This window comes from Larkinella punicea, from assembly GCF_003334855.1.
GTDB lineage: Bacteria > Bacteroidota > Bacteroidia > Cytophagales > Spirosomataceae > Larkinella > Larkinella punicea.
Genome location: NZ_QOWE01000002.1, coordinates 115,343 through 173,013, shown reverse-complemented (window position 1 = coordinate 173,013; position 57,671 = coordinate 115,343). Strand labels below are relative to the sequence as shown.

The 57,671-nt window shown below is 53.3% G+C and carries 39 protein-coding genes and 1 tRNA gene (2 of these 40 running past the window's edge); 9 read left to right on the top strand and 31 right to left on the bottom strand.

Annotated features, from left to right (window positions below):
• Positions 1-1,237: the 3' portion of a TolC family protein gene (locus DUE52_RS02575; protein ID WP_114404383.1), read on the top strand. It extends 110 nt beyond the left edge of the window; the window shows 1,237 of its 1,347 coding nt (coding positions 111-1,347); its start codon lies off the left edge, out of view; it ends in the stop codon at positions 1,235-1,237.
• Between the two features lie 88 nt (positions 1,238-1,325).
• Here the strand turns inward: DUE52_RS02575 and DUE52_RS02570 are convergent, their stop codons facing one another.
• From DUE52_RS02570 to DUE52_RS02545, 6 genes are all read right to left on the bottom strand, one after another.
• Positions 1,326-2,537: a sterol desaturase family protein gene (locus DUE52_RS02570; protein WP_229312042.1), complete on the bottom strand. Its 1,212-nt coding sequence runs from the start codon at positions 2,535-2,537 to the stop codon at positions 1,326-1,328.
• Between the two features lie 313 nt (positions 2,538-2,850).
• Complete coding sequence (locus tag DUE52_RS02565; protein ID WP_114404382.1) at positions 2,851-4,011, bottom strand: methionine aminotransferase; 1,161 nt, start codon at positions 4,009-4,011, stop codon at positions 2,851-2,853.
• Positions 4,012-4,179: 168 nt separating this feature from the next.
• The gene (locus DUE52_RS02560) at positions 4,180-8,193 is read right to left on the bottom strand and encodes a PVC-type heme-binding CxxCH protein (protein ID WP_114404381.1); all 4,014 of its coding nucleotides are present in this window, start codon (positions 8,191-8,193) and stop codon (positions 4,180-4,182) included.
• Between the two features lie 345 nt (positions 8,194-8,538).
• The gene (locus tag DUE52_RS02555) at positions 8,539-10,953 is read right to left on the bottom strand and encodes a T9SS type B sorting domain-containing protein (RefSeq protein WP_114404380.1); all 2,415 of its coding nucleotides are present in this window, start codon (positions 10,951-10,953) and stop codon (positions 8,539-8,541) included.
• A 190-nt stretch (positions 10,954-11,143) separates the two neighbouring features.
• Positions 11,144-12,097: a D-2-hydroxyacid dehydrogenase gene (locus tag DUE52_RS02550; protein ID WP_114404379.1), complete on the bottom strand. Its 954-nt coding sequence runs from the start codon at positions 12,095-12,097 to the stop codon at positions 11,144-11,146.
• A gap of 155 nt (positions 12,098-12,252) precedes the next feature.
• Entirely contained in the window at positions 12,253-13,221 is a 969-nt protein-coding gene (locus DUE52_RS02545; RefSeq protein WP_114404378.1) for a YheT family hydrolase, read from the bottom strand.
• 64 nt (positions 13,222-13,285) lie between these two features.
• On the opposite strand from DUE52_RS02545, the gene DUE52_RS02540 reads away from it, so the two are divergent.
• Positions 13,286-13,750 carry a hypothetical protein gene (locus DUE52_RS02540; protein ID WP_114404377.1) on the top strand — a complete coding sequence of 155 codons (465 nt, stop codon included), beginning with the start codon at positions 13,286-13,288 and terminating at the stop codon, positions 13,748-13,750.
• A gap of 23 nt (positions 13,751-13,773) precedes the next feature.
• On the opposite strand, the gene DUE52_RS02535 is transcribed toward DUE52_RS02540, so the two are convergent.
• The 5 genes from DUE52_RS02535 to DUE52_RS02515 all read right to left on the bottom strand — a co-directional run bounded on the left by DUE52_RS02535 (position 13,774) and on the right by DUE52_RS02515 (position 19,156).
• Positions 13,774-14,970 carry a retropepsin-like aspartic protease family protein gene (locus DUE52_RS02535; protein WP_133299743.1) on the bottom strand — a complete coding sequence of 399 codons (1,197 nt, stop codon included), beginning with the start codon at positions 14,968-14,970 and terminating at the stop codon, positions 13,774-13,776.
• Between the two features lie 395 nt (positions 14,971-15,365).
• Positions 15,366-15,572 carry a hypothetical protein gene (locus DUE52_RS02530; RefSeq protein WP_114404375.1) on the bottom strand — a complete coding sequence of 69 codons (207 nt, stop codon included), beginning with the start codon at positions 15,570-15,572 and terminating at the stop codon, positions 15,366-15,368.
• A gap of 89 nt (positions 15,573-15,661) precedes the next feature.
• Entirely contained in the window at positions 15,662-16,927 is a 1,266-nt protein-coding gene (locus DUE52_RS02525) for a PD40 domain-containing protein (protein ID WP_165840846.1), read from the bottom strand.
• A 212-nt stretch (positions 16,928-17,139) separates the two neighbouring features.
• On the bottom strand, positions 17,140-17,538 hold the full coding sequence (yiaA, locus tag DUE52_RS02520) for an inner membrane protein YiaA (RefSeq protein ID WP_114404373.1): 399 nt from the start codon (positions 17,536-17,538) through the stop codon (positions 17,140-17,142).
• 295 nt (positions 17,539-17,833) lie between these two features.
• On the bottom strand, positions 17,834-19,156 hold the full coding sequence (locus tag DUE52_RS02515; RefSeq protein WP_165840845.1) for a MutS-related protein: 1,323 nt from the start codon (positions 19,154-19,156) through the stop codon (positions 17,834-17,836).
• Between the two features lie 186 nt (positions 19,157-19,342).
• Here DUE52_RS02515 and DUE52_RS02510 point away from each other — a divergent pair, with 186 nt between their 5' ends.
• A complete protein-coding gene (locus tag DUE52_RS02510; protein ID WP_114404371.1) occupies positions 19,343-21,829 on the top strand; it encodes a cation-translocating P-type ATPase in 2,487 nt (828 codons plus the stop codon).
• A 92-nt stretch (positions 21,830-21,921) separates the two neighbouring features.
• The gene (locus tag DUE52_RS02505) at positions 21,922-22,413 is read left to right on the top strand and encodes a hypothetical protein (protein ID WP_114404370.1); all 492 of its coding nucleotides are present in this window, start codon (positions 21,922-21,924) and stop codon (positions 22,411-22,413) included.
• 33 nt (positions 22,414-22,446) lie between these two features.
• Here the strand turns inward: DUE52_RS02505 and DUE52_RS02500 are convergent, their stop codons facing one another.
• The 10 genes from DUE52_RS02500 to DUE52_RS02455 form a co-directional block, all read right to left on the bottom strand.
• Entirely contained in the window at positions 22,447-23,226 is a 780-nt protein-coding gene (locus DUE52_RS02500; protein WP_114404369.1) for a GNAT family N-acetyltransferase, read from the bottom strand.
• Between the two features lie 26 nt (positions 23,227-23,252).
• Positions 23,253-24,017, bottom strand: a complete 765-nt coding sequence (locus tag DUE52_RS02495; protein ID WP_114404368.1) for a glycosyltransferase family 2 protein — start codon at positions 24,015-24,017, stop codon at positions 23,253-23,255.
• Entirely contained in the window at positions 24,014-25,003 is a 990-nt protein-coding gene (locus tag DUE52_RS02490; protein ID WP_229312041.1) for a glycosyltransferase family 2 protein, read from the bottom strand. Before DUE52_RS02490 ends, DUE52_RS02495 begins: the two co-directional genes overlap by 4 nt.
• Positions 24,987-25,802 carry a phytanoyl-CoA dioxygenase family protein gene (locus tag DUE52_RS02485; protein ID WP_114404366.1) on the bottom strand — a complete coding sequence of 272 codons (816 nt, stop codon included), beginning with the start codon at positions 25,800-25,802 and terminating at the stop codon, positions 24,987-24,989. The genes DUE52_RS02490 and DUE52_RS02485 overlap by 17 nt, the downstream gene beginning before the upstream one ends.
• A gap of 166 nt (positions 25,803-25,968) precedes the next feature.
• Complete coding sequence (locus tag DUE52_RS02480) at positions 25,969-26,919, bottom strand: glycoside hydrolase family protein (RefSeq protein ID WP_114404365.1); 951 nt, start codon at positions 26,917-26,919, stop codon at positions 25,969-25,971.
• Positions 26,909-28,612 carry a hypothetical protein gene (locus tag DUE52_RS02475; RefSeq protein ID WP_114404364.1) on the bottom strand — a complete coding sequence of 568 codons (1,704 nt, stop codon included), beginning with the start codon at positions 28,610-28,612 and terminating at the stop codon, positions 26,909-26,911. The genes DUE52_RS02480 and DUE52_RS02475 overlap by 11 nt, the downstream gene beginning before the upstream one ends.
• A gap of 65 nt (positions 28,613-28,677) precedes the next feature.
• Positions 28,678-29,751 carry an NAD-dependent epimerase/dehydratase family protein gene (locus DUE52_RS02470; protein ID WP_114404363.1) on the bottom strand — a complete coding sequence of 358 codons (1,074 nt, stop codon included), beginning with the start codon at positions 29,749-29,751 and terminating at the stop codon, positions 28,678-28,680.
• Between the two features lie 210 nt (positions 29,752-29,961).
• A complete protein-coding gene (locus DUE52_RS02465) occupies positions 29,962-30,192 on the bottom strand; it encodes a hypothetical protein (RefSeq protein WP_114404362.1) in 231 nt (76 codons plus the stop codon).
• 166 nt (positions 30,193-30,358) lie between these two features.
• Positions 30,359-32,146 (bottom strand): M3 family oligoendopeptidase, encoded by a 1,788-nt coding sequence (locus DUE52_RS02460; RefSeq protein WP_114404361.1) that lies wholly within the window; start codon positions 32,144-32,146, stop codon positions 30,359-30,361.
• A gap of 82 nt (positions 32,147-32,228) precedes the next feature.
• The gene (locus DUE52_RS02455; protein ID WP_114404583.1) at positions 32,229-33,299 is read right to left on the bottom strand and encodes a ferredoxin--NADP reductase; all 1,071 of its coding nucleotides are present in this window, start codon (positions 33,297-33,299) and stop codon (positions 32,229-32,231) included.
• 239 nt (positions 33,300-33,538) lie between these two features.
• On the opposite strand from DUE52_RS02455, the gene DUE52_RS02450 reads away from it, so the two are divergent.
• Together DUE52_RS02450 and DUE52_RS02445 are read left to right on the top strand one after the other, a co-directional pair.
• Positions 33,539-34,648 carry a glycosyltransferase family 4 protein gene (locus DUE52_RS02450; protein ID WP_114404360.1) on the top strand — a complete coding sequence of 370 codons (1,110 nt, stop codon included), beginning with the start codon at positions 33,539-33,541 and terminating at the stop codon, positions 34,646-34,648.
• 578 nt (positions 34,649-35,226) lie between these two features.
• Entirely contained in the window at positions 35,227-41,601 is a 6,375-nt protein-coding gene (locus DUE52_RS02445) for a putative Ig domain-containing protein (protein WP_165840844.1), read from the top strand.
• Between the two features lie 78 nt (positions 41,602-41,679).
• Here the strand turns inward: DUE52_RS02445 and DUE52_RS02440 are convergent, their stop codons facing one another.
• Complete coding sequence (locus tag DUE52_RS02440) at positions 41,680-42,552, bottom strand: N-acetylglucosamine kinase (RefSeq protein WP_114404358.1); 873 nt, start codon at positions 42,550-42,552, stop codon at positions 41,680-41,682.
• Between the two features lie 21 nt (positions 42,553-42,573).
• Positions 42,574-42,828 (bottom strand): cytochrome b5 domain-containing protein, encoded by a 255-nt coding sequence (locus tag DUE52_RS02435; protein WP_114404357.1) that lies wholly within the window; start codon positions 42,826-42,828, stop codon positions 42,574-42,576.
• Positions 42,829-42,956: 128 nt separating this feature from the next.
• On the opposite strand from DUE52_RS02435, the gene DUE52_RS02430 reads away from it, so the two are divergent.
• Both DUE52_RS02430 and thiL read left to right on the top strand, forming a co-directional pair.
• Positions 42,957-43,403 carry a hypothetical protein gene (locus tag DUE52_RS02430; protein ID WP_114404356.1) on the top strand — a complete coding sequence of 149 codons (447 nt, stop codon included), beginning with the start codon at positions 42,957-42,959 and terminating at the stop codon, positions 43,401-43,403.
• 93 nt (positions 43,404-43,496) lie between these two features.
• Positions 43,497-44,531: a thiamine-phosphate kinase gene (gene thiL, locus DUE52_RS02425; RefSeq protein ID WP_114404355.1), complete on the top strand. Its 1,035-nt coding sequence runs from the start codon at positions 43,497-43,499 to the stop codon at positions 44,529-44,531.
• 82 nt (positions 44,532-44,613) lie between these two features.
• On the opposite strand, the gene DUE52_RS02420 is transcribed toward thiL, so the two are convergent.
• A complete protein-coding gene (locus tag DUE52_RS02420; RefSeq protein ID WP_114404354.1) occupies positions 44,614-45,687 on the bottom strand; it encodes a mannose-1-phosphate guanylyltransferase in 1,074 nt (357 codons plus the stop codon).
• Positions 45,688-46,115: 428 nt separating this feature from the next.
• Here DUE52_RS02420 and DUE52_RS02415 point away from each other — a divergent pair, with 428 nt between their 5' ends.
• Entirely contained in the window at positions 46,116-49,136 is a 3,021-nt protein-coding gene (locus tag DUE52_RS02415) for a TonB-dependent receptor (protein WP_114404353.1), read from the top strand.
• A gap of 50 nt (positions 49,137-49,186) precedes the next feature.
• Here DUE52_RS02415 and DUE52_RS02410 read toward each other — a convergent pair whose 3' ends face one another.
• From DUE52_RS02410 to DUE52_RS02380, 7 genes are all read right to left on the bottom strand, one after another.
• Positions 49,187-50,065, bottom strand: coding sequence for a MerR family transcriptional regulator (locus tag DUE52_RS02410; RefSeq protein ID WP_114404352.1), 879 nt, complete (start codon positions 50,063-50,065; stop codon positions 49,187-49,189).
• A 222-nt stretch (positions 50,066-50,287) separates the two neighbouring features.
• Positions 50,288-50,935: a carotenoid biosynthesis protein gene (locus tag DUE52_RS02405; RefSeq protein WP_114404351.1), complete on the bottom strand. Its 648-nt coding sequence runs from the start codon at positions 50,933-50,935 to the stop codon at positions 50,288-50,290.
• An 81-nt stretch (positions 50,936-51,016) separates the two neighbouring features.
• Positions 51,017-51,092 (bottom strand) — tRNA-His (locus tag DUE52_RS02400).
• 111 nt (positions 51,093-51,203) lie between these two features.
• Positions 51,204-51,812 carry a superoxide dismutase gene (locus DUE52_RS02395; RefSeq protein ID WP_114404350.1) on the bottom strand — a complete coding sequence of 203 codons (609 nt, stop codon included), beginning with the start codon at positions 51,810-51,812 and terminating at the stop codon, positions 51,204-51,206.
• Between the two features lie 67 nt (positions 51,813-51,879).
• Positions 51,880-52,317 (bottom strand): nucleoside deaminase, encoded by a 438-nt coding sequence (locus DUE52_RS02390; protein WP_114404349.1) that lies wholly within the window; start codon positions 52,315-52,317, stop codon positions 51,880-51,882.
• Between the two features lie 51 nt (positions 52,318-52,368).
• On the bottom strand, positions 52,369-56,760 hold the full coding sequence (locus tag DUE52_RS02385; RefSeq protein ID WP_114404348.1) for a T9SS type A sorting domain-containing protein: 4,392 nt from the start codon (positions 56,758-56,760) through the stop codon (positions 52,369-52,371).
• A gap of 72 nt (positions 56,761-56,832) precedes the next feature.
• On the bottom strand, positions 56,833-57,671 hold the final stretch of the coding sequence (locus DUE52_RS02380) for a serine hydrolase domain-containing protein (RefSeq protein ID WP_114404347.1). The gene runs 2,242 nt beyond the window's last position; the window shows 839 of its 3,081 coding nt (coding positions 2,243-3,081); the start codon falls outside the window, past its right edge; the stop codon is at positions 56,833-56,835.

Below are 57,671 nucleotides of genomic sequence, written 5' to 3'. Positions count from 1 at the left end.
GCTGGCGCTGGAGAAAAACCGTGATTTGCAGGTCGCGACGCTGGAAACCGCCAAATCCACACAGAAAGTCCGCGAAGCCCGGAGTTACGCCTTACCCACAGTGGCGGCTTCGGCCCAATACCTGTATTTTCCCCAGAAACAGGTGTCGTTTTTGCCGGGCAGTTTCGTCGGTCTGGGCGAAAATCAGTTGGCCACGTTCCGGGTCGGTGGATCGAATGCGTTTGTGGGCGGTGTTGCGGTGTCGCAACCGCTTTTTCAGGCCGGTATCCGGTCCGGGATTCGGGCCGCGCAGATTTACGAAAACGCATCGGCTGAAGGTTTGAATGAGGTTCGGGCTAGCGTAGTAACCGATGTCAAAAAAGCGTATCTGGATGTGTTGATTACGCAGGAACAACTGCGGCTTCAGGAACAGAGTCTTTTGCGCAACGAACAGGCGCTGCGGGATTCCCGCTCGCTGCTGGCGCAGGGCCGGGCGTCGCGGGTGGATACGTTGCGGGCGTTTGTGTCGACCGAAAACCTGCGACCGGAAATCAGTCGCCTGAACAACCGGGTGGAAATTACCAAGACGATTCTGAAACGGACGATGGGGCTGGATGAGCAGGAAGCGATTGCATTGCAGGATTCGTTGCGGTATGATAAAACCGGGTTTGTCATACCCGGAACCGATGCGTTTTTTGAAGCCGTTCAGGCGCGGCCGGAAGTGCACCGGCTGGAATTGACGGAGAAACTGAACCGCGAGCAGATTGCGTTGCAAACCGCCGAACGCGCGCCCAAACTGTCGGCGATTGGCCTGCTGCAATCGCAGGCACAGGCCAATCATTTAAAGCTGGCGGACTATAGCTGGCCGCTCAGTTCGTACGTCGGTCTGCAAGTGAACGTGCCGATTTTCAGCGGTTTCCGAACGGTTTCCCGAATTCAGCAGGCGGTTATTACCCGGCAGCAGAGCGAAACGCAGTTGGTCAATCTGAAGGAAATGGTTCGCGCCGAGGTCAAAATTGGCCTTTCCAACGTGGAAGAGGCCCGGCTTCGGATCGAAACCCAGCGGCAAACCGTAACCGTAGCCGAACTGGGTTACCGCATCACCCGCGACCGCTGGAAACAGGGCATTGCGTCGCGGCTGGAGCTTTCCGACGCCGAACTGTCGCTCACCCAGGCCAAATCCAACCATTTGCAGGCTGTTTATGATTTCCTGACCGCGTCGGTGGAGTTGGACAAGGTGATGGGGCGAATTCGATAAAAAGGGAGAAGAAAGAGGATAGACAAGAGAATAGAGACGAAACCGCTGTGTTTAATGGTCTTTATTCTCTAGTCTATCCTCTCTTGTCTTAATACGAAACCGGGCCGTAAACCAGCCGCAAATACCGTTTCTGCAAGTTGGAAAAATACGTCCAGAGGAGTAAGGATCCAATGAACAGGGCGCTGAACGACAGGGAATCATGGAGATACGGAATGGCCATCAGAATCAGTAGCGAAAACCGGCTTATTTCCAGGTAAAACACCCACTGCCGCTGTTCGAGCAAGGCCCCGCAGTTGACCAGCGTAATGAGGATGAACAGGGAAATCAACACCTGATGGTAGACCATAACGTGGTTTTCCAGAAGCAGGAAGACGAATAGAATGCTCAGAATACCAATGAGTTGCCCCAGGACGTAGCCCCGAAATCGGCGGCTGGTGGCATGAACGGTCGAGCGGGATAAATAGCGTTTTTCCAATACATCCCGAACTTCCGGGTCGATGTCGTCCGGGCGGCCAAAGAGGACTTTGATTTTGGGAACAAAACCCGGTGTGCGCCGAACGGTTTCGGCCAGTTCCATCATAAAATGGAATTGCTGCCACAAGAAACTGTGGCTTTCGAGCGGTTTGGTCAGGCCGTAAACCAACTCGTTGGCGTCTTCTTTTTCTTCGATAAACGTGCCAAATAATTTGTCCCAGATAATCAGGACGTCGCCGTAATTTTTGTCGAGGTATTCCGGGTTGCTGGCGTGGTGAACGCGGTGGTGCGAGGGCGTCACCAGAATGTATTCCAGCCAGCCTAATTTACCGATGGTGCGGGTATGGATGAAGAACGGGTACAAACCGTGCAGAATCAGCATGGTCGAAATCATCCCGGCCGGAAAGCCGATCAGAGGCAGAATCGTCCAGAAACCGGTTCGGATGAGGGCCTGGAAAACCGTAATCCGGGCCGAAGTGGTGTAGTTGAAGTCTTCACTCTGGTGGTGAACAACGTGGGCGCTCCAGAACAAATTGATCTCGTGGGCCAGCCGGTGGTACCAGTACCAGACAAAGTCGGTTGCCAGAAACAGCGCCACCCAGCCCAGAATACCCGGTTTCAGATCAAAAATCGCGTAGTGTTTGTGAATGTAGTCGTAGACGAAATAAAAAGCACCGACGGTGAAGGTGTCAAGCAGTCGTTCGGCAATGCCAACGTTGATGTTGGCGACTGAATTGTTGAATCGAAAATAGTCCTTTTTCTGCCATTTGGAAACCAGATATTCCAAACCCATAAAGAACAGAAAAAAAGGGACAGCGAAAGCCATCCAGTTTAGTCCCAGAGATTCCATACGTGTTGTCTACAAAAAATTATAAAAAAACTGACTAGAAGATTATCTTTTAATCGTTTTCATACGTGAGTCTGTGTCAATTCGCAGAGAGAGAGCAATAAGGCTCCCGGCTTTACAAACAACGATTCGAGTCTATGGACCAGGAAATGCAGTGAATCGTTGCGGCTTCATTCTGCGAATAACGTATATACGCGTTAAAACAGTTCGCTCAGGGGTTATCTTTCTTTAATGATATTTGTCAGTCGATTTAATTTGCACGTTACCCGGCTAATCGCGATGGGAATTCCGGCTATAACCGGCAGAGACGTTCCCCGGCCTCCCGCAACACATCGTCGTCTTTGGCGAAACAGAAACGCAGGATGTTGTAGTCATTCTTCTGACGATAAAACACCGAAACCGGTATCGACGCCACACCGATTTCTTTAGTCAATCGAATCGCCAGATCGTAGTCCGGTTCATCCGTAATGGCCTGATAGGAAACGGTTTGGAAGAAACTGCCTTCCGTGGGCTGGAACTGAAACCGGGAGCCTCGGAGGCTGTCGAGAAACAAATCCCGCTTGCGTTCATAAAAATCCGGCAGCGTTTTGTAGTGTTCCGGATTTTTCAGATAATCAGCCAGTGCATACTGAATCGGCGTGACGGTACTGAACGTTAGATACTGGTGGATTTTCCGAAACTCAACGCTTAATTCTTTAGGTGCCAGACAATACCCGATTTTCCAGCCCGTAACGTGAAACGTTTTCCCGAAGGAGCCGCAGACAAACGTTCGTTCCTGCAAAACCGGGTGCGTCACCAGCGAGCGGTGCGGTCGGCCATCGAACCGGATGTGCTCGTAAACTTCATCGCTCACGATCCAGATGTCCCGGTGTTGCACGAGCGCGGCCAGTTGTTCCAGATCATCCGCCGTCCAGACGCGACCCGTCGGGTTGTGGGGCGTATTGACGATGATGAGCCGGGTTTTGTCCGTAATTTTCCCGCGAACGTCGTCCCAGTCGATGCCGTAGGTTGGGGGCGTCAGGGTGACGAAAACCGGAATGCCGCCGTTCAGTTCGATGGCCGGGACGTAGCTGTCGTAGGCCGGTTCGAAAACGATGGCTTCATCGCCGGGTCGGATCACCGCCGTGATGGCGGCAAACAAGGCTTCCGTGGCACCGGATGTAACCGTCACCTCGGTTTCGGGATGGTAGGAAACGCCGTACAATTGTTCCGTTTTCTGCGCGAGGGCTTCACGCAAGGCAGGGACGCCCGTCATGGGCGCATACTGGTTAAATCCTGTTTTGAGGTATTTCTCTACCAGCGCCACCAGCTCCGGCGAGCAGTCGAAACCGGGAAAGCCCTGTGACAAATTAATGGCACCCGTGTCGGTCGCCAATTTCGACATAACCGTGAAAATGGTCGTTCCAACCCACGGTAATTTGGAGGGCAAGGTACGCGATGTTGCTACATTCATGGGTTTAAATGACAAGGTCAATGGTCTACCGTACCAATAGAGTCGATTGATTACGGCGATAATTCAGCCCAATTGACCCTGAAAAGTACAAAAAAACAGGACACGCCAATCAATACTATACTTTTTCTATGAAAATTGTAGGGATAAGCTTCTCCAACCAACCCATACTCAGTTGACCGGCTGTTTGCTTACTTTCAGAATTCCCTTCATCACCCGCCAGTGGCCGGGGAACGAACAGATGAATGGATAGTCGCCGGGAACATCCGGGGCTTTGAAATCGAGCCGGTAGTTTTGGCCGGCGTTGACCAATGGTGTCGCAAACAGGACTTCGGGCAGGTTGGGAACAAAGTTTTTTTCAAAACCGTCTTTCAGGGTTGCCATCGCGTCGGCAGCCTGGCCCACTTTCTCTGTGGCATCGGGTTTCAGAATGACCACATTGTGGGGCATGAGGTCCGGATTTTCAAATACCAGCGAAACATACCGGCCCGTCTGTATGCGGATGGTGTCCTGATCGAACAGCATTTTGGCCGGAACAGCCGCCAGCCGAACCTCTTTCGTTCCGCTGTTTTCCAGCATGGCCAGCGGGGCTGCGGCTTCCTGGGGCGGTAATTTTTGCGCCAGTTTTTTGCCGAGCGTAATCGCCTGGTTATACGGCACCGTATTGCGCTGACTTTCGGGCGTGGTCTCCAGCCAGGCGATAAAGTTTTTCAGAACCGCACCGCGTTCGGCCTCGTGGCCCGGCATCGAAAACAACACCTCGTAGGCGGTGGCATGAACCGAGTAAAAAGGCGAATCCGTTCCTTTCAGACCCAGATCCGATTGTGTTTTTCGGAGTTCTTCGGGCACCTCGCGGGTCAGCGTCTTTACTTTTTCACGAAGGGCGGTTTGCCGATCCGGATTGGTCAACCTGGAAATACCGTGCAGGTAATTCACGAGATTAGCCGTATGCTGCGAAGCCGTCTCCCAAACCCGCTGATCCGACTGGTCGAGGGTGATCAGGGCCGCGTACGCTGCCGATTGGGTCGAATGATTACCGGTATTTAATAAGCCAAGAAGTTGATTTTCAGTCGACTTCAACTCTGTCAAATTCCAGTTCAGTAAAACGGCAATGAGGTCGTTATCTGGCAATCGTTGTCCGGTTTCGTCCGCTGGCTCCGGCTTTTTCTGAATCGTTTCCAGTAAAAAATCGACCGGGCTGACGGATTTTTCTTTCGCCAGCGCCCGGATGGCCTGCACTTTCAGCTCCGGTTTTACGTCTTTTTTAGTGAGCAAGGCGTTTAAAACCGCGCTCGTTTGGGGTAATTGTTGTAGCTCGTCGGCCGTGGCACGTTCCAGCAAATAAGCAGCGGCTTTGGGGTTATCGGCCAGAAATGTCGGATTTTGTTTAAAACCGGCTAGCCAAACTGGTTTTAGATACGTAAACGTCTCGTTGATTGCGTAATCGAGGGAATAATCCGTCGGGTATTTCAAGACATCCAATGCCGTAGTCAGGGCTTTTTCTCCGGAAAAATGGCTCAAAGCGATGATGGCCTCAAGCCGAACCCGGGGCGATGCGTCGTTGATTGGCTCCCGAAACCGTTCCAGCGGATTGGCCAACCGGTCTCTCCAATAAAACAGCACCCGCGTCCCAGCCGCTCGGGCCCGGTAGTTTTGGGCGTGTAGCAGCGTGGTCAGCAGGCTTTTGTCGACGACGTCGAAATCCTGAAAAAGCCACAGCGCTTCCAGTTGATGAAGCTCGTAGTCGGGATGGTTTTTGTCTAAATTGGTGACCCATTTGCGGAGTTCCGGCACCACTTTTTCCGGACTCTGTTCCCGGAGCCGCATCCGCGAGCGATACCGAAAACGGTCTTCGTACCCTTTCAAATTGTTCAGTAATTGCGGAATGGTCTGCCCGGAAATGTCCCTGGTTGTCAGCAACGGATTCGCTTTATAGGTAATCCGCCAGATGCGTCCATGTCGTTTATCCCGCGCCGGATCGCGCGGTGGGTTTTCGCCGTGCGAGATCAGCGGATTGTACCAGTCGACCACGTAGAGCGCGCCGTCGGGGCCAAATTTCAAATCAACCGGGCGAAAATTCGGGTCCGACGATTGCAGCAGCGGTTCCACTTCCTTGCTCGTCAGCCCCGACCCGGTTTCGATGAGCTGGTGCTGTTTGATTCCCTGAAAACCGATGGCGTTGTTGATCAAAAAATTACCCTGCACATGGTCCGGGAAATGACGGCTCGACACGATTTCGATGCCCGCCGTCGGGCGTACCCGCGTCGTGGTAAACGTGTTGATTCGGGGGTGTTTATTGGGGTAATCGATTTTCCCGCGCAGGGGTGTGGCGTCATAATTCGAACCGTCCGAGGCATCGGCGATCAGGTGAATGCCCCAGCGCTGAAACACATTGCCCCAGGGATTATTGTAGCCATACGAAATATACTGGCTCAATTTACCCGTTCGGGGCTCGTAGCGGTAGGTGGCTCCCGTGTAGGTGCGTACCGGCCCGTAGGGCGTTTCGACCTGCGTATTTAGAAATGTGCCTTCGTGAAAATACAGAGCGCCATCCTGTCCGTACGTAAACGCGTGGGTGGCATGGTGGCTGTCTTCCGCGCCAAAACCCGTCAGAACCACCTCGCGCACATCGGCTTTGTCGTCGCCATCGGTGTCTTTTAAAAACAGAATATCCGGTTCCTGCGACACGTAAATACCGCCGTTTCCAAACTCAAACCCCAGCGGCAGGTACAGATTGTCGGCAAAAACCGTGTGTTTGTCGGCGCGTCCGTCGCCGTTGGTATCTTCCAGAATCAGGATTTTGTCGTGGACCGGAATCCCCGGAATATACTGCGGATAGGTCGGCATCGTGGCAACCCACAACCGCCCTTTGGCATCGAACGCCATGGAAACCGGTTTGGCCAGCGGAAAATCTTTTTCGGAAGCAAAAAGATTGATTTCGTAGCCTTCTGGTAACGTAAATTTCTCGGTCGTAGCGGGTTGCAACGCGCCTTCGACAACGGAATTGTGGTGAGCATGGCCTTCTTTGGCGAGTGGCCGGCTTTGTTTGCCGGTCATGTGCGTCACCAGAAAAGCCGCTTGGGCCGCCGGATTGGCTCGTTCGTCCACAATCGCTACGGCCCGGTTATACGCTTCCGTCCCTGAACTTTGCCCCAGTTTCCAGACCACCGAATCCAGCGATGCCACCATCTGGTTCAGTTTTCGCAATTCGGGCGGGAACGAGATGACGCCGAACGGTTCTTTCCGCCGACCGTAAATGTATTCGCCATTGACAGCCCGCCAGCGGTAGAAAAAATGATCGTTCTTCATTTTAATCACCTGACGCAGCTTCGTCGAATGCTCAGAGGTTAGATTTACCGCGACGGTTTTGGGATCGAAACCCAGTTGCCGGGCCATCCAGCGGGCTGTTTCCTGATACCCTTTGTCATTCAGGTGGATGCCGTTGATGGTGATGAAGTCGCCCGGTTTTGCGGTCGTCCGGGCCAGAGACGGTTTGAACAAATCGATAAAAACAAGTTGTTGCGATGCTGCGACTTTCCGCATGGCTTCGGTATAAACCGCCAGATTTTCGTTGTGTGAAACCGGGTCGGGCCAGTGGCCACCAAGTTTTTCGTGGGCAATCGGCGAAACCAGCACCAGTTGCGGAGCCGACTTTCCATTGAATTTTCGGGCTTGCAAAAGCTGAATAAACCGGATCAGGTCTTCTTCAAACTGCGGCAATCCGGCTTTTCCCTTGAACGACTCGTTCATGCCGAAACACAGGAAAATGATGTCGGCTTTCTGTTCCGTTAAATCATGGTACAAACCTTCGATGTTGAGGGCCACCGGCATTTTAATCGGTTTGTCGTACCAGCTTCGGAACGATAGATCCTGCGGATCGTCGGTCGTTTTGGGAGCTTCCTCACCAAACCAGGGGAAGTTGAGGGGCCGGGGTTGTAACGCCACTTCGTCGGCACTCCAGCCCATGTTCCGTAGCGTCAGTTGCCGGTCCGGGTAATTCTTTTGCAGTAAGGTTTCGAAATAGTTGTAATACCGCATCCGGTCAGCAAAGGTGTTGCCGAGCAGAATGATGTGGTCGTTTTTTTTGGGATTGAATACCGCCCTGGTTTGACTCATTGCCGCACTTGCGAAGAGGAAAAAAAACGAAAGGGCTACAGTACCGGTTTTCAGGAAGTACGGTTTCATGGGAACAGACTTTTGGGGTCGGTGATTCGTACGTAAAAGACTGCTGCTGTTACGATACTACTTTCTGTTCGATAACCATCTGTAAGATAACGCAATCAATCCGTCCCGTAGGGATGGTCCATTTTGTAGAAACCGTGTCAGCTTATAGGGGGATGAGTCCCGTAGGGATGGTTCATTTCGTACCTACACGATCTCCCTACGAGACTTTTTGGTTTTCTTCGGACATGGATGCTACAAAATGCACCGTCCCTACGGGATTGTTTTGATTTTCCAGTGGAGCCCCGGTTTCGCCATCCTTCCCATCCGGAATAAAAAGCCTTTAGGACTGTTTAAAGTACGCCTAAATCAATACGTTACCAAAACCGCCCCCCGGTATTCCGGCAGCAAAGGCTGATTGGTTTTGATCAGATAATGGTAACTCCCGGCCTGAACCTTCTGGCTGCGGTAGGTGCCGTCCCACGGTTTGTCGTAGCCTTTCGACTGAAAAACGACCTCGCCCCAGCGGTTGTAAATCGTGATTTCGCAATCGGGAAACTGATCGGTATTGCGGATTTCAAACGCGTCGTTGATGCCGTCGTTGTTGGGCGAAAAAACGTCGGCAATGAACATCCGCTTCAGCACATCGACCAGCACACTTTTCTCCGTCCGGCAATCACCGGGAGAAGAAACCGTTAGTTTGTAGGTGGTTGGAGCCTCCGGACTGGCCTCGGGATTCAGGCTGGTGGGGTCCGACAGACTTTCGGGCGGCTCCCACAGAAAACCATTGGTTTGTCCTTTGACGGTGGGTTTTAGCGTAACCGTACTGCCCATTAACACACTCACCCGTTCCGGTAGGTTCACATCGGCGGGCGGTTCAACCCGGATTTGCCGGCTGATCGTAACCGGACAGGCGGAAGTCCCGGCGTAGGTGTACGTGATGGTATGCAAACCGGCTCCGGCTTTGCCGGGATCGAATTGACTGCCCGTTACCCCCGGCCCCGAAAACGTCCCACCCGCCGGACTGGCTGCCAGCAGCAGCGGTTCGGAGCGGGTAGCACACACGGGAGCCAGGCTGTCGAACTGCATGGCCGGACGCGGAATAACCGCCAGCGTCAAGGGTGCCGAAAGGGCCTGACAACCGTTGCCGTCCGTGATCCGAACCTGGTAAGTGCCTCCCTGCCCGACCAGCCGGGTGGCGGCATCACTCGTGTTGAGCGAGGCTGTATTGAAGTACCATTCGTATTGATACTGGCTCCCCACAGTGGCATCCAGACGGACTTCATTGTCCTGGCAAATCGCCGAAGCCGAACTGGTCAGCGTCGCTTTTGGGTTCGGATTAACGACGATCGAGAGACTGTCGCGGTTGGTGCATTCCATCGAAGATGTGGCCCGGACGCCGTACAAACCGGTTTTGGTCACGGTGAGCGAGGTGCCGGTGGCTCCCGGCAAAACCGCGCCATCTGCGGTCCATTGGTAGGTCACCGCGTTCTCCTGCGGAACCGACAACACCAGCGATGCACCTTCGCAGAGGGGCGGTTTTTTATCCGGTGTAATTTGGGCTGCGGGCGGAGGCAACACCCTCGCCCGGGTGATTTTTGACGTGGTGTCGTTGCCGCAGGTGGTGGCGAAACTCTTCACGACTGCATAATCACCGGCTTCCGTAACGGTCAGTGTCGGGGCGGTGGCCCCCGGAATGTTGGAGCCGTTGCGTTGCCACTGATACGACCAGAGCGGGTTCGTCTCGGTCGAAAGCAGGGCGGTGGCCCCTTCGCAAAAAGGTAAATCAAGCGTTTCGACGTTTCGGTAACTGATGATGGGCGGGGGTGGCGTGTTGTTGCCGCAATCGACCACCGGCATCTGGAACTCGCGCCGGATGGCACCAATCCGAACGCCATTGCGGTATTCTTCGCACAAAACCGCAAAAATGAACAGCCCCGTTTGGCTCGCGGTTACGCTCAACTGGCCCGTTTGCGGGTCAATTTTCAAGGCCGGGTTTCCGGGAATGGAACTGGCGGCACTGTAGCCCGGCGACCAGTTTACTTCCGGATAGGTCGTGTGCGAACGCCCGTCGCCAACGGTATTTTGGGGGGTATTGTCGGTGTAACCGGCCAGTGGCGTAACCAGCGAATAGCGGAGTTGATCGCCGTCGGCGTCGGTGGCGCTGAAATCCAGTTTGAACGGTTTGTTAACGCAGATGTATTCGCCGTTGGGAAAATTGAACGCCGGGCTGGAGTCGAGGAAGGCGGAACCGCTGCGTACGATGGCCGGAAACTCCATGTAAAACACCATGCCTTCGCCCCCGGGATTCTGGATGTTGCTGATGTCGGCACTGCGGCAACAGCGATCCCAGACGACGTAATAACCGCCGGGATCGTTGTAGGTGGCCGGATTCAGGTAAACGTCCGTGCTGTAGTTCATGCCCAGGACACTCAGGTTGCGCAGATCGGCGCAGGCCTGGTTGTCGTAACGAACCCGCTGGGAGCCAGTTTGCCGGACGGTTGCGGTATTGACGCGGACGTGATCGCTTTTTCGAAAAATGTAGAGGATAATCTCGCGTTCGTAGGTGTCGGGCGTGGAGTTGGCCTGATCCAGATACAGGGTGAGCGTCAGCGTGTAGTAATTGGTACGGGTCGTGGCCCGCAGACTCATATCGCCCCCATAAATGTGTTTCCCGAAGCCAGCCGGCAGCAGAGCGAGGTTCAGGAATAGACTATAAACGGCAACCCAAAGCCAGCGAAATGCCGGAACACCTGGCGTGAACCGACCCAACAACACAATCATAATAGCGTTTCGTAGAAGGTTGAAGCATAAAAAACTTGCTGACGGAATAGGGTGTGTATTCTTATGAATCGAAAATATACGAAGTTTCGAGCCTATATGTTACCGAAATTGACGGAACGGTATACTGTATAAGACCAAAAAACCCCGCAAAGCGTTGCGGGGCGAAGAAAATAGGAGAGAGTCTGGTGGATTAATTTACAACATTTCGCGGTTTTCCGGCGAAAAAAGCCCGAATGTTTTCGGCGGTTTCGTGTAAAAGCCGCTGGCGTGATTCCAGCGTGGCCCAGGCCAGGTGGGGCGTAACGATGCAATTTCGGGCCGAAAACAGGGGGTTGCCCGCCGACGGAGGTTCTACCGTCACGACGTCGAGTCCGGCCCCCGCCAGCCGATCCTGGTTGAGCGCTTCGGCCAGATCGGGTTCGTTGATGAGCGCACCCCGGCTGGTGTTGATCAGAAATGCCGTTGGCTTCATCCGGCTCAGCAGCTCGCGGTTGACGAAGGCCCGGTTTTCGTCGGTGACCGGGCAGTGCAGCGACACCACATCACTTTCGGCAAAAAGCGTCGCCTGATCGACGTAGCGAATACCGGATGGCGGTTGTTCATCGGTGTGACGGCGGTTGACGAGAATAGTCATGCCAAAAGCCAGGCCAATGGAAGCTACGCTTTTTCCGATGTCACCAAAACCGACGATGCCCAGCGTTTTGCCCGCCAGTTCGACCAGGGGCGTTTTCCAGTAGCAGAAATCCGGGTTCCGGGTCCAGTCGCCCGCCCGCACACTGTCGGCGTGTAAGCCCACCCGGTTGGTGAGTTCGAGCAGCAGCGCGATGGTCAACTGGGCCACCGACGGCGAGCCGTAGCCTTTCACGTTCGTCACCACAATGTCGCATTCGCGGGCGGCTTTCACGTCGATGATGTCGTAACCGGTGGCCGTCACGCCGATGTATCGCAGTTTCGGAAGCTGTTCCAGCGTCTCGCGGTTCATTTTTACTTTATTGACCAGCACCATATCGGCGTCTTTTAGCCGCTCGATCAGTTGGTCGGGGGGCGTGCGGTCATACAGCGTAACGTTGCCGAGGGATTTGAGGGGCGTCCAGTCGAGGTCGCCGGGGTTCAGGGTGTAGGCGTCAGCGTAAACGAGGTTCATGAGCGAGGAGTAAATGACACTGAAAGATACGGGGAAATAGGCTTCATAGAATGATAAATATCAAATGATGAATATTGAATGTAAAAGTTCCGGATCGGAAAAGACTTTTACATTTACCATTTATCATTTGATATTTATCATTCTTTATTTTATCCCTAAACAGACCCAATAACAAACGCCAGCGCCCGGCGTTCGGCCCACGAGAATTCATCCCCACGGACGGCAAAACCCACGTGTCCGCCGGTTTTTGGCGTTTCTAGGTAGAGGCATGGGTGTTTCTCGGCCAGCCACGCGGGCGAACATTCGGGCGACAGCAGCGGGTCGTTCTGGGCGTTGACGAGCAGCGTCGGAACGGCAATTCCGGCCATGTAGTTGACGGCCGAAGCCTGCGCGTAGAAATCGTCGGCGTCGCAGTAGCCGTTCACCGGAGCCGAAAAATGGTGGTCGAAATCGCGCCAGAGCCGGACTTTTTCCAGGTTGGTCATGTCGAGTTTTCCCGGGAAGAGGTCGGCTTTCTGCTGCATTTTGATGATCAGTTTCTTCATAAACCGATTGCGGTAAAACCGGTTTCGGGGCAGGTCGAGCTGTTTGGCACTGGCTTCCAGATCCGTCGGCGACGAAACCGCCACGACTTTCTGGATGACATCAGGCAACAGCTTGCCGTGAACCCCCGCGTATTTAAGCACGATGTTTCCGCCCATGCTGTAGCCCACGAGCGCTACTTCCCGGTACGGTTTGGTCCGCAACACGTGGTCGATCACTTCGGCGATGTCGCCAATTTCGCCGTGGTTATAGAGCCGGAACGCCCGGTTCATCTCACCACTGCACGAGCGGCAATTCCAGGCCAGCACATCCCAGCCCTGCCGGACAAAAAGTTTGGCCGTTGCTTTGATGTAATGCCGGTTGGAATCGCCCTCCAGACCGTGGGTCATGATGACCAATTTATCACGTCGTCGGTCGATCCAGTCGAGGTCCACGAAGTCGCCGTCGGCCAGGGTGAGCCGTTCCCGTTCATACACCACACCATCTATTTTGCGGAGAATGCTGGGAATAATGGTCTCAAAATGACCGTTGATCAAATACCGGGGCGCTCCGGGGTAAGAAGAATGTCGGAGAACCGGCATACCGTAACCTTTTAGTCGTTAATGCTGTTAATTTTAACGAAATTTAGTCCGGTTGGTTCCCCTTATGGAAATTGCAAAGTATTTATCGGTTTTAGTAGCCAGCATGTTGAAGTTTGTTGGCGGTCCCGTAACCGGCGTCGCGGTGGGTCTGACGTGGCCGGAAACCTGGCTGTTTACGGTGGTCGGGATGATGGCCAGCGTGGTGCTGGTGACGTATGCCGGAACGGCCCTGCAACTCCTGATGGCCCGGTTTCGGCGTTCGGCTCCCAAGCGGTTCAGTTCCCGGACGCGGCTGGCCGTCAAGGTTTGGAAACGCGCCGGGATGATGGGCATTGCCTTCCTGACGCCCCTGCTGCTGACGCCCATCGGCGGAACGATCCTGGCGGTTTCGTTTAAAGTAAGCCGTTCGCTAATTTTTAGTTATATGCTGATCAGTGCCTTATTCTGGGGCATTGTCTTTACGCTGGCGATCTACGAATTGCCGGAGTTATTCAGCCGCTTTGGCGGGAATGGGGTTTTGCGGAAGTGAGGGAAAGTGGTGGATGCTTGTTGCTATAGAGATGTTTTTGAAGAATATGAGTAGTGGTTATTCGGGAAATCAATCCTCAGTAATCCTTTAATAAATGGACGATTACCCATTATTCCGGTGGTTGGTATCAGAAATACATCATCCTCCCGGTTGGTAATCGGTAAATTTTTACAAGGAAGTAAATAACCGTTTTGCGTGAGATTTAAATGCTTCACCCGGTTACCTAATCGTATTGAAATACCTTTGTTGATTCCCCTAATAACGATAAGTTTTTTACCAATTGGCAACGGCTTCAGTTTCGTTATCGCATTTTTATTTAATTCGAATCCATCTGATCCCGAATCATAAAACACGTCCAGTCGTTGGTCGTTTGCCACTTGGATAGCCATCATTGGCATACATAAACCAAATAAGTTTTTCGTTAGTGAACTGTCAATAACGGATTGATCTATTGTGAGTTGGGTTTGCGGAAAGTTAACGGTATAAGAAATCTGCCGGAGTACATCCAATCCGATTGCGCCGTCTATATGTCTGAATGGAAATGAGGAATAGCAGTAAACAGGCCAGTTTTCGAGCAGAATATTACCCAATTCAAGGTGTTTAATTGAAGAAATAGCTAGCTGAGTTGAACCAGTTGCTGTGCTGACAGGGCTATTACTTTCGTGGATTACCAGTCCCAGTTCGGCAGCTAGCTGTCGGCTAATAGCAGTTCTCGAAAAACCGGTATCTAGCACAAAATTCTTGTGTCGACCTTGAATCAATACGTCCACTACTATCAGGCTTTTGCGTCTGATTGTAAACGGAATGGTAAAACTAGCGGCTTTAATAGTGAGCAGGGGTGATGGTAAAGAGTTGAAAAATAGGGCGTCACCATAGAAGTTGATCTTACTGTTCGTTTTTTGAGAAAGGTCAAGTAAGTTTTGAAATTGATTCTGGAAGAAGTAGAGAAGCGCTAGTTGAGATTGAGCCGGTTTTGCTAGTGGATTGATGGTGTCAGTGGCGATGGGATAGAGCAGGGTTGCACTTTGGGCAAACTGATTTACCAATCCCAATTCCAGGGCTTTGAAAAAATTACGCGCTGGCTTATCCACATTTGTAGTATCAAACCAAAACGGTTGGTTGGATTTGTTGTACCAGTAGGTGGTTGTTTGGGCTTGTAAATTTGAAATAGTCAAAATTAGGGCGAACTGAAGGCAGGTCTTAAAACGAACTGGAGGCATGAACTGATTAGTTATAAGTTTGTGCAAACATGTATTCTGTTTGGCTTTGAACCAGAATTTTAAAGTATCGTCAATATCATACCAGAATTGTATGGCTCACGAATATAGTACTAAATATTTGTGTACCGGAAAAGCCTTTTCCCTGGCATTACTGATTTGCACGCAGTGGTTTTCGACCAGGTTAATTACACGCACTTGCTCAATTCAAAGTAAATTCTGAATGTGAACCATGTTGAATTTCTGCCGGAGCTATTTAGCCGGTTTGGCGGGAATGGGGTTTTGAGGAAGTGAAGGGAATTTGTAGGAATAACAGGTTAGAGGTACTCCAGCAGGAATCAACTCTTTGGCGTTTGTGCTTTTGCCGATGCCGGGCGGCCCTGCAACCAAATAAATCGTCATCGAACGACCAGAATCTGGCCATTCTTGTACTCCGCGACCGTATGTCCATCCGGACGCTTATAGACTAAAGGCTGGTTAATGGAAAAAAGATAATCCCGTGCATTTTGAGCGCACTGCTTTTGCCACTGAATTCGTTCCTTAGGGTTCATCTTGCGCGGATCTTTGACCATTTTTCCGGTCTGGTATTGCACGTCGTTTGTCATGGCTGCATTCTTTTTACACAAAAATAACTAACTACCGCTTTTTACAAGTATACTACACACGATGGTATCTCAGGAGTGAGGCTCCGCTCTCACAAAAACACGGAATAATACCCTTTCTTGCCCTGCACAACCGCACTGAAAATCAACCGCTCATTGCCAACCCAACGCGGTGCGTACTCCTCCGATGGGTTCAGACCCGGCAGCATCTTGATTTGTCGAACCTGGCCCGTTGTCAGGTCCCGAACCCAGAGGCTGTACGCATTTGCGAGCCGGTCGGTCCGTGAACTCAGGAACGCCAGCATTTTGCCGTTGGGCGAAAACGATGGATGGGTGTCGATCCAGCCGGGTTGCGTTTCAAAATAACTTAGTTCGCCACGTCCATCGGGCGAATACAGCGAAACCGTCGCCCGCCACTGGTCGTTGTCGTTGCGGGCGCGGGATACGGCGATAAACTGGCCATCGGGCGACCAGTCCAGGAAGCTTTGACGGATGTAGTTCGATTCGCGAACGGGCAGGACGGGAGTGAGGGGCGTGGCAGAACCACCCGACGTCGCTATTTTCCACAAGCGGGATTCTTCGTTGGAAACCGTCGTGTACGCCAGCCATTGCCCATCGGGCGACCAGGCTACCGATCCAATCCGGGTCACATCAGCAACGGGCAGCGTTCGGGCCGTTGCCGTTGTCATATCATAAAGAATGATTCCATTCTCTGTTTTGGAAGGGTAAGCCAACTGGTTGCCATCCGGCGAAAACGAGGCCCCCGCACCCTGGCGGTTTACGAGTTTTTTCGTAATTGGCTGCTCATTTTGCAGGGTAGCCACATACAGCGGAGTGGCATACGTACCGGGGGTTTCCTGAATCAATCCGGTGTACGTTGCTTTCGCGCCATCCGGTGTTACATCCCCCCCGGAGACGTCTTCTAAAAAGCCAAATCCGGGGTAATAAGCCGATTGCGAAAGAAAGGCCGTACTGGCCATAATCAGATTAGAGTTCGCGGGGGGCGCCCCTTCGTTTTTCGAGACAATGCGGGCCACCACTTGCTCCCCCATCTCCGAAGCAGGAATCCGGATTGATTTTTCGTCAGCGTCGAGGGTTCGGTACGTCTGAAACGCTCCCAACTCACTTTTGGCAATCTGAACTTCATATTCCTGGGCTTCTACGTCGGCAAGATCGGGGCAGGGCGACGTGACGCAAACCACCCGATTGGGTTCCCAACTCAGGTCATAGGAAGCCCCGGACACCACAACCTGCAACGTGACGGGTCGTACGCGTTTGGTCGGATCGACCGCTTTCTCTTTGCAGGAAAGGAAGATCGTCAGCAGAATCAGCAAAGGCTGTGAAAGAAAGCGTTTCATCGTAAAACCGGATTCCTGGTTGGTTCGATTGAAGACCCGGATTGCATCACAAAGGTTGTAAAATGCCATGAAACGTAAAAGACCCGCGACCGGCTGAATCGGTCAACCGGTCAATCGGGTTTGGTACTCAAACCGGAAAGGAATCGACAAAAGGAAAAGCCGGTTTTTCTGATTTCTGAAAACCGCTCTTACCAGGCTTATTCACTACCAAGTCAATCTTTCTTCGCGAATTCCTGGTTGTCGCGGGTATTTTTCTGGACGGCAATGGCTCCGAATAAACCGAGCATGAAGGCAAACGCGTAGAACCCTTTTTCACTCGGCAACAGCGTCGCGTTCCACAGGCCAATGGTCAGCAGCGTAATGGCGAGGAGCGTTGAAAACCAGCAGAGTCCGTAATAAATATCCGTCACCGGATAGCCTTCCAGCCGGTCCCGGACGCTTTTCTGCAACGATACGACGGAAAAAAGGCCCATCATCAGGACGGTAAAGTAGAATCCTTTTTCGTTCAAGAGCATTTCGGAGCGCCAAAGTCCGATTAAATACCCAATCATGCCGGTGCCGAGTGCAACCCATGATGCGCCGACAAAAGCGGCCGATGTTTTCTGATTCATTGTGTTGTTTTCTGTTTGTAGTGTGTAAAGTGGTTGTTGCCTGTCGCGCTCGTAAACCGGGTTCGCTGGCAGCAGCGGTTACAAAAATAGCTTCGGGATGACATCGTCGTTAGCGCCAGTTTCTAACGGGTTACTTTGAGGCTATAGATGGTGGTTTTCAGGCTTCCGTTGGTAGCTGGAACCAATGAAACAAAGTGAGGAAGACTTGTTTTTGGTCGCCTAGCGACCTGATGTTTGTAGGAAATAGGCTATCTCATTCTTGTCGCGTAGCGATCGAACAAATGGTTGTACTAAGTCAACCCAACCCATTCAGAATCCCCGTTTGCGCCAGCAAAACCAGACCGGTTCGCTCGGCCGCCAGGCCCGGTTCAATCTGGTGGCGGCACACTAGTTTTCCGTCGATGATCTCCGTTCTGAAGCAGTTTAATTGCACGGTGTCGGTCGTTCGATACGTCGCACTGATTTCCGGGAGGTGCGATGAGACCAGGAACAGACTGCCGCGCTGCCGGATGAACGCATCGATCACCTGCCGCGAACACGCCAGCGCATCTTCCGGGTTCGTTCCCCGAAACAGCTCATCGGCGATGAGGAAAACCGTCTGGTGATCGGCTATCGCATCGGCCACGGATTTGATGCCCATCAGCTCACTGTAAAAATGACTATGCCCCAGTTCCAGGTTATCGCTGAGGTGAATGCTGGTGAATAAACCGTCGAAAAAACTGATTCGCAGCGATTGGGCCGGCACCGCCAAACCAAGATGAGCCAGATAAACGACAATGCCGCACGCTTTCAGAAAGGTGGTTTTTCCGCTCATATTTCCCCCGGTCACCAAAGACAGGCAGGAGGGCGCCGACAGGCTAAAGTCGTTGGTGATGGCGATATCTGCATCAAGCAGGGGATGTGCCAGCCCGGTAACCTGAAAGATCGCTCGTTCAGCATCGATAAACTGAGGGTAAACCCAGCCTGTGGTTTGTGTAAACTGAGCGAGGGTACAATAGGCATCCAGTTGATACAAGGCGTCGAACACAACCCGAACAGCGTCGTTCTTGTGGTGCCTGAGGATAAAGTCGGCTTGCAGAACTGCGACCGGATGATCCGAATTACGAAGGGCCATTTGGATGGCCGGATCGTCAAAAAAAGTATTCAGCGTATCTAAAATTGTGTGGAGAGGAGCCGGGAGCTGCTTTGCCGTGCTGAGCCACCCGGTTTTTTCTTCAATCGCCCGCAAAACAAGCTGAATCGCAGCCGTTCCGCCCCGCAGCCGGTTGAAATCGTGCGGATGAAACCGGGAAAACCACCAGGCTCGCTGTTGCCGTTTCAGCCAGCCCGTCGCCGAACTCCAGGCCAGGTTGCTGATGAGGTGGTTTTCGGCGGCCAGTACATACGCGTGGGCGAGGTTGACGGTAAGCGGCTTCAGATGCCGGGCCACAAACTGGAAAAGCGCCTGTCGCTCCCTGATCTCGGGTAGCGTAGCACAGGGCGAAGTCAGCAGGAGTGTGAGCGCATCCCGGCCCCCATACGTCCGCGTTTTACCAAAAAGGCCCAGAATGCTTCTGTCACCCGGTTGTTGGGGCAGCAATTGCAGTTCGTGTAACGTATGGGCAGACGGTTTTTTCATGGTTGGCTGATGTGGCAGCAAACCTAACGAAACCATTCGGCAGTCATTTGTTAAAAAATCACAAAACGGGATTCGTTAAAAGCGATGACACCAGTCAGCGACCAGCCTGTTCAACATCACTCGGTTTTCCGCTACAAGATCGTATCTTTCCACCCATTCGTTTTCTTCGCCTTTCCAGCCGAAAACATGCCGACTACTTTCCAACCCTTGCAGGGACTCACAGACGACGCCATTGCCCAATCACGCGCTGAACAGGGGCGAAATGTCCTTACGACTGACAGCCGTTCGGGCTTGTTCGCAACGGTCCGGGAAGTTGCTGCCGAACCCATGTTTATCCTGCTGGTCGTAGCCTGTACCCTCTATTTCGGGATTGGCCGGCTGGAGGAAGGCATCACGCTGATCGTGGCTCTTTTTCTGGTGGCCGGTATTTCGGTCTATCAATCCGTTCGCAGCGACCAGGCGTTGGGGGCTTTGCGGGATCTAACCCAGCCCAAAGCGCAGGTTCGGCGCAATGGAACACTGACCACGATTCCGGTGGAAGACATCGTCGTGGGCGATGCGGTTTTGGTCGAAGAGGGCGAAAGCATCCCTGCCGACGGTCAAATTCACGAAACCAACGATTTTTCGGTGGACGAATCCATCCTGACCGGCGAATCGGTTTCCGTTGCCAAAACGCCCGGCGACCCGGTTTTTGCCGGCACCAACACCGCGTCCGGCAGTGCGTGGCTGACCGTTACGGCGGTTGGCGGAAAAACCGAACTCGGACGGATCGGGCGGAGCATCGGCACCATTCTGACCGAAACAACGCCCCTGCAACGACAGATCAACCGGTTTGTCATCCGCATGGCCTGGATTGGCGGAGGAGCATTCGCGCTGGTGTGGGCCATCAATTTTGCCCGCTCCGGCGACTGGATTACGGCTTTGTTGTTCAGCCTGACGCTGGCCATGTCGATTTTGCCCGAAGAAATTCCGGTAGCATTCAGCAGTTTCATGGCGCTGGGAGCGGCTCGGCTGAGTCGCATGGGCGTTTTGACCAAACAACCGCAGACGGTCGAGAGCCTGGGTTCGGCTACCGTGATTTGCACCGATAAAACCGGCACCATTACGCAGGACGGCATGAGCGTCCGGCAATTGTACGATGGCGCAACGGATGCGCTGGTTTCGCTACCCGGCCCGTTGTCTGATTCGGCCAAACAAGTGCTGGAATACGCTCGCTGGGCGAGTGAAACCGAGCCTTTCGACGCGATGGAAAAAGCCATCGTTGCGGCTTTTTCCGAATCCGATCCGGTTAAAACGGTGAGTCAGTACCCGATGGTGCAGGAATATCCGCTGGCGGGTATGCCCCCCATGATGACCCACGTCCGGAAGGCACCGAATGGCGAGGTGATGGTGGCGGGGAAGGGCGCCGTCGAACACATTCTGGCGGTTTGCCGACCCAACCCGACGGCGGCTGATCGAATTCGTCAGCTAACCAAACAGTTGTCGGAAGGCGGTTTTCGGGTTCTGGGTGTGGCCAAAGGCACCTACGAACCACCCCATTTCCCGGCGGAGCAGGATGATTTTTCGTGGACTTTTCTGGGGCTTATTGCCCTTGAAAACCCGCCGAAACCGAATGCCGCTGCGGTCATCCGGGCGTTTACCGAAGCCGGTATTGAGGTGAAGATGATCACCGGCGATTTTCCCGAAACCGCCCAGGCCATTGCCCGGCAGGTGGGTTTACCCGCAGCCGATTCGTTTGTGACGGGCCAGCAGGTGATGGAAATGGACGATGTGACACTCAGGCAGCAGGCAACTCAGACGGCGGTTTTTGCCCGCATGTTTCCCGAGGCCAAACTGCGGGTGGTGGAAGCCCTCAAGCAAAACGGCGAGGTGGTGGCCATGACCGGCGATGGGGTTAACGACGGCCCGGCGCTGAAAGCCGCTCACATTGGTGTGGCGATGGGAAAACGCGGAACCGAAGTGGCGCGTCAGGCGGCCTCGCTCGTGCTGGTCAACGACGACCTGAGCAGCATGGTCGACGCCATTGCGCAGGGTCGCCGGATTTACCAGAACCTCAAAAAAGCCATTGCCTACATTGTTTCCATTCACATCCCGATTATCCTGACCGTGGCGGTGCCGCTGCTGGCGAACTGGAAGTGGGAAAATCTGTTTACGCCCATTCACGTCATTTTTCTGGAACTGGTGATGGGGCCGACCTGTTCCATTGCGTTCGAGAACGAACCCGCCGAAGCGGGGCAGATGCGCCAGCCGCCCCGACCGCTCACCGACACCTTTCTGGCCGGGCCGGAACTGGGGCGGAGCATCACGCAGGGACTGGGGATTACGCTGGCCGTTCTGGGTGTCTATTACGTCGCCATGCAGGCCGGGGGAAGCCTGGAGTTGGTTCGGACGTTGGTTTTTTCGACCCTGGTGCTGAGCAATATCCTGTTGACGCTGGTAAACCGGTCGTTTACCCAGTCGGTGTTTCAGACCATTCAGTTGCCAAACCGCCTGTTGTGGCTCATGCTGGGACTGACGTTTGCGCTCTTGCTCGTGACCTTGTTGGTTCCACCGGCTCAGGCGTTGTTCGGTTTTGTTCCCATTCCGGCATCATCGTTTGGCTGGTGTGTGCTGGCCGCGCTGGTTGGCGTGGGCTGGGTCGAGATTTACAAAGCAAATCATCGGCTCCACTGATCCTGCTCATGGCAGAACGGCCTTCCTGCGATTAGCTTTGGCAGGGTTTGTGAAACTTACTGATCGGTGAGGGAAAACCGCAAAGGCAAGGTATGAAAACAACAACAGCACGCAATATTCTTCTGATTTTGATGGGCTTTCTGGGGCTGGGAGCCCTGGGAGGAGGGCTGACCTTCATGCTTTCGCCCGATGGCGCGCTGATGGGAATGCCGGTGTCGGTGTTAGATCACTCGCCTTTTCGCAGTTTTCTGGTGCCGGGAATTATTTTATTCGTCGTTTTGGGGCTGATTCCGGTTGGGTTGGTGTATGCTTTGCTAAAAAAGCCGGCTTTCAATGGAGTCGAGGTGCTTAATTTTTACCCGGATATGCACTGGTCGTGGACGTACAGCCTCTACGTCGCCTTTGCCCTCATTATCTGGATTCAGGTCCAGATGGTATTTCTTCAGGCTGTTCACTGGCTGCACACTTTTTATATGTTCTACGCGGTGGCGATTCTTTTTGTTGCCCTATTACCAGCCGTTCGGAATCGGTATCAGCGAAAAAGTGCCGCTGACGCAGTAAAAACCGCCCGAATCAACGGGTAACGGCAGTTACCGGAAGATTATTCCGGCTCTATATCATGCAAGCTGGTATTCGTAATAGGTAGTGACCGCCCGAAACCCGAACTTCTGATAAATCCGAAAACCGTCTTCCGAAGCCTGCAAGAGTGCGGTTTTATACCCGGCCTGTTTCGCGTAATTCAAAGCCTGACGCATCAGTGCGGTTCCAATTCCTTTTCCGCGAAATGCCCCAAGCGTGGCTAAACTGTAGATGCCAATGGTTTGAGGATCAGACGGAAATAATTCGAGGACGGAAACCGGCTGGCCTTCCCAATCATACACCAGAAATACATTTTGTGGAGAATTCAGCAAAGCCGGGGCGACTCGCTGGTAGTAGATTTCCACCTGTTGATCCAGCGGGGTCCAGTTCCGGGCGATTATGCTGGCAAACTCAGCCAGGTCGTCCCGAGTTTTGACGACCCTGATTGCAGTGTGATCCGAATTTTCGATTGGGCGGTACGCATCCAGTGCCAGGATCATGCCCGGATCAGAACCCACGCAAACCGCCCCCAGTTCCTGCAAATGCCTCCGTGTCGTTTCGGTGGCTGCGGCTTCGCTGAGCCAAAAACAGAAGGGCAACCCGGACTCTTTCGTGTACGCAACCACGGTTTTCAGGGTGTCAAAACCGGGCTGACTGGTGTCCTGAATGTGGACAATATTGAAGGTGTCGGACGGTAACTGAGCATCGACAATTGTTATACCGTCGTTGGTCCGAACGACCATGCCAGCGGTTTGGGCAGCCAGTGCCTGGATGTGCCGGTTGAAATTGTCGTCCAGAAGCTGTTCCGGCGTATCCATAACGAATCAGTGAAACTGAGCGCGAACTACCGGCTGACCGGTGCCACGGGCTTGGCGGTTTTTTTCCGGTAATCGCCCCGCGACAGGTATTTTTCGATCAGGCAATACAGCAGAATGAAAAAATACCGGCTTCCCATTTCCTTGATTTTTAGCTTCGACTCGCCGTATTTCCGGTTCGTCCAGCTATTCGGTACCACGGCGTAGTTATAGCCCCGCACCATCGCTTTCAGCGGCAGTTCAACGGTCAGGTTGAAGTGGGGAGACAGAAACGGTTTGAGTCCTTCCATCGTCTCTCGCTTGTAGAGTTTGAAGGCGTTGGTGGTGTCGTTGTAACGAATGCCCATCATCATCCGAACGATGAAGTTGGCCGTCCGGTTGATGACTTTTTTCAGTTCCGGATAGTCGATCACTTTGCCGCCTTTGCTCCACCGGCTGCCAAAAACACAGTCGTAATCGCCTTCCAGCATTTTGTTGTAGAACTTCACCAGATCCTCCGGGTCGTCGGACATGTCGGCCATGAAAACCGCCACACAGTCGCCCGTAAACCGTTCCAGACCGTAGCGGACGGCGTAGCCAAAACCGTTCGGCCCCGGATTCGTGTAATAGACCAGGGTCGGAATTTCGTGCGTTAGTTGTTCCAGCACCTGCGCCGTCTGGTCCTTGGAATTGTCGTTGGTGACGCAGATTTCGTGCGGAATACCGTATTTGGCCAGCGTTTGGTACAACGATCGCAGCGTTTCAGGAATGGATTCCTGTTCGTTATAAGCTGGAATAACTACACTTAATTTCATAATCGATCCATTAAACGGTAAGGCATTAACCGGATGGCACTGTACACTTTCATGAGCGGTGCCGGCACAATGTAATTCTGAATGATATCCTTGGCAATCGACGATTTGGGCTTTCCCATGTACAGGTACTTCAAGGCAATACCCGCCCGGCGGAAGTAACTTTCGCTGTACTGGTTTGCTTCCAGCATCAATTTATAATACCGGGCAATGTTTTTGCGCAGTACTTTGTCATACTTGTAATCCAGTTCGCGGTTGATGTTGGAATACATCAGAATCCGGTTGTTCAGAAACTTCCGGTCCTTCTCATTGTCGGCATAACTGGCACCGCCGAGATTTTTCCGGTATACCGACATCACCTCGTCGATGTACCCGATTAGACCGGCTTTGGCCAGCAGCACATTCCGCGGAATGTCGCCACTCTGGGACTGGTAATACCAGGCCGGATACGCCGGAATGGCATTTTTTCGAAACATGATGCTGGAGGTGGCCATGAAAAAAATCTCATCTTCACCAATCAGGTCATCCATCGTCACCACCGGTTTTTTGTCTTCAACCAGCAAAACGGAATCGTACTTTTCGTCCTCAAACACCACCCGGGCGTTGGTGAAGCAGCACGAATAGTCGGGGTGCTGGTCGAGCATGTCGGCCTGCTTTTGCAATTTATGGGGGCTTATCCAGTAGTCATCGCCGTCCATTTGCGCAATGTATTCCCCCCGGGCCGCTTCAAATGTGCTCAGGGCATTGTGCATCCCATTGTTGCCCATGTTGGTCGGGTGCAGCAGCAACCGGATTTTATCGGGATAGCGAGTCTGGTATTCGGCCAGAATTTCGCGGGTGTTATCTTTCGATAGATCGTCCCCCACAATCACTTCAAAATCGAAGTTCGTCTGCTGACTCAAAACGCTGTCTAACGTCTGACGAACAAATTTGGCGTGATTGTAGGTAACGATACAGACGCTTACCTTCATCTTAATTGAAGATTTCATTCATCTGATTCACCGCCGGAAAATCGGGCGTAATCAGTTCGGCCTGGGGCTTGTAAATATACGCTAATGGATAGCCCCGGTCGATGAATGTACTTTCCAATAAGTTGTTGTAACGAAGTTGAACCGACCAGCGAACCGATTCCGTCGAGTTGATTCCGGAACGGTGAACCAGAAAGGCGGAGAAAAACAGCACGTCGCCTACTTCAAACTCCAGTTGTTGCCAGTCGTCGGTCAACAGTTCGTCGGGAATGGTGCCAATGTAATCCACTGATGTTGAGTCGTATAAGCCTGTTCGGTGGCTTTGTGGTAAAATCTGAAGCGCGCCCAGATCGGCTCCGGCCGGCACCAGCGGAAACCAAACCACCACGCTGTCGAGCGATCCCTGGCCGGTGCGCCAGTCCTGGTGCGCTCCCAACCGCCAGTAATCATCGCGTTTGGCGAGGTGGCGGCTGTTGAACATCATGGCCGGCCGAACGCCAATCACGGGATATTCCAGTCCGAGTTCTTTCAGGGTGTCCGTAATGCGGGCATCCGTACCCAGCCGGTGCAGCGAAACCATGTGCTGAACCTGTTTGCCGGTGTTGGCAAAGGCCGTGAAATCGGCGGCAAAAAACCGGTACATGGCTTGTTCAAAAGACGGAAGGTCATCGATGTCCACCGATTCGCCAAGGGTTCGTTTAATCTGATAGGCAAAAATCTGACGGCCTTCCCGGTGGATAGCCGTAATCAAGTCCTTATCCAGAAAATTTTTCAGCAGAACGTACCCTTCCTGCTTGTATGAATCGCGGAGTGATGCCATGACGGTATGAATGAGTTAAAATAGTACTAAACTAATGTAAACGATGTGGACGAATCTTGACAAAGGTACCTTACCTCACTGGTAATGTCAACTTAATCAGCGGCATTTTAGTAAACGAACCCTTCGTTTAGAATGGCCTGCCGGTCAGTCGTTATGGAATAATTCCTTACTTCTCCTCTGCCTGAACGGCGTAGCCAAAGCCCGAAGCGCCAAAACCGTTGCCGTTGTAGAGCATCGTCCACTGGCCGTGGTGCTGGAAAAGGTGGCAATAATCCATCATGGACGAATCCCAGTCGTCCGTCGAACGCTCGATGCCGGCCTGGTCGTCTTTCCGATCCCAGGTAATCCCATCTTTCGACTCAGCATACCCGATGCGGTAACTCTTTTCCACGCTGGTACGGAAGTCGGTGGCACTCCGGTAGGAATAATACATTTTGTACAAATCCCCGTCTTTAATCACCGCCGGGCGACCAATGGCGTCCGTAAATTCATTGTACCCGATGCAGGTAATCCCGGTGCGTTCCCACGTAATCCCGTCTTTCGACTCGGCGTATTTCACGTTGTAAAACGGTTCCGGGTGGCCGTTGATGATTTCGATTTTGGTACACGACAGGTACCACATCCGCCAGCGTTCCGTTCCGTCGGCGTCGGTTTCGACCATCACACACGGTTGCGCAATCCAGACCTGATCGTAAATCGAACGGTCGAGCAACGGCCCGTCGTAGGCCCGTTCAAACGTAAGGCCACCGTCGCGGCTGATGGCCAGACCAATGCCGAGCCGGTACCAGGCGGTTTCACTTTTATTCCAGCCCGTATAATACAGCCAGATTTCGTCACCTCGTTTGATAAACCACGAAGGCATCGCGCCGGTTTCGTCAAACATGCCCACAGCACCTTTGCTCAGGCACGGTTTGTCGTGAACATACAACACTTTTGACAGATCATTGGCGTCCAGTTCGACAAACGAGGTGGACGAGGAGCGGTTTTCGTCGCGGGTGGCAAAATATACCCGTAGCCGTTCGTCGCTGATCGGGTAAGCAAAGGGAACCTGCGCGTGGGTGCGGCTAAACGGAAGCTGTCCGTCGGTTTTGTAAATCAGTCCTTTTTTAATCCACATGGGTGTTGGTAGTTGAGATCGGTTGTTGGTAACGATCGGCGCGGACGTAAATGCGTGTTTTGTCCAGATCACCGGCCAGACGGTAATGTGCGGCCACGAAATCCCGTAAGGCCGGGAACGATTCATGACCCTGCGTCGCCCGGTCGTTTAGCCAGAGCGATTGCCCGACGGCATCGACAAAAACCGGCGGCATGGAACGGCGCAGATCCGCGACGTAACGTTTGCGGTAGATGTCGCGCATCGGATGGTCGAAAACGCAGCGGATGGTGTGGTTTTCGTTGACGCCCTGCGGCATTTGCGCTTCGACATAATACTTGCACATCCAGCCCCAAACCGCTAGTTTTTCGCCGGGTTGGGCATACTCCAGAATCTTCCGGGTGACCACCGACTGGGGCATTTTCCGACTGTTCTGCACGCAGGCATTAAATGGCGTGCGGTTTATAGCCCAGCTTACGTAGCGAACACCGTACGGAATCAGGGCTGCGGCCAGCACGACGGCGGCAATTCGGGGAGCGACCCACGGGCGGTTGCGAACGTAATTCCGTATTTCGCTTAGAAACCAGCCGTTCAGCAGGCCGATCGGAGCGATTAGGAACAATAAATAATGCGTGTATTCCGATCCGGTTCGGGTGATGGCAATAAAGGTAAAACCGATCAGCAGGAGCAAAAAAGCCCAGATTTTCCAGGTATTGATCAGCCGGAACTGGTTTCGAATCAGAAAAGCCAAAAACGTGATGCCCAAAAGCAGGGAAAGCCAGACGAACCAGTTGAATTCTTCAATTTTTCGAAAAAAAGCCGGCAACCGGAGCAAATGTGCCCAGGCTTGTCCATCGCCACCGCCGTAATTGAAGTTGGCGACGATGTAAAAGGTAATCATGTCATCAAAAACGCCCGTTAGGGAGGTTAGCACCACAACCAGCAGCGGAAAACTCATTCCTCCCAGCACCAGCCCGACGAGTCGGGCGGTTTTTTGCCGAACCGTCAGATTCTGGCGCGTCAGCACGTCGATGGCGACGAAAAGACCCACGCAGAACATCATCGGAACCGCCTGGAGTTTTCCGAACGGAACCATGCCAGCCACCAGCCCGACCAGAAAAATCCGGCTTTGGGACGGAACAGACTGCTGTTGCAGACCCGCGTACCAGTAATACAACAGGCCCAGCAGAACGATGGGCAGGTGTTCGCTGCTGTAATGGACCAGATCGGCGTTCTGGGTCATGGCCAGCAGAATGAGGGAAGGCAGCAAAGCCCAGCGGGCCACGTCTTCGCCAAACCAGCGTTCCAGCGTCCGGAACAGCAGCCAGAGGGTGGCCAGAATCAGCAGCAGGCCGGTGATGCGGGCGGCAATGTAGTCGAAGGTGAAGCCCAGCCAGCCGGGAATCAGCAGCAAATAACTGTCCAGTGGCCCACCGGTGGTGCCGTCGACTGAGCGCCAGAAAACCGGGTCGACACTCAGCGTTAGTCCCTGGGCAATGATCTGACTTTCGTCGGGATTCAGTTCCTGATTAAAAACCACCACCGGCAACCGCATGAACACCACGGAAACCAGCACCAGCACCAAAAACAAAGTCCGGCTTTGCCAGATCGTATTCGGACGTAGCCAGGCCGGACCAACTGCCAGAGCACCGGTCAGCCAGAGCAAACCGTAGCCAATTCCCAGAAATACGATGGGGTTTGAGTCAAAACTGAGCATACCTTCCGAACTAAAAAGGTCAGCCGCCCGCAGGTGGCTGACCTTTGCCTTGCTTTCAGAATACGTTAGATCTGAACCTGCAAACGCTTCACCATGCTGTCGTGCATTTGCACCAGCGTTTGACGCAGATCATATTCCCAGTTCCAGTCGGGGTAATGGCTCTTGAATTTAGACAAATCGGATACATACCAGATGTGATCACCGATGCGGTTGGTTTCCGAGTAGCTGAAATTCATCTTGTTTCCGGAGATTTCTTCGCACAATACCCGCGCTTCCAGCATCGAGCAGTTGGCGTGACGGCCACCACCGGCGTTGTAGACTTCGCCCGGGCGGGGGTTCTGGTAAAAGTGCCAAAACATGTTCACCAGGTCGTGGCTGTGAATGTTGTCGCGAACCTGCTTGCCTTTGTACCCAAAAATGGTGTAATGATTACCGGTAATGGCGCACTTCATCAGATACGACAGGAAACCGTGCAACTGCGCCCCCGAGTGGTTCGGGCCGGTCAGACAGCCACCCCGGAAGACGGCGGTTTTCATGCCGAAATACCGGCCATATTCCTGCACCAGAATGTCGGCCGCCACTTTCGACGCGCCGAACAGCGAGTGTTTGGTGTGATCGATGGACATGTGCTCATCGATACCATTGGCAAAATACGGGTGGTTTTCGTCGATTTCCCAGCGGGTTTCGGTTTCCACCAGCGGCAGGTAATTCGGATTGTCGCCGTATACTTTATTGGTAGACGTGAAGATGAAAACCGCATCGGGGCAATGCAGGCGGTTCATTTCCAGCATGTTCAGCGTGCCGTTGGCGTTTACACTGAAATCGGTGAAGGGCTCGCGGGCGGCCCAGTCGTGGCTGGGTTGGGCAGCCGCGTGAACGATCAGTTTAATATCCGTGCCGTATTCCTGAAAGATGGGCTCAAGTTCCTCGACTTTGCGGATGTCGGCTTTATAATGGCGGTAGTTGGTATACGAATCTTTCAGACGGTCGCGGTTCCAATCGGTTGAACCGTCCGTACCGAAGAAATACTGTCGGAGGTTGTTATCGACGCCAATTACCAAATCGAATTTTTCTGAGAAAAAGGCAACTGATTCACTACCGATGAGCCCGGCAGAACCTGTAACTAATGCAATATTCATATCGCTTCTTGACTAAATAAGGTTGGATACATTAAAAAAATACTATTCTTCACTCGAAATCGGGTGTAAAGTAAATCAAAAAAAGTATAATAGTCTATACCGCAGGATAAAACCGGAAATCGAACAAAAGGCGATGCAATGACTTCATGAAGCCTTTACATCGCCTGTATCGTCTTGTCTATTTCTTTTTGCTATGGAAGCGTCACTCGCTTACTTGCCGAACAGTTTCTGACGAATCTTGTTCGTGCGGTCGGCCAATTCGGGCCGTGAAGCATATTTATACGTCGTTTGAACGGCGGCCGAATCCAGTCCGGGGCCGTATACGTATTTATCGCCATCCCGGAAATCCTTCTGACGAATGGTATTATATTTCTGGTAATCGCAGGAAGTCAGCGAACCAACCACCAGCAGGAATACTCCTATATTCAAAAGACCTTTCATACAAACGGTTTCAAAATTCAGTACAAAACTATAGACTACCGGCCAATTCGCCAATAATACTTCAAATTTTTATCATTCCGGTCGTTACCCCGTTCCCCTGAAGGGGACTTTTAGATCCGGGTTAAGCTGAGTCCAAGTCCCCTTCAGGGGATTTAGGGGCAAAAACTCAGTTTTTCAACCGCTCAATTTCGTCCCACACAAACTGGATCAACCGCCCGATGTGCGCTTCCGAGAAGTCGAACGGCACGTCGGCGGCCCGGTAAATGTCGCGGATGGGCGCCGTGTAGCCCAGTTTCAGTGCGTTCATGTAGCCCTGTAAGCCCTTTTGCGGATCCTGCCGGAAATTCATCCAGACGCCGATGGCCCCCAGTTGCGCAATCCCGTATTCAATGTAATAAAATGGGACTTCATACAAGTGCAACTGCTTTTGCCAGCTATACGCTTCGTACTTCTCCAGCCCATCCCAGCTCGTGATCGTATCCGAAAACTCCTCGAAAATGCGTACCCAGGCGGTTTTGCGCCCGTCAACGGTCGCAGCCGGGTCGACCGCCGTTTCGTACACCCAATGCTGAAACTTGTCGATGGTAGCCACCCACGGCAGTGTTTCGATGATGGACTCCAGGTGCTGGATTTTGGCCCGTTTCAGGTCTTCGGGATTTTCAAAAAATACGTCCCAGGAATCCATCGTCAGCAATTCCATCGACATCGACGCCAGTTCGGCCACTTCCATCGGCGGATTGCGGAACGGTTTCAGCGGCAGATCGCGGGTCAGAAACGAATGCACGGCATGACCGCCTTCGTGTACCATCGTCACCAGATCGCGGAGGCTTGAGGTCGCATTCATAAAAATGAACGGCACGCCGATTTCTTCCAGCGGGTAATTGTAGCCGCCAGGTGCCTTGCCTTTCCGCGATTCCAGATCCAGGTGGCCCATGGCCTTCATAATCCGCAGGCAGTCACTGAAGTAAGAACCGCCCACAGCGGCATCGAGCCGGTTGAAACAGGTGATGGTTTTGTTCAATAGCTCATTACCGGTTTCAAACGGTTTCAAAGCCGGTAAACCGTCGGGGTCGACTTTGGCGTCCCACGGGCGCAGGACATCGAAAGAAACATCCGCTTTGGCCAGCTTCTCTTTCCGTTCCAGTGCGAGCTGATCGAGCAGCGGCACCACAGCCTTTGAAACCGACGCGTGAAAATCGAAGCAATCCTGCGGGGTGTAATCGAAACGGCCCATCGCGGCAAACATATAGTCGCGAAAATTGGCAAAACCGGCGTTGACGGCTACCTGATGGCGTAAATCGCGCAGACGCGTGTACAGTTCGTCCAGTTGGTCTTTGTCCCGATACCGCCGTTCCTGAATTTTCAGCCAGACTTGCTCGCGCAAAGCCCGGTCGGGCGATTGCAACAAGGTGCCGGCTTGCGGCAGTGTGATTTCCTCCGAAACACCGTCGGCGTTGTTCACCTGAATGGTCATGGCTCCGACCAGGGCCCCGTATTTGCGCTGCTCGGTCTGAATTTCGGTTTGCAGCGGAATATTTTCGTCGCGGAAAATTTCAATGGCCTTTTTCATGCCGCGCAGGGCAATATCGAACCCCTTTTCCCGCAATTCGGTCAGATACGGACTTTCGACGGTGCGTTTATCCAGCGTGTTTTCGTAGGCGGATAACTGCGGCTGAATTTCGGTAATGAAAAAGTTGAACTGGTTGATCAAATCAGCGTCGGACGTGTCGCAGGTCATCCGGATATACCGCCAGGCAAAATTTTCGGATAGATACGATTCCAGTTCACTGCGGTCGGCCAGCCATTGGCGCAGTTCGTCGGCGTTGTTGAGGGGGCGCTCCACCAGGTTGTCATACAGCGGTTTCACCTCGTCCCACGTTTTCAGAACAAATTCTTCGCCAATAAACGGCCGGGCCGGGCGCGTTGGCAGGGTTAGTGTTGGTTCCATATTCATATAATTACTGACTGGTTTCCCAAAGGAAAGCAGCAACTCTGCTTCACTTTTTTAACTCCACTTATCTCCGCGAAACTTTTTTTTATTCAATTTCAATCACGACATCGTGGGTCATTGGGTGGGCCACGCAGGTCAGAATATACCCGGCTTTCAGTTCGGATTCGGCCAAACCGTCTTCTTCATCCAGGTGCACTTTGCCCGACAGGCAGCGTCCCATGCAGGCCGTACACATGCCCGCCTGGCACGAATAGGGCAGGTCGATGTCCAGTTCCAGCGCAGCTTCGAGGATCGTTTGGTGTGGTTCGACAATAAACTTGTATTCACTGCCTTCGTACAAGACGGTAACTTCCGGTTTCGACGACGGCGGATTGACCGGTTCGGCCTCCACCACCTCGCCGTGGGCTTCGTGCGGAGCCGTGGCGAAGCTTTCCTTGTGAACCTGATCGGTCGGAACACCCAGAAGTTTTAGGGCTCCGCGGGCTTCGTCCATCAGGCCATCGGGGCCGCAGATGTAGTATTCAGCCCGGCGTGTGGCATCAGCGGGGAGTTCTTCGAGCAGTTTCAGAATCGCCGACTGGTTCAGGCGTCCTTCCAGACCGGCCCAGTTGCTTTCCGGCTGACTGAGTATATAGGTGATTCGAAACCGCCCGCCCGATTGCTGCGCCAGTTCGTTCAGTTCCTTTTCAAAAATAATCGACTGGCGGTTACGATTGCCGTAGAGCAGCCAGAGTTGCGTCTGCGGTTCGACGTGCAAAATTGATTTGGCCATCGAAATCAGGGGCGTGATGCCGCTTCCGGCTCCGATCAGGACGATCTGACGGCGGTTTTTGGGGTCTAGTTTCGGGACAAAAGTCCCCAGTGGTTCCAGTGTTTCGAGAACATCGCCGGGTTTGGCGTTGTCGCACAGGTAGTTGGAAACCGCACCACCGGGCAAGCGCTTGATGGTAACGGCCAGTGACACATCGGTGTGTGGTGAACTGGACATCGAGTAGGAACGACGCACTTTTTGACCTTCGAAAGGCAAAATAAACGTCAGGTATTGACCGGGTTGATACCGGACCTCTTCATTGATGGGATGCCAGAAATGGATGGTAACAGCGTCCGGTGTTTGCCGAACAACCTCTTTTACTTTCAAAAAATAACGATTTGCCATAATTCCCATATCGCCGGAGCGATTCCTCTTCATTCATTTAGTGGCGGTGAGTAAGCAGCACTGGAAACCATTCCGGACACTGTCGGCCGACGAAGCCGCAATATACTATTGAATTGCCAATCCGTCTGGGTAACAAATTGTAGTTGATTCAGGTTTGCCGTTCTTTACGCCAAATTTCAATTCGCGTCGCTTTTATAATTATTTAGGCAGATATTCGCAGCCGAAGTTCCGTTCGATCCATGAAAAAAATACTATTCTTTACGCCCTACGGGTCTTTTACCGGCTCAGAAGTTGTGTTGTGGACGTATCTGCAAAATTATGACCGGCAGCAGATCCAATCGGCATTGTATAGTGAACAGCGCGGACCCCTTACGGCGCAATTACCGGCTGATATTCCGTTGTTTACCTCGCCATTCAACCGCGGTTTTGCCCGGAAAGTGTATTCGAAAGTGACCCACGCGATGGGGGTGAAAGTGTACGAAAACAACATTCGGCGTCTTCAGGAGCAGTACAAAGCGGACTACTGGTACCTGAATACGGTGCTGATGTTTCCGCTTTCGAAACTGGCCGAGCAGTTGGGCGTGAAGGTGATTTCGCAGATTCACGAACTGCATTCGTCCTTCGAATCCATTGCCTACGACGAAATGGCCCATTCCATGACCTATTCGGACCTGGTGATCGGCGTTACACAGCAGATTTGCGATCTGGCGACGGTGATGGGTGCCAAACGGACGGCTTTGCTTTATCCGATTGTCGATTTGAGCAAAAAGAACATTTCCACCGAGCGGGTGGAGGCCCTGCGGAAAACACTGAAGATCCGGCCGGGGGCTTTCGTCTGGACGATGGTCGGAACGCGCATTTACCGGAAAGGCGTCGATATTTTCCCGTTCATTGCCCAGGCCCTCGCCGACCAGCCCTGCCATTTCATCTGGATGGGCAACTCGAAGCCGACCGGTTTGAATTACCTGGTCGATAGCCAGATCAAAGCGCTGAATCTGCCCAACATGAGCTTCGTCGATGTGCAGACCGACGACTATTATAATTACCTGCAACTCGCCGACGGGCTGGTGATGACTTCGCGCGAAGAACCGTTTGGTAAGATAATGACCGAAGCCGCGTCGCTCGGAAAACCGCTGGTGGCACCCAACGCCGGAGGGGCCAGAGAGTTTATTGTGCCGGGCATGGGCGAGTTGATCGACTACCCGACGCCCGACCAATTCCGGAAAGCGATGCTGACGGTGATGACCAACCCGGATTCGTATGAGCCGAACCTTCTGATTGAAAAAAGCCACCAGTTTGATGCCTCCATTCAGGTAAAAAAATGGGAACAGGCCATTTTAGCCCTTTGAAAGACCGGTTTTGCTTCGATAAATGTTACCACTTACTAACATTTTGTTAACTTGAAGTAACCATTTTTGGTACCGCATAATAAATTCAGGCACGGTCTGCACAATTTTTGCGGGCCTTATTCGCTACACCTTTTGAAGAATTTGTCAGATTACGGCAAATTCACTATCTGCATGCTCTTGTGTATCAAGTATCCAACTTTCATCCATTCATTTATTCATGCTGTGGCGTATGCAGCGACAAGGATGGTTCCGCCGTCATTCCGGGCGTTCAAATACATTGGAATGATTTTTGTCTTTCGTAATAATCAAAACCGAGTTACAGCCAGCTAAACGATAGCTGGACTGCTAATCAAATCAACTCATTCGGTCAATGCGTACAGAGATTTGCTCTCGTTGAAATCGACAGACCGAACTTAGCCATTGATGAGTACGAACCATGTGAATACGAGGATTTCCCCCGTATCTAAGATTTTTTGTATCCTTATCAAGCTGAAAAATTAAGTGAAACATAGCCCATCGCACTGATGATCAGGAATTTGACTTTAACCTTTACTTGTTTTTTGTTGCTTCTCGGATTGGTGTACACGAACGCAATGGCGTATGACGGAACTGAGCCGTCGGCCCGTCCGGCTTCGGCACCCAAAATCCCGGAACGCCAGCGTTACCTGGCCATTGTAGTTTTTAACTACGAAACTGACCCATCGAAAGACGATGAAATAATTGAAAATGCGGGCCGGATGGGCTGTAATGCCGCCGAAATTTCCGTACACTGGGACAAGGTGTATACCAGCCGCAACAGCGCTCCCAACTGGCGGGTTGTCGATTCCCACGTCAATACAGCACTTCGGATGGGCATGAAGGTCGCCATCCGGATTCACCTGGCCCGCGAACCACAATCGCTCGGCGGATTCTATTCCAATTCTGAAGCCATGGTGGCCGCCGATAACACAGTCATGAATTTTGGGGGGGCTGTTCAGTTTAGTTTTGCCCATCAGCCCACGCTTGAATTAGCCAAGGATTTTGTCCGGCAGGTGGCGCAGCATTACCAGTATCTGCAGGATCAGGATCAACTGCTGTTTATGTCGGCCACCGCTTCCCCAATTCAGGAAGCGGAATATTCGCCCCGGAACCAACGCGGAGACTCGACCTACCCCATTCCCTTCGACTACAGTGAGCCCATGAAACAGGGGTTCCGGCAGTGGTTACAGGGGCGGTTTTCGCTCGATGCGTTGAACCGGCGCTGGGGAAGTGACTTCAGCCGCTGGGACGCGGTTACGCCAACGCCCTACAACCAGAGTGACCCCTATATCTCATTTGGCCGCGGGCGCTGGGGTGAAGACTGGTACGTTTTCCGTCACCTCATGCTGAAGCGGTTTCTGGATGAAACGACGCGGACCATCAAAGAAGTAAACGGATCGATTCAGGTGGTTAACCAGCACGGTTGCGTCTGGGATCGCCAGAGTGGATTGCGGTCGACGTTCGCTTTCAAAAACCTGGGGCAGAACTCGGATGGCCTTAAAATCAACGATGGACCCGACTACAACCACCGCTTTTCGATCGATGTGGCCCGGAGCAATGTTCGGCCGGGTGCCTGGATTTGTAATGAAGTGGATGGTATGTACCAGGCCAGTGTACCGGTTTCGCGTTTCTACGATCAGGTGGCCGAAAGTTTCGAACACGGTGCCCGGATGGTCACACTCGCTAACTTTGCGGGCTGGGACGCCCGCCCGGCACTGAACCAGGTGATTCAGCAGGTCGTAAGCCGCGGGTTGCTCACGCAGCCGGTTACGCAGGTACAACCCGCCAGCAGCACCAGCTATAAACTGTCATCGATGGTTAGAGACGACGTTTCGGACCCCGAGGGCCGCGCCGGTGACCAGTGGTCGAGGCAGTATTTCCAGAACGGACGCCGGGCCGTTAACATTACCATCAACGAAGACTGGCTGGAAGACAATGCCAACCAGGATCCGCGCGTTCGGCAGACCATTCCGAACCAGACGGCCTACGTAGAAAAACCGTTTGAATTCAGTATTCCGCCGTCCACTTTTGAAGATCCGGACGGTTCGATCACCAAAGTAGAGGTTACCTCCGGCTTGCCCGCCCTGGGGCTGTCGGCCAACGGCGTCACGATTTCGGGAACGCCCAATGGCACGGGCACGATCACGGTGACGGTTCGGGCCATTGACAATAAAAATTCGCCGGTAACGACGCAGTTCCAGATTACTGTGCAGGGGCCGAATGCCAACCAGGCACCCGTGGTTTCCCAACCGATTCAGGATCGTACGGCGCTCGTTGGGCTGGACTATTCGTTCCGGATTCCGGACGAAACGTTCAAGGACCCGGATGGCCGGATTGTCAGTGTCAATGCCTCGGATCTGCCGGGCGGACTTTCCTACAACGCCGAAACGCTGACAATCAGCGGAAAACCGACCAACGAAGGCGTTTCGACCATTACGCTCAAAGCCACCGACGACAAAGGAACCAGCGTTTCGACGAGTTTCAAACTGACCATTACCAAACAGGACGACGTCAACAAAGCTCCGGTGGTCAGCAGAACCATTCCGGCCCAGACGGCCACCGTCGGCCAGAGTTTTAGCTACACCATTCCGAACGAAACCTTCACCGATCCGGATGGCCAGATTACGAGCCTGGAAGTGTCGGGACTGACCAACGGCTTTGCATACGAAGCCGATAGCCGAACCATTAAAGGGACACCGGTTACGGCCGGTACGGTTACGGTGAAAGTGAAAGCCAACGATAACAAGGGGGCCAGTGTGACGACCGAATTCCGGCTGACCATCAACAACGGCAGCTCCACGTCTCAACTCGTGATTCTGGAGCCAACCATGGATTGCGTGACCGGTGAAATCAAATTCCGGACGAGCGGGGGCGATGGCACGGCGGTTGAATTCCGGGCTGCCGGCATTACGGAATGGACGGGCAACAGCACTTTCACCGTAGCGCCCTGGCTCCGGAATGGCTCTACCCTCGATATTCAGGCCCGCCAGAGTGGCAAAGAAGTGAAATTTACGTATACAACGCCCTGTAAAGGCTATGAGCCGCCAACGGTTGCCAAACCGATGAGCGACCAGTCGTATCCGATCGGCCAGTTTCTGATTCTGAAAATTCCGGCGGAAACCTTTCAGACCTCAACAACCGTCGTGATGGCAGCCAGTGCTTTACCCGAAGGACTGGCGTTTGATAGAAACACCCGGGCCATTTCGGGCACGCCAACGAAAGCGGGTGCAACCACTGTGACCATTACGGTTACCGACGAACGGGGTGCCAAAGCCGAAGATGCTTTTGTGATCACCATTCGGGAGAATGCCTCCCAGCCCCTGGTGATGATCGCGCCCACGCTGAATTGTCAGACGGGACGAATCACGCTCCGCACCGAAGGCGGTAACGGGAGCGCCCTGACCTACTCGATTCCGGGTTTTGCCGACTGGAACACCAGTCCGACGTTTACGCTCGCGGCTAATCAATTGAGCGGGACGGAACTCCGGTTACTGGCTCGCCAGGGCGACCGTGAAGTGAGTTATACCTACACGACGACCTGTTCGCCACCGGGTTCGTCTACACTGGCCGACCAGACCATTTACGTGGGGGAAGCCTATTCGTATGCCCTGCCTGATCCTGGTGCCGGTGTTAGCTATGTGGTTACCGGACTACCGGATGGGTTGACATACAATGCGGCAAACCGGATCATCTCCGGTTCGCCTACCAAAACCGGTACGACGCGTCTGGCCATCAAGGCTACGAATGACCAGGGAACCGAGCTTGGATCACTGGCTTTTAATCTGCTGGTCATTGCCCGACCGACCAATCCGACGAATGGCAGTTTTGAGGGCTACCTGGATGTGGTGAACTGTGTGAACATCGCGGGTTGGGTCTGGGATGCCAGCCAACCCAATGTGCCCCTGACGATTGAATTCCTGGTGGGCAGTACGCTGGAGTCGGCCAAACTGGTGGGAACTACCGTGGCCGGTGTGTTCCGGCAGGATTTGAAAGACAGTGGGAAAGGCAACGGGAATCACGGCTATCGCTGGGATGTTCCGGAAGACCTGAAGAATAACCAGACTTACTCGGTCTGGGCGCGGGTTCAGGGAACGACCTATTTGCTGAAAGGCTCACCCAAGACGCTGACCTGCACCGGTACGTCAACGCCGACGGATCCAACGACCAATCAACCGCCGGTGGCACCGAGTCTGTCGACCTTAACCGCTGCGGCTAACGTGGCGTACCTGACGATTTTACCGGTATTCATCGACGCCGGACCGCTGACGTATGAATTGACGGGAACACCAGCGGGTTTGCAATTCGATCGCCTGACCCGGGGCTTTGGCGGAACACCGACGACTCCCGGAATTTACAAGCTGACGTATACGGCAACGGATAGCCAGGGTGCCAAAACCAGCATCGAGATTACGCTGACGGTTACCGGTTCGGGTGGAAACACGCCGACTACCCCAACTACGCCCACCACCCCAACTACCCCGGTGACGGGTAATTTCGAAGGATTTCTGGATGTGGTGAGCTGTGCTAACATCGCGGGCTGGGTCTGGGATGCCAACCTGCCCAATGCGCCCCTGACGATTGAATTCCTGGTGGGCAGTACGCTGGAATCGGCCAAACTGGTCGGAACTACCGTGGCAAACCTGTTCCGTCAGGATTTGAAAGACAAAGGGAAGGGCAACGGAAGCCACGGATATCGCTGGGATACGGCAGATGAATTAAAGAACAACCAGACCTACTCGGTTTGGGGCCGGATTCAGGGAGCAACCTATTTGCTGAAAGGTTCACCCAAGACATTGACCTGCGCCGGCAATCCGACCACGCCAACCACACCCACCACGCCGGCTACCAATCAGCCCCCGGTTGCACCGGCTCTGTCGAGTTTAACCGCCACGGCCAATACCGCCTATGTAGCGCAATTGCCGGTTTTCACGGATCCCGAGGGAAGCACCCTGACGTATGAACTGACGGGAATACCAGCGGGTTTACAATTCGACCGCCTGACCCGGGGAGTAGGGGGTACCCCGACCACCGCCGGTAGCTACAAACTGACCTACAGTGCTACCGATAATCAGAACGCCAAAACCAGCATCGAGATCACGCTGACGGTCAATCCAGCCGCCACCATGCCAACGACTCCGACCACGCCCACCAGCCCGGTGAGCGGAAACTTTGAAGGCTATCTGGATCAGGTGGGTTGTCAGAACATTTCCGGCTGGGTTTGGGACGCCAACCGACCCAACACACCCCTGGTTCTTGAATTTCTGGTGGGCAGTACGCTGGAATCCGCCAAACTGGTAGGCACCTCCGAAGCCAGCGTGTTCCGGCAGGATTTGAAAGACAATGGCAAAGGCAACGGCAGCCACGGCTATCTCTGGAATACGGCCGATGAACTGAAAAATAACCAGACCTACTCGGTTTGGGCGCGGGTTCAGGGAACGACCTATTTGCTGAAAGGTTCGCCCAAGACACTGACCTGCAACGGCAATACGACCCCAACCACGCCGACTACCAATCAACCCCCGGTGGCACCAGCCCCGCTGAGTTTGACGGCCACGGTGAATGTCGCCTATTTGACGCAGTTGCCGGTTTTCACCGATCCGGAAGGAAGCACCCTGACGTACGTCCTGAGCGGCCAACCCGCCGGGTTGTCGTTCGATGTGAACAGCCGGGGACTGAGCGGCACCCCGACCACCGCCGGCAGCTACAAACTGACCTACAGTGCTACCGATAATCAGAATGCCAAAACCAGCATCGAGATCACGCTGACGGTCAATCCGGCCGCGACTACACCCACCACACCGACCAGCCCGGCTCTGGTTGTGGTGGCACCGGACTACGATTGCCAGACCGGCCGAATCACGTTCCGCACCAGCGGGGGTGACAACACGCTGATCGAATACCGGGCCGTTGGTGTGACCGACTGGACGACGACCTCGACCCATACGCTTTACCTCACCATGCGGAAAGGAAGCACGTTCGATATTGAAGCCCGGCAAAGCCAGAAGGTGGTGAAATACACCTACACAACGGCCTGCGCTGACGGCAAAAGCCCCATCAGCGACCAAATCATCACCAAAGGGCTGTTCCACACCTTTACGCTGCCGGAAGCCGGTGCCGGGGTTCAACTTGAGGTGACCGGTTTGCCGGATGGCATTACCTACAACGCGGCCAACCGGACCTCGAGCGGAAAACCGCAAACGGCCGGGGAGTTTATCGTAACGGTAAAAAGCACCGGTGCCGACCAGAAAAGCAGCAGCATTACGTTCAAGCTCACGGTTCGGGAGCCTCTGCTCACGGTTCAGTTGATGAAGGCAGGCAACGCAGCGTCCCGCCAGGTTATTCAGGAGTTGCTCAACAACAGCTCGATCGGGATTGCCAACTTGCCGGATCGGGTCAATTTCTTCTGTACCTCGAACGTGCCCGTGGGCAGCATTTCTTTCGAGTTGACGGGTACTTCGCAGAACAACTACGTCGATAACCAGGCACCGTTTGGCCTCTTCGGCGACGACGACGGTTTCAAACCACAGACCGGCGCTTACGTGCTTCGGTTGGCAGCTTTCACGGGTGCCAATGGCAGCGGGGAGACAATTATTACCAAAAACATCGCCTTCTCGTTCGTACCGGGCGGTGGCCGGATCGCCGTTCAGGGCATCACGGACAATGCGGAAACCGAAGGTGACACATGGCTGGTGTATCCCAACCCGGTTCGGGAAGAAATCAACCTGACCCTGCCGTCTTCTACGCCAACTCCTTACCGGTTTTCGCTCTCGTCGACAACCGGAAACCAGTGGGACTTGCAGGACAACACGATCAATACCGTCCAGCGCAAGGCCGTTCTCAACGTCAAAACCCTGCAACTGCCGACCGGTTTGTACTTCCTGCGGGTCGATAACGGTAACGGGGTGTTGAAAGTGATCAAGGTGTTGAAGCAGTAAGCTCTGGATGGGAACACGGATTGAGCGGATGAAACCGATCGAAATAGATTTTAATCTGTGTGAATCCGTTTCATCCGTTCAATCCGCGTTCCCATCCAACAGCGACTTGGCATCCTGGTGATAGAGCGTCAACCCGGCGATGGGTGTTTCCAGAATGTGCCGAACGGTCAGTCCTTTGTCGTTGGCCACCTGCCGCAGAATATCGCTGTAGTAGAAGGCTACCGAACCGACGAAATGGATCGGCAGTTTTTCGGCATCGGCAAATTTGCGGATGTAGGTGTCGAAAAACAGGCTAAAGGCGTCGTAAACCATCTGATACGCGACCGGATGACGCCGGTTATCGAACAGAAATTTGGAGAAAGACGCAAAATACCGGTTCGGAAAAGGCTGTTTATAGGCGTGATCCAGTACCGTTAACCGGTCGACTTTGGGGTAACGTTTCCGGAATTTTTCCGCTAATTCGGGCGGGAGCTGGTCGTGGAGATACCGAACCACCAGCGTCTTGCCCAGGTACCCGCCACTGCCTTCGTCGCCCAGCCAGAACGCCAGCGAACCGCTCAGTTGCACAATGTCGCGGCCGTCGTAGAGGCAGGCATTGGAGCCGGTTCCCAGAATGCAGGCAATCCCGGCATTGTGGTGGCACAATGCCCGGGCCGCCCCCAGCAAATCGCTGCTGACCTGCACGTTCTGCACATCCGGAAAAACTGCCCGGATGGCCTTCTCGACGACCCCACACGATTCTTCGCTGTTGCAGCCGGTTCCGTAATAAAAAACGTCCGTCACCGTTTCTTGAATGGTTGGTAACAAACTGGTTTGCAGTTCGGCAGCAATGGCGGCACTGTCCTGGTAATAGGGATTAAAGCCAATGGTGCGGGCCTGGTCTACCCGGCCGGTGGTGTCGATGGTTCGCCAATCGGTTTTGGTGGAGCCGCTGTCTGCGATGAGTATCATATTCGGACTGTGAGTTGCTGGTTAACTGATTAATTTTCCGACCGGTTTGAAACGCCCAAACACCCATTCGCCGTGGGGCGCATCGGGCAGTTCGTCGGTGAGATCCTGACCGGCCCAGTGTTCGTAATGTTTTCCGTTTCGCCAGAGCCGGCTTGGTGAGACGTCGTAAATAATACCCTGGTACGCACACCAGATTTCGTCGCGGTCGGAGCCGTTTCGGAGCGCGAGTTGCGAGCGGGTGTATTCTTTCAGCGTATCCTCTTTGCCAGCATTCATGGACTTCTAAACAGTTCAGTCGGCAAAAATGCAACTTTACCGAGAAGTTTATACAGGGATTTCGTAAAAACACTTAACTTTAACCGCTTACTAATGAACACAGTCGCGTCTTTAAATTTTTACGTTTTATGAAAAAAACTACACCAATCGCCCTTGTTGCCGTGTTGACCTTGTTTGCGGTTTTGACCGGCTGCAACAAAGACAAGACGACCCCGCTTTCGGACCGGATCAAGAAAAACTGGACGGCGCAAAAAGTGGAGGAAAACAACGTGGTGGTTTATACCAAAGGCGGAACCAGTAACGTCAAGCCGGGCTATTCGCAATATTCGCTGGATTTAAGCAATCCGCCAACCGTGGTGATCAAACAGGTCGATGGGTTTACATCGACCGGGCAATACGAATTGCAGGGCGATACCAAGCTCATTCTGAAAAGCCTGAGCCCGGCACCGACCGATGGACCAACCATTGAATTCAACATCGGCACGGCCACTGAAACCTCCCTGGAACTGACCCGGACGACGGCGGATCGCAAAACCGGCGGCACCACCAACAAGTATACCCTGGCCAATCCATAGATCTGTCCGGTTCCAGGTTGGGATCAACCGGGAATTGCTCCGTATATTTCGCCGTTTTCGAACCGAAAGCGGCTTTTTTGCTTTAGTATCAGTATGAATACACGAACCGAACTGGATTCTTTGGGCGAAATTGCCCTGATCGATCGCATCAACCGGGCGTTTGGACAAACCTCCCAGCCCGAAACCGTACGCGGTATTGGCGACGATGCCGCCGTGATCGATACCGGCGGGCCGGATTACTGGCTCCTTTCCACCGACATGCTGCTGGAAGGTGTTCATTTCGATCTGGCCTATACGCCCCTGAAACACCTGGGATTCAAAGCCGTTGCGGTCAACGTCTCCGACATTGCAGCCATGAACGGAATCCCGTTGCAAATCACGGTGAGCGTGGCCCTCAGCAACCGGTTTTCGGTCGAAGCCGTGGAGGAGTTATACGAAGGGATCAAAGCCGCCTGCGAAGCCTATCAGGTCGATTTGATTGGGGGCGACACCACCTCCTCGCGCTCGGGGCTGGTTATTTCGGTAACCGTAACGGGCCGGGTAGAACGGGATAAAATCACGTACCGCAACACCGCCCAGCCCAACGACGTCATCTGTGTGACGGGCGATCTGGGAGCGGCTTTCTGCGGATTGCAGTTGTTGGAACGGGAAAAGCAGGTTTTTCTGGCCGATCCCACCATGCAGCCCGAAATCAGCGAAGACAAATCGTATGTGCTGGAACGCCAGCTTCGGCCTTCCGCGCGCACCGACATCGTGTATGAACTCCGGGATCTGGGCATCGTGCCGACAGCGATGATCGACGTTTCGGACGGCCTGGCTTCGGAGTTGATTCACATCTGTACGCAATCCAAAACCGGGGCGGTTATTTTCGACGAAAACCTGCCCATCGACGATGTGACGTATCTGGCCGCTACCGAACTGAATATCAGTCCCATCACGGCGGCTTTAAACGGTGGAGAAGACTACGAACTGCTGTTTATGATCCGTCCGCAGGAGTTCGAGAAACTAAAAAACCACGCCCGCATCACGCCCATCGGCTACCTCACCGACAAACCGGAGTCGATTCTGCTGGCCACCAAAGCCGGCCAATATACGCAGATCAAGGCGCAGGGGTGGAAACACTTTTAAAAGAAATGATGAATTATGAATGATGAACGATGAATTAATGCGTCAGCCCATTCATCGTTCATCATTCATAACTCATCATTCTTTACACAAAGTGTATTCCATGATTCTTGGCATCGGCCACGAATTCTTTCACTTTTTGTTCTTCATCTTTGGGGCAGATCATCAGAACACCGTCGAATTCGGCGACGATATAGCCTTCTAAGCCACTGACAACAACCAGCTTGCCCTTGGGTGTTTTGATGATGCTGTTGTTGGTATTGTAGAGCATGTGGGTGCCATCCGTGACGTTTTCATTCTCGTCTTTTTCGGATACTTCATACAGCGACTTCCACGTTCCCAAATCCGACCAGCCAAAATCACTCAGTACGACGTAGACGTTGCCGGCTTTCTCCATAATACCGTTGTCAATGGAGATGTTCTTGCACAGAGAGTACGCTTTGTTGATGAACGAATGCTCTTTTTCGGTGAAATACCACTCGTCGCCCTCGGCAAAGATCTCCGCCGTTTCGGGCATGTAGCTTTCAAAGGCTTTGCGAACGGCCTGCACATTCCAGACAAAAATGCCGGCATTCCAGACAAATTCACCACTTTCTACAAATTGTTTGGCCAGCTCCAGATGCGGTTTTTCGGTGAACGTCTTCACCTTTTTAATTCCCTGATTGTTTGAGTCCGGGATGTACTGGATGTAGCCATAACCGGTATCGGGGCGGCTGGGCTGAATGCCGAGGGTAACCAGAATATCCTGGGTGGCCGTGGCTGCCAGCGCAATCCGGATCGTATCGCGGAATTCCTCTTCTTTCAGAATAATATGGTCGGCCGGTGCAACGACCATGTTGGCTTCCGGATCCTGTTGGGCAATTTTATAGGCTGCGTAGGCAATGCAGGGAGCGGTATTCCGGCGGACGGGTTCACACAGAATCTGATCGTCGCTGAGATACGGGAGTTGTTCTTTCACCAGTTGCTGGTATTCGGCGCTGGTCACAATATAAATATGCTCTTTTGGGCAGATTCCCTCGAAGCGGTCGGCGGTTTGCTGGAGGAGCGACTTTCCGGTTCCAAGAACGTCGTGAAATTGCTTGGGGTTGTTGGTACGACTAAACGGCCAGAAGCGGGTTCCGACTCCGCCAGCCATGATAACGACATAGGTATGGTTCATAGTGAAGAATTCTGTGTATGGGATTAACCCCCTAAATTGAAGAAGGGGTTCCTAAACTACAAGGAATGCGTTAAAAAGTTAGTTAAGACGGGACTTTCTTATCGAAACGCCGGATTGAATTATCGGACAAATATACGTAATCGCAAAATTAATGCGCCTGGAGGGAGGTCATGATTTCGTTAAATGAACACTACAGGGTGGGCAATGGGTAAAAACCGGTGGAGAACGTATACGGATGAGTCTGGTTTTCAGGATAAATACGGCTTACATAAATAGGAGTTTGATTTTCTTAATTAACTGATATTCAATTATTTGAATAATAATTCAACAATTTAATCACGGGTTTGTGCTAATTTTTAGCATTTATTGTAATTTTCTCCCGTTCCCCTTCCCGGAACGTATGAACCGTTGTTTAACTGGCCGTGATTATGAAAAAAAGCAGTACTCAGCTTGCCCTTTTCGTTGGATTTTTTCTCTTGGTTACCATAAGTTGTTTTGCGCAAACAAAAATTTCAGGAACAGTAACCGAGAGTAACACCAAAATTCCCCTGATTGGGGTTAGCATCACCATAAAGGGAACGGTGGCCGGTACAATCACCGATGCCAAAGGGCAATTTGCCTTAACAACCTCAGCTTCGGGGCCGTTGACGGTAGTGGTTTCGTCAGTGGGTTTTCAAACCCGGGAGATCGCCGTTGGCAATCAGTCGGACTTGAAAATCGAACTCAGCGAGCAGGTGATGCTGGGGCAGGAAGTGATTGTGTCGGCGTCGCGGGTGGAAGAAAGTGTGATGCAATCGCCGGTTTCGGTCGAAAAAATGGACATTCGTGCCATTCAGTCGGCACCAGCCGCCACGTTTTACGATGCCTTGCTCAACCTGAAAGGCGTCGACATGAGCACCCAGAGTTTGATGTTCCGGTCGGTGAACGTGCGGGGGTTTAGTGCCAACGGTAACACGCGGGTGGTGCAGTTGGTCGACGGCATGGACAACCAGGCGCCGGGGCTGAACTTCTCGGTCGGTAACATTGCCGGTATGTCAGAACTGGATGTTGAAAGCGTCGAACTGCTGCCCGGCGCGGCTTCGGCACTCTACGGCCCGAACGCGATCAACGGGTTGCTGCTGATGACGAGCAAAAATCCGTTTCAGTACCAGGGCTTGAGCGCGTATGCCAAAACCGGTATTATGTCGGCCAGCAACCGCAGTACGGCCACCACGCCTTTCTACGACGCGGGCATTCGCTACGCCAAAGCATTCAGTAACCGGCTGGCTTTCAAGCTCAGTGCGTCCTACATCAGCGCAACCGACTGGCAGGCCACCGACACCCGTGACCAGAGTTTTGCGAACGGTTTTTCGCTGGGGAATGGTAACCGTCAGAGCAATCCGGGATACGACGGCATCAACATTTACGGTGACGCCAGTGCTAATTTGAACGCTTTTCAAAGCACGGTGGCGCAGCTTTTGCCGCTTCCCGTCGCTCAGATCGCCCTGATTTCGCCGGACTTGGCCCGCATCATCGGGGGCGTCAACCAACTTTCGGCGGCCACCAATATTCCGGCTACGCAGATCGTCAATGATGTGTTGTTGCCCAACGTAACGGTTTCCCGAACGGGCTACAACGAAAGCGACCTGGTCAACTACAAAGTCAGCAGCCTGAAGCTCAATGGCGCGCTGCATTACCGCATCAACGACAATCTGGAAGCCATTGTGCAAGGCAACTGGGGAACGGGAACGACCGGATATACGGGGCAGGACCGGTTTTATATCAAAGCATTCAGCATCGGTCAGTACAAAGTCGAACTGAAGGGCTCTAACTTTTTCATTCGGGGCTATACGACCCAGGAACGTTCCGGCGATTCGTTTTCCATCGGACTTTTGGGGCAGGGCATCAACGAAGCCTGGAAGCCCAGCCTGGACCAGAGCAATTTAGTGGGGTCGTGGTTCCCGCAGTATGCCTTTGCCTACGCCGGTGGCGCTTTGCAAACCTTCAGCACGGCACTCCAGCAGGCGCTGGCAACCAATCCGGCTACGGCCTACCAGACGGCGTTGAGTGCCGTGAATGCGGTTTCCCCCACTTTGCACACCACCGCCCGCACGACCGCCGACCAGGGGCGGTTTTTGCCGGGAACGGAACCATTCAACCAGGCTTTGACGACGGTGACGGGGCGGCCGCTGCCCGGTTCATTGCCCAACCTCGGGGCGAAATTTATGGACAAAACGAACCTCTACCACGGGGAGTTTATGTACAATTTTACGAAGCTGATCGATCCGAAAAAGGTCGAAATTCTGGTGGGTGGAAATTACCGCCAATACGCCCTGAATTCCAGCGGAACCATTTTTGCACTCGATGAAAACAATAATGAGTATCGAATCAATGAGTTTGGCGGCTACGCGCAGGCTTCCAAAACCGTGGCCGAAATCCTGAAGCTGACGGGCTCGGTTCGGTACGATAAAAACAGCAATTTTAAGGGGCAGTTTAGTCCCCGGTTGTCGGCGGTTTTGACCGTGGCCAGGTCCCACAACATCCGGGCGTCGTTTCAGCGCGGCTTCCGGATTCCGACGACGCAGTCTCAGTACATTGACCTGAATACGCCCACGAGCCACTTGATTGGCGGTTTGAAGCAGTTCAGAGACAAGTATAATTTTGGAACCAATCCGGCCTATACACTGGAGTCGGTTCGGGCCTTTGGCGATGCGCTGCAAAAAGGAATAGCCTTGCCGCAGGCGTCTCAATTGCTGCAACGCTATCAGGATGCCCAGTGGGATCCGGAGCGGGTGGAGACATACGAGATTGGTTATAAGGCGCTTATCAAAAATAAGTTATTCGTCGATGCCTATTATTATTACAACCGCTTCCTGAATTTTGAAGGGATTCAGGCTACCATTCAGGGTACCCAACCGGCCACGGTCGACAACCCGGCTTCGCTGCTTCAGCTTCTGAGCAGCACCACGCGAACCACCTACGGTTTTTATGTCAATGCGCCGGTGCAGGTGAAAAACCACGGCTGGGCCGTCAGTGCCGATTATTTGCTGCCCGGTAATTTCGTTGTTGGAGGCAATGTGGCCTACAATGCGCTGGCAGATCGTGACAAATTGCCGACCGGTTTTGTAACCTTCTTTAATTCGCCCAAATACCGGTACAATCTGTCGGTGAGTAACCGCAACATTCGCAACAGCGGGTTTGGTTTTAACGTTGTTTTCCGGCACCAGGATTCGTTTTTATGGGAATCGAGTTTTGCCAATCCTGAAGCGACGCTGCTCCGGCAAACCGAGATTCCCGCTTTCGGATCGCTCGACGCACAGGTAAGCAAACGCATTCCGGGGATCAGGTCGGTTCTGAAAGTGGGCGGGACGAATGTGCTGGGCAAATTGTATGCCCAGGCTTGGGGCAATCCAAGTGTGGGCGGCATGTACTACGTTTCGCTGACGTTCGATGAGCTGATGAATCGCTAAAAGTCCGGCAGGAAATGCGGCAGGCAGTCCCCGTCAGGGCTGTCTGCTTTTCAGGTGCTGGCGATGCGAATCAAATCTTCCGCGTTGTTGACGATCGTGGTGTTGGACGGGGTGCGAATATCCTGACCAACCACCTGATAACCCGTAAACAGCAGGTGAGCGTCCGGGAAAGCGTTGGCTAATTTATCCACAAACGGCTGCACCTCGTGGTTGCTGGGCGACGACGTGATTGATGCAAAAATATAGTCCGGTTTGTGCAGATTGTAGGCAAATTCCAACTCCCTGAACGGCAGGCTCTGGCCCAGATAGACCACTTTGTTGTTCCGCGCCCGGATCACATAATTGGCAAACAACAACCCGATTTCGTGCAACTCACCCTCCGGCAAAAAAAGCAGGTATTTTTTAGACGCCGGCCGTTGTTTGTTCACCTGACCGTCGATGGCAACGATGATTTTCTGGCGAATGAGATTCGACATGAAATGCTCCTGCGCCGGGCCGATGGAACCCGTTACCCAGAGCGTACCAATCCGGCTGAGGAAAGGATAGATGATGTAGATCATCGTGTTTTCGAAGCCAAACTGGAGAATGTTGGTACTGATTATTTTTTCAAAGCGGTCCTCATCCAGATCGATCATCGAAATGGTCAGGGCGTGAATCTGATCCGGGTAATTGAGTTTTCGATCCGAAATCGTCATCACTTCACTGGTCATTTCGCTCAGCGACATTTTAGAAATCTCGGAAATTTTAAAACCGTGGTCTTTCAGAAGCGAAATATTGAGGACCAGTTTGAGATCCAGATCATCGTATGTGCGGATGTTGGTATCCGTCCGCTTGGGCGAAATAATATTATAGCGTTGTTCCCAGATCCGAAGCGTATGGGCTTTGATTCCGGATAGCTGCTCCAGATCCTTGATTGAGTAATTACTCATGGGAATTGTACAAATTATAGTTGATCAAAGCCGTTTGATTTGAAAAACAAGCGACGTATAAACGTCATTATGTGCAATTCAATCAAATTAAACCCTATAAAACCAGGTACAAGATACCAAAGATTGTTAATATATTACAATGTCAGGTGGCTAAAAATTGTAATAATCGGATATTGATTAAACATCACTCAATCCTGTATAACCACCTGTGACTAGAAATGTTTATGGTTTAGTCAGGAAGAATACCAGATTCATGGCGGCAAAAAACAGAAACTGGAGAATCAGTAACGGCAGCGCCAGGCGGTTTTGCTTGCGAAAGGGCAATCCGTACCAGATGCCAAGTATGATCAGCGACACAATCCACCAGCCCAGATAATTTCGGATTGGAACATCGGCTTCGAACCAGTTCCAGAAATCGAGACGGATGGCAACCGGCTCAATCAGGAGGTCGAGTAGTACCATCAGCGAGGCCGCCACAATCGTTTTCAAGTACACCCGGAGGGGCAAGGCATCGCAAATGACCCCGCAGCAATAGGTCAGCATCAGCCAGTTAATGCCAATCACAACGGGAACGTCCCAGAGTTTCCAGCCGAGGGTTTCGCCGTAGACATAATTGCCAAATACAAAACCGGTATGCACGCCCAGGACCTCAATCAGAAAACCCCATAAAATGGCCAGAATGCAGTAAAACCGGAAAGACGGTTTCCAGTCGGGATGAAACGCCAGCAACAGCAGCAGGGAACCCAGCAGGTTATAAGGCACCAGGCTGCGGAAGAGCGGAGCCAGCGAGGGCGTTTGCAACCCGATGACGCCTGCGGTATAGGCCAGGATAAGAAGCGTCAGCACGGGGCGGTAAAATCGATCGGGCATGACGGAGTTATTGGGTGAAAGGATCAAAAAACGAAGCAAAAAGGCGTAAAAAAGGCCCTGTCAAAAACAGGGCCATCAGGAGGGAGAAAGACGGGTCTCGAACCCGCGACCTCCAGAACCACAATCTGGCGCTCTAACCAACTGAGCTACATCCTCCGTATTATGACGCAAAAGTAATAAAAAATGATGAATGATGAATGATGGACGATGAAAATTTATTCGCTAGTTCCATTCATCGTTCATCATCCATCATCCATCATTGGGTTTCTTAAACCGCTTTCGTATACCGGTCGTCGGCACCTTTCCAGTCGACCAGGTTCCACCAGGCGGCAATGTAGTCGGGGCGTTTGTTCTGGTATTTCAGGTAATAGGCGTGTTCCCATACGTCCAGACCGAGGATGGGCGTGCCTTTCACGTCGGCGATGTCCATCAGCGGGTTATCCTGATTCGGGGTTGACGTCACGGCCAGTTCACCGTCGGCCGTAACGATCAGCCACGCCCAGCCCGAACCGAAACGCGTGGTTGCGGCTTTGGTAAATTCTTCTTTGAACGCATCGAATGAACCGAATTTCTGCGTAATGGCTTCGGCCAGTTTGCCGGTAGGCTCACCACCGCCGTCGGGCGACAGAATACCCCAGAAAAACGTATGATTCCAATGGCCTCCACCATTATTCCGAACTGCCACCGGATACTTGCTGATATCGGCGACCAGTTCTTCGATCGACTTGCCTTCCAATTCGGTGCCTTTCACCGCGTTGTTGAGGTTGGTCACATACGCATTGTGGTGCTTGCCGTGGTGAATTTCCATCGTCTGTTGGTCGATGTTGGGTTCCAGCGCATTGCTCGGATAAGGCAGGGGAGCTAATTCAAAAGCCATATTATGATTTGTTATAAGGTTAGACATACATGAAAGTTGTCAAACGCGATAACAGCGACTTTTTCATTTATGTTCGTAAGCCTCGAAAAAAGTTACTCAGCAAGTGCATACTTTCGTCGGCCAAAATGCCCGTTGTGAGCCGGGTTTTGGGATGAAGCAGCGACGGTTTTACGTTCGAATACCCTCTTTTGGGATCGGGAGCACCAATAACAATACGTCCAATTTGCGCCCAGAACAACGCACCCGCACACATCGGACATGGTTCCAGGGTAACATACAAGATGCAATCGGTCAGGTATTTAGAACCCAGAAATTGTTCGGCCGACGTCAGGGCGAGCAGTTCGGCGTGGGCCGTTACGTCGGTTAGCCGTTCGGTCTGGTTATACCCTTTGGCAATAACCCGGTTTCGGCATACGACGACGGCACCGACCGGAATTTCGTCTTCTTCAAACGCATATTCCGCCTGTTGAAGGGCCATTCCCATGAAGTACTCGTCGTTGAACATCCGCCGGAACGTTTCTGGTCAGGCTACGGAGGTAGGTAGCCTGATCAAAAGTTACTGTTTCATGATTTTTCGAACCGTGGTCCGGTTGCCAATCTGGATTTGCAGGAAATAGGTACCGGCCGCCTGCTGACTCAAATCCAGTTTGGTTTGTCGTTGCCGGGTCGTCAGTTGTTTGGAAATGCGGCCGGTTTCGTCGGACAACTGAAGTTTCGCAGGGTCTTTTTGCAGGGGCAGGTCGATGTCGATGGTCAGGATGGTTTCGGTCGGAACCGGGAACACCTTGACGGCGGTGATGAGCGGGTCCGGCTCCAGACCCAGCACGGGCAGTACCCGCACAATGGCCGTTCCCGTAGCCGTACCATTCCCACAACCATTCGATACCGAAACCGCTTTGTAGGTCGTCGATTTAACCGGCGTTACCGTAATCAGATGCGGGTTGGTGCTGGTTGTGATTTGGGTCGTTTTCAGGCTGTCGGAATACGCAAAAGTCCAGGGGCCGTCGCCCGTCAGAGCAAAGGAAAGCGGGGTGCCTTCGTTGTCATAAATGTCTTTCGAGCCCGTCAGCGTAACGGTTGGCAGCGCGCGAATATTCAGAATGGTTGGACTGCTGCTGCCCGGCACCGGCACCTGCGGGTTGGTCGCCGTAACCCGTATCCGGTACAGCCCCTGCGCCAGTGTGGTCGGAATGGGGGCCGTAATCGGGCTTTGCAGGGCACCGGTCAGAATCTCCGTTTTGTTGATAAAAGCCGTGTCCGCAATGGGTGCCATCTCGACCCGGAATGTATTCCCATTGGTAAATTGCCCGACAGCGGTGAAAGGAACCTGAATTTGCGTACCGACACAAATGGTGGTGACCGACAACGGGCTGGTCGTAACGGTCGGGACAACGGCATTGACCGTAAACGTTCCGACGGGCGTTCCGGCCCCGCAGGAATTGGTGATGTTGGTCACCCGGTAGATGGTGGTTTTGCTCGTTGGCAACAGATCGATTACCTGTTGATTGGTCTCGGATTTGCCGCTGGTGCCGTCCGACAGCGTATAGCTAAACGGCGGAACGCTGGTGAATGAGATCGTCACCGGAACCGTATTGCCCAGGTTGACCGTCGTCGTGCCTTCAATTTTCGCCGTGGGCGGTGCGTTGACAATCAGTTTGATTTCGGACTTCCGGCTTTCGCAGCCATTGGCACCGGTTTGCGTCACAAAATAGGAGTCTCCTTCGGGTTTGGTCGAAATATTGGTGGTCGGTGGCGTCGGCGTGGTGGTGGATTCTCCGCCGTAGGGATTGATCCACTTTAGGTTCTGGCCTGTCGCTTCCAGTGGTTTGGCGGTGGCATTCTGGCAGTAAATAACCGGCGTAACGACCGTTGGCTTGGGGGTAACGTTGACAGTGTAGGTTACCGGCGCTTTCTGACTTTCACAACCGTTGCTGGTTTGCGTGACGCTATACGTAAAGACGCGTTGTTCTTCAACGTTGGTAGTTGGTTTTGGGGCTCCTCCTAAAACATTTCCAGTAGCATCAAACCACTTGAGGGCTTCGCCGGTGGCTGCCAGGGTTTGTTCCGGCGCATCCTGGCAAACGGTTTTATTTTCTACACCCGGCAGGGCCGGCTGCGGTTTAACGACGACTTGAGCCGGGGTCCGGGGGCTTTCGCAGAGATCGACCGTCTGTGTGACGTAAAATGTAAACGTTCCGGGGGTATTGGTTGTTTGGACCGGAGCTGCGCCCGTGGCGGAACCGCCGGTTTGAGCCGCATACCACTTTAAATTCTGGCCGTTAGCCGCTAACGTGACGGATGCCGTGTTTTGGCAAACTTCAGGAAGCGTGGGGACGCCGGGAACGGCGGGAGTCGGGAAAATCTTGACTTTGATCGAACCCCGGTCGCTTTCACAACCGTTTGCCCCGTTTTGACTCACATAAAAGGTGAAATCCGCCGGGGATTGTGTGTTGGGAGTCGGAGCGGCTGTCAATGAAGATGGCCCCGACGCCGTGCCATACCATTTTAGCGAGCCACCGGCTTCAGGCACGGCTGTTAACGGAACTGAAGGTTCGCTTTGGCAATACCGGATGTCTAGCGTGGTTGGAACCGCCGGTTTTGCTCTGACGGTAACGACTACGTTAGCCCGCTCGCTTTCGCACCCGGCCAGGGTCTGGCTAAAGTAGTAAGTAAAAGATCCTTCCGTATTCGTCGATGGCGTAGGTGCATTCAGCGAAGCCGTACCGCCCGTAGCATTGGTTCCGTACCAGTTTGCGATGCTGCCCATGCTGAACGAAGCCGAAAGCGGAACCGAAGGCGAACCCTGACAATAGCTGAGACTCGCACCCGCCGTAGGAGCTGCCGGTTGTGGTTTTACCGTTACGGCCAATGCCGCCCGCGGCCCTTCGCACCCATTGATGATCTGGCTGACGTAGTACGTGGTTGTTCCGGTTGCACTCGTGGGTGGTGTCGGTCCGGTATCTGATGCGGTTCCGCCGGTAGCGGCAGTACCATACCATTTTAAGGCGCCCACCCCGTTTACGGTTGCCGTCAGGGCCGTTGCCGGTTGATTTTGACAAACCGACAGGGGCGTTACACCGGGAGCGGTAGGGGTGGCGTAAACCGTTATGGCAATGCTGGCCCGGTTACTTTCGCAGCCACCCACGGTTTGACTGACGTAATACATCGTTGTTCCGGGCGTCGTCGTTGACGGAATCGGTGCCACCGCATTGGCGGTTCCTCCGGTAGCGTTCGTGCCGTACCAGTTTATGGTTCCTCCGCTGCTGACCACCGCCGATAGCTGTGTGGCCACGATTCCCTGGCAATAGCTAAAGGAGGTCGCAACGGCTGGCGCAGCGGGTTTAGGGGTAACGGTTACGGCAATGGCGGCTCGTGGGCCTTCGCAGCCGTTGACGGTTTGACTGACGTAATAATTGGTAGTGCCGGCCGTGGTTGTCGTCGGTATGCTGGCAATGCCCGAAGCGGTTCCGCCGGTTTGATTGGTTCCGTACCAGTTCAAAGTGCCACCGGAGCTGGGTGTCGCAACCAAACCAGCAGCCGTAACATCTTGGCAATAAGCGGGTGGTGTAGCGGTTCCGGGGGCGGCTGGGATGCTTTTCACCGTTACAACCAGCGCGGCCCGGGGGCCTTCGCAGCCGCTGACGGTTTGGCTAACGTAATACGTTGTAGTGCCTGTGGCACTTGTGGGTGGTGTTGGTGCGGTGTCTGATGCGGTTCCGCCGGTTTGGCTGGTGCCATACCAGTTCAGCGTTCCCCCGCTGGATGGGGTTGCCGTTAACGCGGATGAGGGAGCATTCTGACAAAAGCTGACGGCATTGACACCGGGAGCGGCTGGTGCGGCTTTAATCGCGACGGCAATCACCGCACGGTCGCTTTCGCAACCACCAGCGGTTTTCTGGCTAACGTAATAATTGGTGGTACCAGCGGCTGTGGTTAAAGGCGTTGGAACCGTGGTTGACCCAACTCCTCCGGTTGCATTGGTTCCATACCAACTCAGCGTGTTACTGCCACTTGGGGTGGCAGATAAAGCAGGAACCGGCGTACCCAGGCAAACTGAAACCGGCGTGACGACGGTCGGAGGTGCCGGTTTGGCCGTAACGGTGACCACAATGCCGGTTCGGGGGCCTTCGCAGGTTCCGATGGACTGGCTGACGTAATACGTAACGGTGCCAACCGCATCCGTCGACGGTGTCGGAGCAATGGGCGAAGCGGTTCCGCCAGTTTGACTGGTGCCGTACCAATTCAGAGAAGCACCGCCGGTCGCCGTCGCACTTAGTGGAGACGCGGGGGAACTCTGGCAATAAACCGGTGCAGCTCCGGTGGTTGGAGCGGCAGGAACGCCACTAACCGTAACGGTTATATCTCCCCTCGGTCCCTCGCAACCGTTGATCGTTTGGCTCACGTAATAGGTGGTGGTGCCTGCGGCAGCCGCAGAAGGCGTAGGTGCTGTCGGGGTAGAACTTCCGCCGGAGGCACTGGTTCCCCACCATCTCAGGGTTGCGCCTGCACTGACCGTAGCAGTCAGGGAAGCCGGTGTTGCGCCCACGCAATAGGCCACGTCGGCTGTTCCCGGCGCAGCCGGTATGGCAGTAACGGTTAAGGGTGTGGCACTGACGCTTCCGTTAACCACCGGGTTGGTCGATACCACCCGAACGCGGTAGCCGGTTCCACTGGCACTGGCAGGAATGGCACCGGTAAGCGGGCTTGTGGCACCGGTTCCGATGTCGATATACGAACCTGTTGCCGGAGCGAGCTGGACTTTAAATTGATTCCCGGCGGCAAAAGTCCCGGAAGCAGTAGAGGTTGTGAAGGGAACAGAGATTGTTCCTCCGGCGCAGACCGCAGACACCGACACGGCTCCCGTTGTAATCGTCTGGGCTGATGCCCTCCCAAAAATCCCTAAAACCACAACCAGCAAAAGCCAATACAGACGTAATGATTTATTCATACGGAACCAGATTAAGAAGAGGAGAAGTCTTTTAACTTCGTATTATTCAGAATATTTGCCCAAAAATACAAATTACATCGACTGATAAATAATCTCGTGAATTTGTCGGCGAATTTTTTGGGTATTGATTAGGGTATTGCCTGCGCTGGGGTTGACGCGATTGGATAGAAAAATGAAGACAAGGTCGTAGTCGGGATCTACCCAGACCACATTTCCGGTAAAGCCCGTATGGCCAAACGAGCGGGGTGACACCTGCGTGGCATGATACACACTGTTGCCGTCGACTTCGGGTTTATCCCACCCCAGCACGCGGTGGCTGCGGTCGCTTTGCGTTTTGACAAAAAGCGGCACGGTGCCGGGCATCAAAAACCGTTTCCCGCCATAATTTCCCCGTTGTAGGTTCATTTGCAGGATTTTGGCAATATCGTTGGCATCACCAAAGAGACCGGCATGGCCCGATAAGCCACCCTGCAAAGCCGCCAACTGGTCGTGAACCGTGCCTTGCAGCAGGGAGTTGCGGAAATACGTATCCTGCTCGGTGGGCGCAATCCGACAGTTCGGATGACACTGGAGCGGATTGAAACAGAGCGTTGAAATGCCCAGAGGTTTGTATAAGTTTAAATCCAGAAAACCATCCAGCGGTTGTTGGGCCACCCGCTCGACGAGTTTTTGCAGGATCACAAAACTTAGATCGCTGTAAAGGTAATTGTACCGACCGGCTTCATCAACGCGGTTGGTCAGGGGGGTTCGAACAATCCACTGCCAGATCGAATCGCGCAGAGCCGGGGGCGCAAACAGGTTCGGGCCCACCTGCAGCGAATAGAGCGTGTCGCGGGTGGAACGGAAACTCGACATGCCCGGCGCCTTCGACCGTTCGATGGCCCGCGACAAACCCGCTGGCAAACCGGTCT

Excerpts from the sequence above, each read along its gene's own strand:
- DUE52_RS02525 (WP_165840846.1), bottom strand. The coding sequence starts at position 16,927 with ATGAAACGCTTTCTTTCACAGCCTTTGCTGATTCTGCTGACGATCTTC.
- yiaA (WP_114404373.1), bottom strand. The coding sequence starts at position 17,538 with ATGAATCAGAAAACATCGGCCGCTTTTGTCGGCGCATCATGGGTTGCA.
- DUE52_RS02455 (WP_114404583.1), bottom strand. The coding sequence starts at position 33,299 with ATGGCAAATCGTTATTTTTTGAAAGTAAAAGAGGTTGTTCGGCAAACA.
- DUE52_RS02465 (WP_114404362.1), bottom strand. The coding sequence starts at position 30,192 with ATGAAAGGTCTTTTGAATATAGGAGTATTCCTGCTGGTGGTTGGTTCG.
- DUE52_RS02480 (WP_114404365.1), bottom strand. The coding sequence starts at position 26,919 with ATGTGGATTAAAAAAGGACTGATTTACAAAACCGACGGACAGCTTCCG.
- DUE52_RS02410 (WP_114404352.1), bottom strand. The coding sequence starts at position 50,065 with ATGAGTAATTACTCAATCAAGGATCTGGAGCAGCTATCCGGAATCAAA.
- DUE52_RS02405 (WP_114404351.1), bottom strand. The coding sequence starts at position 50,935 with ATGCCCGATCGATTTTACCGCCCCGTGCTGACGCTTCTTATCCTGGCC.
- DUE52_RS02460 (WP_114404361.1), bottom strand. The coding sequence starts at position 32,146 with ATGAATATGGAACCAACACTAACCCTGCCAACGCGCCCGGCCCGGCCG.
- DUE52_RS02535 (WP_133299743.1), bottom strand. The coding sequence starts at position 14,970 with ATGCCTCCAGTTCGTTTTAAGACCTGCCTTCAGTTCGCCCTAATTTTG.
- DUE52_RS02495 (WP_114404368.1), bottom strand. The coding sequence starts at position 24,017 with ATGAAATTAAGTGTAGTTATTCCAGCTTATAACGAACAGGAATCCATT.
- DUE52_RS02450 (WP_114404360.1), top strand. The coding sequence starts at position 33,539 with ATGAAAAAAATACTATTCTTTACGCCCTACGGGTCTTTTACCGGCTCA.
- DUE52_RS02490 (WP_229312041.1), bottom strand. The coding sequence starts at position 25,003 with ATGAAATCTTCAATTAAGATGAAGGTAAGCGTCTGTATCGTTACCTAC.
- DUE52_RS02485 (WP_114404366.1), bottom strand. The coding sequence starts at position 25,802 with ATGGCATCACTCCGCGATTCATACAAGCAGGAAGGGTACGTTCTGCTG.
- DUE52_RS02470 (WP_114404363.1), bottom strand. The coding sequence starts at position 29,751 with ATGAATATTGCATTAGTTACAGGTTCTGCCGGGCTCATCGGTAGTGAA.
- DUE52_RS02555 (WP_114404380.1), bottom strand. The coding sequence starts at position 10,953 with ATGATTGTGTTGTTGGGTCGGTTCACGCCAGGTGTTCCGGCATTTCGC.
- DUE52_RS02570 (WP_229312042.1), bottom strand. The coding sequence starts at position 2,537 with ATGGCTTTCGCTGTCCCTTTTTTTCTGTTCTTTATGGGTTTGGAATAT.
- DUE52_RS02545 (WP_114404378.1), bottom strand. The coding sequence starts at position 13,221 with ATGCCGGTTCTCCGACATTCTTCTTACCCCGGAGCGCCCCGGTATTTG.
- DUE52_RS02430 (WP_114404356.1), top strand. The coding sequence starts at position 42,957 with ATGAAAAAAACTACACCAATCGCCCTTGTTGCCGTGTTGACCTTGTTT.
- thiL (WP_114404355.1), top strand. The coding sequence starts at position 43,497 with ATGAATACACGAACCGAACTGGATTCTTTGGGCGAAATTGCCCTGATC.
- DUE52_RS02505 (WP_114404370.1), top strand. The coding sequence starts at position 21,922 with ATGAAAACAACAACAGCACGCAATATTCTTCTGATTTTGATGGGCTTT.
- DUE52_RS02550 (WP_114404379.1), bottom strand. The coding sequence starts at position 12,097 with ATGAACCTCGTTTACGCTGACGCCTACACCCTGAACCCCGGCGACCTC.
- DUE52_RS02395 (WP_114404350.1), bottom strand. The coding sequence starts at position 51,812 with ATGGCTTTTGAATTAGCTCCCCTGCCTTATCCGAGCAATGCGCTGGAA.
- DUE52_RS02440 (WP_114404358.1), bottom strand. The coding sequence starts at position 42,552 with ATGATACTCATCGCAGACAGCGGCTCCACCAAAACCGATTGGCGAACC.
- DUE52_RS02515 (WP_165840845.1), bottom strand. The coding sequence starts at position 19,156 with ATGAAAAAACCGTCTGCCCATACGTTACACGAACTGCAATTGCTGCCC.
- DUE52_RS02540 (WP_114404377.1), top strand. The coding sequence starts at position 13,286 with ATGGAAATTGCAAAGTATTTATCGGTTTTAGTAGCCAGCATGTTGAAG.
- DUE52_RS02420 (WP_114404354.1), bottom strand. The coding sequence starts at position 45,687 with ATGAACCATACCTATGTCGTTATCATGGCTGGCGGAGTCGGAACCCGC.
- DUE52_RS02560 (WP_114404381.1), bottom strand. The coding sequence starts at position 8,193 with ATGAAACCGTACTTCCTGAAAACCGGTACTGTAGCCCTTTCGTTTTTT.
- DUE52_RS02415 (WP_114404353.1), top strand. The coding sequence starts at position 46,116 with ATGAAAAAAAGCAGTACTCAGCTTGCCCTTTTCGTTGGATTTTTTCTC.
- DUE52_RS02565 (WP_114404382.1), bottom strand. The coding sequence starts at position 4,011 with ATGAATGTAGCAACATCGCGTACCTTGCCCTCCAAATTACCGTGGGTT.
- DUE52_RS02510 (WP_114404371.1), top strand. The coding sequence starts at position 19,343 with ATGCCGACTACTTTCCAACCCTTGCAGGGACTCACAGACGACGCCATT.
- DUE52_RS02530 (WP_114404375.1), bottom strand. The coding sequence starts at position 15,572 with ATGACAAACGACGTGCAATACCAGACCGGAAAAATGGTCAAAGATCCG.
- DUE52_RS02390 (WP_114404349.1), bottom strand. The coding sequence starts at position 52,317 with ATGTTCAACGACGAGTACTTCATGGGAATGGCCCTTCAACAGGCGGAA.
- DUE52_RS02500 (WP_114404369.1), bottom strand. The coding sequence starts at position 23,226 with ATGGATACGCCGGAACAGCTTCTGGACGACAATTTCAACCGGCACATC.
- DUE52_RS02385 (WP_114404348.1), bottom strand. The coding sequence starts at position 56,760 with ATGAATAAATCATTACGTCTGTATTGGCTTTTGCTGGTTGTGGTTTTA.
- DUE52_RS02475 (WP_114404364.1), bottom strand. The coding sequence starts at position 28,612 with ATGCTCAGTTTTGACTCAAACCCCATCGTATTTCTGGGAATTGGCTAC.
- DUE52_RS02435 (WP_114404357.1), bottom strand. The coding sequence starts at position 42,828 with ATGAATGCTGGCAAAGAGGATACGCTGAAAGAATACACCCGCTCGCAA.